This window comes from Paenibacillus massiliensis 2301065 = DSM 16942, assembly GCF_000377505.1.
Classification (GTDB): domain Bacteria; phylum Bacillota; class Bacilli; order Paenibacillales; family Paenibacillaceae; genus Paenibacillus; species Paenibacillus massiliensis.
The window spans coordinates 346029-397669 of record NZ_KB898191.1; the positions used below are offsets into that span (position 1 = coordinate 346029).

General features: G+C 49.0%; 47 protein-coding genes and 1 rRNA gene (1 of these 48 only partly in view). 16 read left to right on the forward strand and 32 right to left on the reverse strand.

Features of this window, described 5'->3' with window-relative positions; translation table 11 throughout:
- From D328_RS0116190 to D328_RS0116230, 9 genes are all read right to left on the reverse strand, one after another.
- Positions 1-901 carry the 5' portion of an ABC transporter ATP-binding protein gene (locus tag D328_RS0116190; protein WP_018886070.1) on the reverse strand. It extends 74 nt beyond the left edge of the window, so only the first 901 of its 975 coding nucleotides appear in the window; its start codon is at positions 899-901; its stop codon lies off the left edge, out of view.
- Entirely contained in the window at positions 867-1403 is a 537-nt protein-coding gene (locus D328_RS0116195) for a P-loop NTPase family protein (RefSeq protein ID WP_018886071.1), read from the reverse strand. The genes D328_RS0116190 and D328_RS0116195 overlap by 35 nt, the downstream gene beginning before the upstream one ends.
- Complete coding sequence (locus D328_RS0116200) at positions 1400-2566, reverse strand: hypothetical protein (protein ID WP_018886072.1); 1167 nt, start codon at positions 2564-2566, stop codon at positions 1400-1402. Before D328_RS0116200 ends, D328_RS0116195 begins: the two co-directional genes overlap by 4 nt.
- 81 nt (positions 2567-2647) lie before the next feature.
- Positions 2648-3631: an FkbM family methyltransferase gene (locus D328_RS0116205; RefSeq protein WP_018886073.1), complete on the reverse strand. Its 984-nt coding sequence runs from the start codon at positions 3629-3631 to the stop codon at positions 2648-2650.
- Positions 3632-3881: 250 nt separating this feature from the next.
- Positions 3882-4874, reverse strand: a complete 993-nt coding sequence (locus D328_RS0116210; RefSeq protein ID WP_018886074.1) for an acetyl-CoA carboxylase carboxyltransferase subunit alpha — start codon at positions 4872-4874, stop codon at positions 3882-3884.
- A gap of 1 nt (position 4875) precedes the next feature.
- Positions 4876-5769: an acetyl-CoA carboxylase, carboxyltransferase subunit beta gene (gene accD, locus D328_RS0116215; RefSeq protein ID WP_018886075.1), complete on the reverse strand. Its 894-nt coding sequence runs from the start codon at positions 5767-5769 to the stop codon at positions 4876-4878.
- A gap of 272 nt (positions 5770-6041) precedes the next feature.
- A complete protein-coding gene (locus tag D328_RS0116220) occupies positions 6042-6230 on the reverse strand; it encodes a hypothetical protein (protein ID WP_018886076.1) in 189 nt (62 codons plus the stop codon).
- Between the two features lie 166 nt (positions 6231-6396).
- Positions 6397-6891, reverse strand: a complete 495-nt coding sequence (locus D328_RS0116225; protein WP_018886077.1) for a phosphatidylglycerophosphatase A family protein — start codon at positions 6889-6891, stop codon at positions 6397-6399.
- A 115-nt stretch (positions 6892-7006) separates the two neighbouring features.
- Positions 7007-10792, reverse strand: coding sequence for a DNA polymerase III subunit alpha (locus D328_RS0116230; RefSeq protein WP_018886078.1), 3786 nt, complete (start codon positions 10790-10792; stop codon positions 7007-7009).
- A 225-nt stretch (positions 10793-11017) separates the two neighbouring features.
- On the opposite strand from D328_RS0116230, the gene D328_RS0116235 reads away from it, so the two are divergent.
- Both D328_RS0116235 and D328_RS0116240 read left to right on the forward strand, forming a co-directional pair.
- On the forward strand, positions 11018-11347 hold the full coding sequence (locus D328_RS0116235) for a YtrH family sporulation protein (protein ID WP_018886079.1): 330 nt from the start codon (positions 11018-11020) through the stop codon (positions 11345-11347).
- Positions 11348-11350: 3 nt separating this feature from the next.
- Entirely contained in the window at positions 11351-11818 is a 468-nt protein-coding gene (locus D328_RS0116240) for a hypothetical protein (protein WP_026281223.1), read from the forward strand.
- A gap of 82 nt (positions 11819-11900) precedes the next feature.
- Here D328_RS0116240 and D328_RS0116245 read toward each other — a convergent pair whose 3' ends face one another.
- From D328_RS0116245 to D328_RS0116255, 3 genes are all read right to left on the reverse strand, one after another.
- Positions 11901-13235, reverse strand: a complete 1335-nt coding sequence (locus D328_RS0116245) for a DRTGG domain-containing protein (protein WP_018886081.1) — start codon at positions 13233-13235, stop codon at positions 11901-11903.
- Positions 13236-13450: 215 nt separating this feature from the next.
- A complete protein-coding gene (locus D328_RS0116250) occupies positions 13451-13744 on the reverse strand; it encodes a hypothetical protein (RefSeq protein WP_018886082.1) in 294 nt (97 codons plus the stop codon).
- Positions 13745-13843: 99 nt separating this feature from the next.
- Positions 13844-14188: a YlbF family regulator gene (locus D328_RS0116255; RefSeq protein WP_018886083.1), complete on the reverse strand. Its 345-nt coding sequence runs from the start codon at positions 14186-14188 to the stop codon at positions 13844-13846.
- Positions 14189-14347: 159 nt separating this feature from the next.
- On the opposite strand from D328_RS0116255, the gene D328_RS0116260 reads away from it, so the two are divergent.
- Genes D328_RS0116260 through D328_RS0116285 form a run of 6 tightly spaced genes read left to right on the forward strand, consistent with a single transcriptional unit; the run spans position 14348 to position 21125 of the window.
- Positions 14348-15718, forward strand: a complete 1371-nt coding sequence (locus D328_RS0116260; protein WP_018886084.1) for a YheC/YheD family endospore coat-associated protein — start codon at positions 14348-14350, stop codon at positions 15716-15718.
- Positions 15719-15743: 25 nt separating this feature from the next.
- Entirely contained in the window at positions 15744-16976 is a 1233-nt protein-coding gene (locus tag D328_RS29315) for a YheC/YheD family endospore coat-associated protein (RefSeq protein ID WP_018886085.1), read from the forward strand.
- Positions 16977-16988: 12 nt separating this feature from the next.
- Positions 16989-18362, forward strand: coding sequence for a YheC/YheD family endospore coat-associated protein (locus D328_RS0116270; protein WP_018886086.1), 1374 nt, complete (start codon positions 16989-16991; stop codon positions 18360-18362).
- On the forward strand, positions 18359-19474 hold the full coding sequence (locus D328_RS0116275; RefSeq protein ID WP_018886087.1) for a YheC/YheD family endospore coat-associated protein: 1116 nt from the start codon (positions 18359-18361) through the stop codon (positions 19472-19474). Before D328_RS0116270 ends, D328_RS0116275 begins: the two co-directional genes overlap by 4 nt.
- Positions 19475-19485: 11 nt before the next feature.
- Entirely contained in the window at positions 19486-20004 is a 519-nt protein-coding gene (locus D328_RS0116280; protein WP_018886088.1) for a GNAT family N-acetyltransferase, read from the forward strand.
- A complete protein-coding gene (locus D328_RS0116285) occupies positions 19986-21125 on the forward strand; it encodes a YheC/YheD family endospore coat-associated protein (RefSeq protein WP_018886089.1) in 1140 nt (379 codons plus the stop codon). Before D328_RS0116280 ends, D328_RS0116285 begins: the two co-directional genes overlap by 19 nt.
- A 98-nt stretch (positions 21126-21223) precedes the next feature.
- Here the strand turns inward: D328_RS0116285 and D328_RS0116290 are convergent, their stop codons facing one another.
- The 10 genes from D328_RS0116290 to D328_RS0116335 form a co-directional block, all read right to left on the reverse strand.
- Positions 21224-21898 carry an HAD family hydrolase gene (locus D328_RS0116290; protein WP_018886090.1) on the reverse strand — a complete coding sequence of 225 codons (675 nt, stop codon included), beginning with the start codon at positions 21896-21898 and terminating at the stop codon, positions 21224-21226.
- A 96-nt stretch (positions 21899-21994) separates the two neighbouring features.
- Complete coding sequence (locus D328_RS0116295; RefSeq protein WP_018886091.1) at positions 21995-22210, reverse strand: hypothetical protein; 216 nt, start codon at positions 22208-22210, stop codon at positions 21995-21997.
- Positions 22211-22511: 301 nt separating this feature from the next.
- Positions 22512-25475 (reverse strand): S-layer homology domain-containing protein, encoded by a 2964-nt coding sequence (locus D328_RS0116300; RefSeq protein ID WP_233426210.1) that lies wholly within the window; start codon positions 25473-25475, stop codon positions 22512-22514.
- Positions 25476-25941: 466 nt separating this feature from the next.
- Positions 25942-26511, reverse strand: a complete 570-nt coding sequence (locus D328_RS0116305) for a manganese catalase family protein (RefSeq protein ID WP_018886093.1) — start codon at positions 26509-26511, stop codon at positions 25942-25944.
- A gap of 33 nt (positions 26512-26544) precedes the next feature.
- Positions 26545-26880 carry a spore coat protein CotJB gene (locus D328_RS0116310; protein WP_018886094.1) on the reverse strand — a complete coding sequence of 112 codons (336 nt, stop codon included), beginning with the start codon at positions 26878-26880 and terminating at the stop codon, positions 26545-26547.
- Positions 26877-27107 carry a spore coat associated protein CotJA gene (locus tag D328_RS0116315; protein ID WP_018886095.1) on the reverse strand — a complete coding sequence of 77 codons (231 nt, stop codon included), beginning with the start codon at positions 27105-27107 and terminating at the stop codon, positions 26877-26879. The genes D328_RS0116310 and D328_RS0116315 overlap by 4 nt, the downstream gene beginning before the upstream one ends.
- A gap of 516 nt (positions 27108-27623) precedes the next feature.
- A complete protein-coding gene (locus D328_RS0116320; RefSeq protein ID WP_018886096.1) occupies positions 27624-28967 on the reverse strand; it encodes a hemolysin family protein in 1344 nt (447 codons plus the stop codon).
- Positions 28968-28983: 16 nt separating this feature from the next.
- Positions 28984-30120: a radical SAM/CxCxxxxC motif protein YfkAB gene (gene yfkAB, locus D328_RS0116325; protein WP_018886097.1), complete on the reverse strand. Its 1137-nt coding sequence runs from the start codon at positions 30118-30120 to the stop codon at positions 28984-28986.
- A 121-nt stretch (positions 30121-30241) separates the two neighbouring features.
- Complete coding sequence (locus tag D328_RS0116330; protein ID WP_018886098.1) at positions 30242-31348, reverse strand: HD-GYP domain-containing protein; 1107 nt, start codon at positions 31346-31348, stop codon at positions 30242-30244.
- 71 nt (positions 31349-31419) lie between these two features.
- Positions 31420-32847: a bifunctional metallophosphatase/5'-nucleotidase gene (locus D328_RS0116335; RefSeq protein WP_018886099.1), complete on the reverse strand. Its 1428-nt coding sequence runs from the start codon at positions 32845-32847 to the stop codon at positions 31420-31422.
- Positions 32848-32988: 141 nt separating this feature from the next.
- Here D328_RS0116335 and moaD point away from each other — a divergent pair, with 141 nt between their 5' ends.
- On the forward strand, positions 32989-33726 hold the full coding sequence (gene moaD, locus D328_RS0116340) for a molybdopterin converting factor subunit 1 (protein ID WP_018886100.1): 738 nt from the start codon (positions 32989-32991) through the stop codon (positions 33724-33726).
- 76 nt (positions 33727-33802) lie between these two features.
- A complete protein-coding gene (locus tag D328_RS0116345; protein WP_026281225.1) occupies positions 33803-34861 on the forward strand; it encodes an HD-GYP domain-containing protein in 1059 nt (352 codons plus the stop codon).
- Between the two features lie 1686 nt (positions 34862-36547).
- Here D328_RS0116345 and sufB read toward each other — a convergent pair.
- The 7 genes from sufB to D328_RS0116395 all read right to left on the reverse strand — a co-directional run bounded on the left by sufB (position 36548) and on the right by D328_RS0116395 (position 43417).
- On the reverse strand, positions 36548-37945 hold the full coding sequence (sufB, locus tag D328_RS0116365) for a Fe-S cluster assembly protein SufB (protein ID WP_018886104.1): 1398 nt from the start codon (positions 37943-37945) through the stop codon (positions 36548-36550).
- 40 nt (positions 37946-37985) lie between these two features.
- Positions 37986-38402: a Fe-S cluster assembly sulfur transfer protein SufU gene (gene sufU, locus D328_RS0116370; RefSeq protein WP_018886105.1), complete on the reverse strand. Its 417-nt coding sequence runs from the start codon at positions 38400-38402 to the stop codon at positions 37986-37988.
- Complete coding sequence (locus D328_RS0116375; RefSeq protein WP_018886106.1) at positions 38392-39615, reverse strand: cysteine desulfurase; 1224 nt, start codon at positions 39613-39615, stop codon at positions 38392-38394. The genes sufU and D328_RS0116375 overlap by 11 nt, the downstream gene beginning before the upstream one ends.
- Positions 39612-40916: a Fe-S cluster assembly protein SufD gene (gene sufD / locus D328_RS0116380; protein WP_018886107.1), complete on the reverse strand. Its 1305-nt coding sequence runs from the start codon at positions 40914-40916 to the stop codon at positions 39612-39614. Before sufD ends, D328_RS0116375 begins: the two co-directional genes overlap by 4 nt.
- Before the next feature lie 28 nt (positions 40917-40944).
- Positions 40945-41727, reverse strand: coding sequence for a Fe-S cluster assembly ATPase SufC (gene sufC, locus D328_RS0116385; protein ID WP_018886108.1), 783 nt, complete (start codon positions 41725-41727; stop codon positions 40945-40947).
- A gap of 483 nt (positions 41728-42210) precedes the next feature.
- Positions 42211-42828 carry a DUF1802 family protein gene (locus D328_RS0116390; RefSeq protein WP_233426211.1) on the reverse strand — a complete coding sequence of 206 codons (618 nt, stop codon included), beginning with the start codon at positions 42826-42828 and terminating at the stop codon, positions 42211-42213.
- Positions 42829-42946: 118 nt separating this feature from the next.
- Positions 42947-43417, reverse strand: a complete 471-nt coding sequence (locus D328_RS0116395; RefSeq protein ID WP_018886110.1) for a Dps family protein — start codon at positions 43415-43417, stop codon at positions 42947-42949.
- Positions 43418-43703: 286 nt separating this feature from the next.
- Between D328_RS0116395 and mtnK the strand changes: the two genes are divergently transcribed.
- A complete protein-coding gene (gene mtnK, locus D328_RS0116400) occupies positions 43704-44930 on the forward strand; it encodes an S-methyl-5-thioribose kinase (RefSeq protein ID WP_018886111.1) in 1227 nt (408 codons plus the stop codon).
- Positions 44927-46042, forward strand: a complete 1116-nt coding sequence (mtnA, locus tag D328_RS0116405) for an S-methyl-5-thioribose-1-phosphate isomerase (protein ID WP_018886112.1) — start codon at positions 44927-44929, stop codon at positions 46040-46042. The genes mtnK and mtnA overlap by 4 nt, the downstream gene beginning before the upstream one ends.
- A gap of 137 nt (positions 46043-46179) precedes the next feature.
- Here the strand turns inward: mtnA and D328_RS0116410 are convergent, their stop codons facing one another.
- Positions 46180-46482 (reverse strand): YunC family protein, encoded by a 303-nt coding sequence (locus D328_RS0116410; RefSeq protein WP_018886113.1) that lies wholly within the window; start codon positions 46480-46482, stop codon positions 46180-46182.
- Positions 46483-46674: 192 nt separating this feature from the next.
- Between D328_RS0116410 and D328_RS0116415 the strand changes: the two genes are divergently transcribed.
- Complete coding sequence (locus D328_RS0116415; protein ID WP_018886114.1) at positions 46675-47220, forward strand: hypothetical protein; 546 nt, start codon at positions 46675-46677, stop codon at positions 47218-47220.
- A 240-nt stretch (positions 47221-47460) separates the two neighbouring features.
- Here the strand turns inward: D328_RS0116415 and D328_RS0116420 are convergent, their stop codons facing one another.
- Complete coding sequence (locus tag D328_RS0116420; protein ID WP_018886115.1) at positions 47461-47841, reverse strand: DUF423 domain-containing protein; 381 nt, start codon at positions 47839-47841, stop codon at positions 47461-47463.
- 203 nt (positions 47842-48044) lie between these two features.
- Here D328_RS0116420 and D328_RS29325 point away from each other — a divergent pair, with 203 nt between their 5' ends.
- The 3 genes from D328_RS29325 to D328_RS0116435 all read left to right on the forward strand — a co-directional run bounded on the left by D328_RS29325 (position 48045) and on the right by D328_RS0116435 (position 51351).
- Entirely contained in the window at positions 48045-48512 is a 468-nt protein-coding gene (locus tag D328_RS29325) for a hypothetical protein (protein WP_018886116.1), read from the forward strand.
- A 33-nt stretch (positions 48513-48545) separates the two neighbouring features.
- Positions 48546-49397 carry a DegV family protein gene (locus tag D328_RS0116430; RefSeq protein WP_018886117.1) on the forward strand — a complete coding sequence of 284 codons (852 nt, stop codon included), beginning with the start codon at positions 48546-48548 and terminating at the stop codon, positions 49395-49397.
- A gap of 271 nt (positions 49398-49668) precedes the next feature.
- Positions 49669-51351 carry an S-layer homology domain-containing protein gene (locus tag D328_RS0116435; protein ID WP_018886118.1) on the forward strand — a complete coding sequence of 561 codons (1683 nt, stop codon included), beginning with the start codon at positions 49669-49671 and terminating at the stop codon, positions 51349-51351.
- 206 nt (positions 51352-51557) lie between these two features.
- On the opposite strand, the gene rrf is transcribed toward D328_RS0116435, so the two are convergent.
- A 5S ribosomal RNA gene (gene rrf / locus D328_RS30340) occupies positions 51558-51641 on the reverse strand; the annotation flags it as partial.

The window sequence follows — 51641 nt, forward strand, 5'->3', positions numbered from 1 at the left end:
TCAGTACCTGGGTGGATAAGTAAGCAATGGCCGACGAAGCGGAGATCGTACTGGTATCGACCGCAATATCCATGTGCCCCGGCAAGGATTTGATGAGCCGCAGACCATCGCACATCGTAGGCACCTGCCCCGTGTATTCAATCGTCAGCACCTTCTGCTTGTTATATCTTTCCTTCAGCTGATTGATGGAGCCGTCGAGCAGAATTTCACCCTTGCCGATCACGATGATGCGCTTCGTCAGTGCCTCGATATCCTGCATGTCATGCGTGGTAAGAATGACGGTCGTCTTCTTCTCCTGGTTAATGTCCCAAATGAACTTGCGCACCTCTCTCTTGGAGACGGCATCCAGACCAATCGTCGGCTCATCCAGAAACAGCAGTCTTGGACTATGTAGCAGCGAAGCGGAGATCTCGCAGCGCATACGCTGCCCCAACGACAGCTGCCTTGCAGGCGTCCTGATGATATGCTCAATATCCAAGAGGTCTGTCAGCATGTTCAGATTGTCCTTGAATTGTCTCTCAGGGACCTTGTAGATATCCCTAAGCAATTGGAACGAGTCAATGACCGGAATGTCCCACCACAGCTGAGATCGCTGTCCAAATACAACTCCAATATCCTGTACATGACGAACCCGCTCCTTCCAGGGGGTGCGTCCATTCACCACACAGGTGCCGCTGTCAGGCGTCAGCACACCACTCAATATTTTGATCGTACTGCTCTTGCCCGCTCCGTTAGGCCCGATATAGCCTACCATCTCGCCCTCGGCAATATTGAAGCTGATATTGTTCAATGCTGACACGGTCGTATAGCGATTGCTGAAGAAGGATTTCAGGGCTGACATCGTCCCTCCGTCCCTGCGAGCAATCTTAAATGTTTTGTTCAAGTCTTTGACCTCGATCATGGATCCTGCCTCCATCATTATGCAAGTAAGATTGAATGTCCTCTGTACCCTTCAGCACAATGACCTTATCCTGTGCGTGCTGAATGAACTCCTCGTATCGTCGGTGCTTGATAATTCCGCGTGTCCATCTGATCATCTGCAGGACACTCCTCAGATTCTCACTGGTCCGAGGCTCTTGACCCAAGCGCCGGGCTGCAAATCTTCGCAGCACTCTCCAGCTAATCAGGCACAGGTTCTGCTCCTGTATGAAAATGATCTGGTCTGCCTTGGACAGCACAGGCTCCAGCCAGGGCTCAAAATAAGCCCCTTCAATAATCCACGACTCTCCTCCCAGCAGATTGGACAGGTAGGCGTCACGCTGCTGTGCAGCACGCTCTACAGTATATTTTTCCTCCCAGAAAATATCATCAAGATCTGCATGCGGAATCTGGTGCTGCTTGCTGAGTCGGGCTGCCATATAGCTCTTCCCGCTGCCTGAGCAGCCAATGATATAGAGCTTCACAATGCACTGCTCTTTCCGAACAGCTCATTGTGCTCAGCTGAGCGTAGCGTATTGTGACCGAACTCTACCTGAATAAGCTCACACTTTTCGACAAGCTGTGTGATGAATTGAATAGCATTTGCCTCCAGCTCCGCATCTTGCTTGACGCGCTTGACCAGCCAAGGCGTTAGCCAGTTCGGATCGCGAGGGGTCATGCATGCTTTTAGAAGCTCCTCTTGGGCTGCCTGTTGCTCCATTCTGAAGGCTCGAGCATAAGGAAGTGCATAATCGAACTTGGGGAATATGATCTTCTTAAGCTGAAAATCCGAGCAAGTCGGTACCCCAAATAGGCTAGATAGCTCCTGTGGGGTAAGCTCTGCTTTTTTGGACGAGCCTATCTTCCGCAAAATATCCTCATCCTTATTCAGCCATTCAGCCGGCTGCTTGCGAGAGAAATCATAGTCCTGCAGGCATACCTTCAGCTCTGGAAAGCTCTCTGCGCTCCCCAGACCAACCCGTATGGCCAGTGGCACATATTCAAGGCTGAAGGCTCCGTGCTGCTGATGCAGGATTACCCGATCATTTGCCACAAATTCATAGCCCTGCCCAAGCAGATATAGCAAGAAGGAGGTCTTGCCACTAGCCTTATCTCCGCAAATTAGTACCCCTTCACTACCAATCCCCCCTGCAGCCGCACCATGAATAATCATTCCCTGCCGATTTTCTGCATGTCTAAGAATTAACTCACGAATAACCCGAAGCAGATAGGAGCCTCCCTCCAGCGCTTCCTCGCGAGTACAGACATATAACAGGTCTCCCTCCTCTGGCTGGATCACCACATAGTGGCCGTCGGTACATACGCACACCCGTATGCCCTGACCATGATACACATTCACTTTGCTGCCACTCTTGTGTACGTGAAGTGTGTGTCCTGGCTCCAATTGACCTGCCAGCTCCAGCGCTTGCTCCAGCAATGCCTGACTACTCCTGTGATGGATGACACAATGCTCCTGCTGACTGACATAGGCTGAAGGATGCTTGGGCATGGCATTTAGATAAGCTTCGATGTAAACGTTAACATTTACCTGGTCAGTCATACACCTCACAGATACGCCGGGAAATGTATACAGGTACTCATGCTCCCAACTATTAAATACTGCCATGAAATCCTTCCATTGCTCCATGCTCTCTCTCCTCGTCATTGTATTGAGCACCCTTCAGGTTAAATGACCCAAGTGAGAAGGCTGCCAGGGAAATCCGGGCTATTACGCCCGTCTTGCGAATCTTGCCAGCTTCTCCTTCCAGCAATCCGTGCCTTGCCGGATACAGACGAGATCCGACATGCTGCTCCGCTGGGCCACTGCCTCAAGCTCCACTTGGACAATAGAGCCTTGCACCATTTCAAAAAACACATAATCCCAGTCGCTGAGCCTCTCCAGCAAGGCATGTGCACTAGCTCCAAATTGCAGCAGGTGGGCCTCACATACCTCCAGCAAAAGTACGGGGCTGTGCAGCCTGATCGTCTGCTGTGCTCCTTCGATGCACAATAACTCTGCACCCTCCACATCAATCTTCATGCAGGTCAAGCGCTTGATATCAGCCTCCTTGAAGAAGGAATCCAGTGCGACGCACCGGGTCGACTGTTCATGATCTGCATGCTCATTCTGCAGTCTTAGAGAGGCACGAGCACGCGACTCATCCAGAAAAAATAAAGTCTCCTCCTTGGCCTGATTCGAAACGGCCACATTATAAGCGCTTACATTCTCTGATTTATTCAAGGATAAATGCTCGCTTAGCTCTATAAAGGTGCGCTGATTAGGCTCAAAGGCAAGCACTTGTCCTTTCTCTCCTACCACTTTGGAGAACAGTATCGTGTAATATCCATAGTTGGCACCCAGATCAAGCACTGTATCCCCAGGCTGAACCAGCTCTCGGATCGCCGTCTCATAGAGTTCGTGATCTCTCCCCTCGCGCAGCAGGTTGTACGTAATCGCATAATAATCCGCGTCATCTACGTAGTACCTTCTCTGGTCGTGCAGCGTCAGGATCATATGCTGTTCATTCACCTCGATACTCTTAACTCGTTGTTTGATGAATGATCTCAACGTCTCCACAGGTTGCCTGACCTTCTTTTCCCATAGCTGCTGCTTGATATGTAGCTCGCGTTCAACGAACTGACGAGTGGGGACCTCATCACTGTATTTACGTCTATGATGCTCAATAGCCCTTACTATTCGTTCCTCAGCCATATTCACTCTCCCTCCTTCGAAATAAATACCTAAAATAAAGAATTAATAATAAATAATTTTAAATATATAATTATTTTACATGGAATTATTTTCATATTGTATTCTAGTATTATCATATATTCAAAAACACGTCAATGAGAGAAAACACACTGCAGATCGGAGCGACGGATGAAAGATATACTTGGACAAAAAAACTCCCTTCACAGCGACCGGTCCTCTTGAACCTGTTACTGCAAAGGGAGTCTGCTTATTACTGTAATTCACTGTTGGTCTCGTTTTGCTGTTGCTGGTACCAGCCGAATTCCCCAATCTTACGGAACTTCTGGTAACGGTCTTCCTTGAGCTCGTGAGCATCCATGACGGATAGCTCCTTCAGGTGACGGTCCAGTGCGGACTTCACCGCTTCCGCGGCAACCTCGTAGTCCTTATGGGCACCGCCCTTCGGCTCTGGAATGATGTCCTCGATCACTTCCATTTCCAGCAGATCCTGAGCCGTAATTCTCATCGCCTCAGCCGCCTGATCCGCCTTAGAGGCATCTTTCCACAGAATAGATGCTGCTCCGTTCGGAGAGATCGCAGAGTAAATGGCATGCTCCAGCATCAGCACACGGTTGCCGACAGCCATGGCCAAGGCGCCACCGCTACCGCCCTCTCCGATGACCACACAAATAACAGGTACCGAAAGCTTGGCCATCTCTCGCAGATTGCGGGCAATCGCTTCCGATTGACCTCTCTCTTCTGCTGTATTCCCCGGATAAGCCCCCTTCGTATCCACAAAGGTAATGATTGGCCTCCGGAATTTGTCTGCCTGCTGCATGAGACGCAGCGCCTTACGGAAGCCCTCAGGGTGCGGACTTCCGAAGAAGCGAGCTATGTTATCCTTGGTGTCCTTCCCCCGCTGCTGCCCGATCACGGTCACAGGGATGCCATTCAAGCGGGCAATCCCCCCTACAACCGCCAGATCATCACCGAAGAGTCTGTCTCCGTGCAGTTCAATGAAATCGGTAAAAATAAGCTCTATAAAGTCCAAAGAAGTCGGGCGCTGATGAAGACGGGCTAGATGCATTTTTTGTGGAGCTGAAATGTTACTGTATATCTCATCTGCCATCTGGTCGTACCGTTCCTCCAGACGCTTGATTTCCTCCGTGAAATCAATGCCCTTCTCTTGGCCAAATTGCTTCAATTCTTCTATCTTCTGGCGCATCTCCGCAAGAGGCTTCTCATAAGGCAATTCTCCCGCCAATCTAGTACACCCCTTTCGTGCTGTGAAGTTCAAGTAGCTGTGTTAATGTACCGCGCAGGTCCTTGCGGTGAACGACCATATCAAGCTGCCCATGCTGCAGATTGAACTCTGACGTCTGGAAGTCATCTGGTAGCTTCTGCCGTATGGTCTGCTCAATTACAATTCTACCGGCAAAGCCGAATACGGCGCCTGGCTCAGCAATATTAATATCTCCCAGCGTAGCAAAGCTTGCGGACACTCCACCTGTCGTAGGATCAGTAACCACAGAAATATAGAGTCCACCCTGCTCGTCCAATCTGGAGAGAGCCGCACTCGTCTTCGCCATCTGCATCAAGCTAAGAATACTTTCCTGCATCCGTGCACCACCAGAGGTTGAGAAGATGATCACCGGCAGTTTCTTGGATATGGCCTGCTCAATAGCACGAGTAATCTTCTCACCCACGACAGAGCCCATACTTCCAGTAAAAAAGTCAAAGCTCATTACAGCTACAACTACAGGTTGTCCACCAATCAAGCCTTCTCCAGTCACAACAGCATCACGCAATCCCGATTTCATCGTCTGCTGCTCCAGCTTGGAGCTGTATCCAGGGAAGTCGAGTGGATCGACCGAGATCATATCAGCATCATATTCTATGAAGCTTTCATCATCAAACGTCATTTTAATCCGTTCAAGAGCATTCAGTCTCATATGGTACCCGCAAGATGGGCATACCTTCAGATTCTTCTCCAGCTCCTTGCTATACTGAATTGTTCCGCATTTTCCACACTTGGTCATGAGCCCTTCAGGAATCTCACGCTTGGGACGATCACCTGTATCAGGTTGTTCGCCGCCACGCGACCGCTCTGCGGGAATCGTTGCGTATTTTCTTTTTTTCTGGAATAAATCTTTGAACACAACTACACCTCTTCAGCCGTTAATTTGTCAGCCCAGGATCTATAGAAGCTGCCAATGAAGGAAGTCTTCATCATAAAAAATCTATATTAGGAACATGTCTATCGAAGAACTTGCGTGGAAGTAGTCCCCACTCCGTGGAACGTATGTCTTGCGATTATAGACTTTGTTGGAGCGTTTGAACACGTATAATTTCTATAATTCCAAAATAAATGCCAGCACAGGCGTCAGCCTGATCTCCCTCATGCCAGTTGTTCGTGCGTGGGTGCATAGGTCTAAGGATGCAGGATGGCATTCAGCACTTCCTGAACTTCTTCCACTTCTCCAGAAGGGACGAGGATCTCAAATTGCTGCTTGGAGGCACTTATGGCCCGTGTCTTCACCATAAAACCTTCATCAGACAGCTTGAGCTTGATCATATCAGCCATTTTGGCAGTTGGTGCAATGTAGATCACCGTCCACACCCTTGTAACCCCCTAGGCAAATGTCTCTCGAGTCCGTATTAATGAACTCATGATAACATACCTTACTTTTTTCCCGCAAGAAAGGCCCTCTTCCTTCAAGAGGGCAATTAGCATTCCTAATGCCCGCCGTACAAGCTTCGACAGCTGGTCGGGAGCTATTTCAAATTTAAGATGTAGGGGGTGGATAATTGCGAGCCAGTGCATTTCCGTGGGCAATACGGGCGGATGCTGCGGCCGCCAGACTCGCTACCAGATCATCCAGAAAAACGTGAATACCTTCTGTCTTTCGGTTCAGACGCTCCAGAATTCCTGTTTTGTCCTTGTCAACATAGCCGAAGCTCGTTAGCCCAATCATACCATATACACTGGTAATCCCTAGTGCCATCGTCTCATCCACGCCATACAGCGGCTCATCTGCCTCCATAATGGTCTGCAGAGGCTCTGGCAGCAGCTTGCGCTCCGCCAGCTCATCCAACGCTATTCCTGTATACAAAGTATATTGAACCTCACGCTTGCCAAGCACAGACCTGACGCTATCCACACATTCCTGAAACGTCAGGTCAGGATAATATTTGCTCTGTAGATGATAGACGATGTCTGCAATGTCCTCGATTTTGACCCCTCTGCGCTGCAGAAGCGCCTCAGCATACTGTTGTGACATGAGCTTCCCTCCTGCTCCGCACCATGAACACCCATGGACAAGTTGCTGCGGAGATACTTTTAGCCGGTGTTCTCATGTGTATGCAGCAGCTTTCTGAATTGTTCTTGCCATAAGCTTACTTCACACGGACTGTGCCTTGGCCCAATAGCTTTTCCAGCTGTTGGAACAGCTCCGGGGAAGGCTTGGTCCGGTAGGCATCACTCAGTGCAAGCAAGCGCTGGCTCCCTTCGTAGAAAAGAACCGTCTGCAGATCACCCTCATGCTTCTCCAGTACAGACTTCACCATGCTCAGCAGTCCAGCATCCGCTTCAGCTTCCTTGGTGATTTTGATAAAGATTCGCTGATCCGAGCCACTCTTTCTGTCTTGCTCCACTCCTGCTCTATCAGATAGATTTGCCTGGTCGTTAGTCTCCCTGCCTGTCCCAGCTCCAATAGCACCCTCGATAGCACGGCTGGCTGCGGCATGGGCCTTGGTAACCCTTTGGCCAGACTCTCCCGAGGACTTCACCAATGCAGATTCATGACGACTGTCGACATTTTGTGCACTTCGTCCATCTGTACGGGAAGCATGATCCAGTACGGCAGAGGACACCTTCTGTGCTGTCACTGCAACGGATGCTGCAGTGACAGCAGCAGGCGGACTGCCCTGCGCACGTCCAGAGGCAGGACGTCTGGAGCTACTGCTCCGGCGTGACAGCAGACGCTGTAGATGCTCTCCACTCAGCGGAGCTACCTCATCGGCAAGCAGCTTGAAGCCCTCGTCCTGCTGCTGCACTCTCGCACGAATGGCAAGCAACGCTCCTTTTTCCACATGCGGACGACTTCTTCTCCAGACTTCAGGAAACAATACGACTTCGCAGCGCTCAATCTGATCCTCCAGCTCCATAAAGGCCATTTCTTTCCCCTGCTTCGTCGTAATCGTCTTCATGGATACGACCATGCCTGCGGTAACGATCACCGACTCATCCGTAGCCTCCGACAGCTGCATGAGCTTGTCTATACCAGCAGCCACCAGCTCCTCGTCCCAGTCATCCAGTGGATGGCCGGACAGATAGAGACCCAGTAGCTCACGCTCCATCTCCAGCTGCTGGCCAGCACTGTAAGGCTGTACGTCAGGATAGTTAATTTCCCAGTTCGGCGTCTCCAGGACATCGAAATCGAACAGCTGAATTTGCAGATCCTCACGCTCCTTGCGCCACTTCAACGCAGCCTCAAGCGTCTCATCAAGCATCGTCAGTAGTTGGGCTCTGTGCCCTGGCAGAGAATCGAAGGCCCCTGCCTGGATCAGTGACTCAATCACTCTCTTGTTGCACACCCGCAGATCTACGCGACGACAGAAATCTAGCAAGCTGTCGAAAGGACGCTCCTTCCGCTCACTTAGAATACTTTCCATAGCCTGCGTTCCGACATTCTTAATGGCTGCAAGTCCGAATCGAATATTCTGCGTTACCGGCGTGAACAGTACACCGCTCTCATTCACGTCTGGCGGCAGCACCTTCATGTTCATGCGTCGACATTCCACGACATACTCCGCCACCTTGCGATGGCTCCCCATCACCGCCGTCAGCATGGAAGCCATGAACTGAACCGGATAATGAGCCTTCAGATAGGCTGTCTGGAAGGCCAATACGCCGTAGGCAGCGGCATGCGCACGCGGGAAGCCGTAATCAGCAAAGCGAACGATCATGTCATAGACCACATCCGCTTCCGCCTCCGTATAGCCCTTGTTGATGCTTCCTGCCACGAAATGCCCCCGCTCTCGGTCAAGCACCTCACGCTTTTTCTTGGATACAGCCCTACGCAGCAGGTCCGCCTCTCCCAGCGAAAAGCCCGCCATTCGGGAAGCAATCTGCATAATCTGCTCCTGATACACGATAATGCCATAAGTATCCTTCAAGACAGGCTCCAGATCAGGGTGGGGATATCGAACCTCTATTGCTCCATGTTTGGCTTGAATGTAGTTCGGAATGAACTCCATTGGACCCGGGCGATACAATGCGAGCACCGAGATAATATCCTCGAAGCTGCTTGGCTTCATATCCTTGAGCACTCTGCGCATCCCTGCAGACTCTAATTGGAACACACCTGTCGTCTCGCCTCGTCCAAGCAGCTCATAGGTTAACGGATCATCATCATTGATTTGATTAAAATCAGGCGTCGTACCATATTCCTCTCCAATCCATCGGAGGCTGCGCTCAATAATGGATAGCGTACGCAAGCCGAGAAAGTCCATCTTGAGAAGGCCAATCGACTCCAGACTCTCCATCGCGTATTGGGTCAGGGGTACGCCTTCTCCTCCCTCCTGCAGTGGCACAGCATCCGTCAGGGGCGAACGCGAAATCACGACACCGGCGGCATGCGTAGACGCATGTCTTGGCATTCCTTCTACCTTCATCGCCATATCGAGCATCGCACGGGTAGCCGGTTTCGTCTCATATAACTCCCGCAGCCCTTCGCTGATCTCCATAGCCTTACGGATATGAATGCCGAGCTGGCCCGGAATGAGCTTCGCTGCCTTGTCTACCTCGCCGTAGGGAACATTCTGCACGCGCCCTACGTCACGCACTGCCGCTCTGGCCGCGAGCGTCCCGAACGTGATAATCTGGGCGACATGCTCCTTGCCGTATTTGGCAACGACATAGTCGATAACCTCATCCCGCCGCTCGTCACTGAAGTCAATATCAATATCCGGCATGCTGATCCGCTCCGGGTTCAGGAAGCGTTCGAAGAGCAGCTGGTATTTCATTGGATCTACATTCGTAATCTTGAGTACATACGCTACGAGGCTACCAGCAGACGAGCCACGTCCTGGCCCGGTTGCAATTCCCTGCTGATGGGCATAAGCGATGAAATCCCAGACGATCAGGAAATAGTCGCTGAAACCCATGCTCTCGATCGTATTCAACTCATAATCAAGCCGCTCCTCCAGCTGTCTGCGTTGCTCCTCATCATGCCAGCGGATATCCTGTGCATAACGATCCTCCAGCCCCTGAAGACACAGAGACCGTAGATACTCGCCAGGAGACATGCTTTCTGGCAGCGGACGATAAGCTGGTAATATATAATGACCGAATTCCAGCTCCAGCTGGCACTCGTCAGCAATAAGCACTGTATTGGCCATGGCTTCTGGCAAATGTGGGAATAAGCGTGCCATCTCCTCAGCACTCTTCATATAGAGCTGATCTGTCGGAATACGGAATCTCTCTTCATCCTCCAGCGTCTTCCCCGTGCCAATGCAGATAAGCACATCCTGAACCTCAGCATCCGGACCCGTCAGATAGTGCACATCATTCGTTAATACGAGTGGAATGTCCAGCTCGCGAGACAGCTCGACCAGCAGTCCATTCACACGCTTCTGGTCGGGCAGCCCATGATCCTGGAGCTCCAGGTAGAAGTGCTCTCCGAAGATGTCCTTGTAGCGTTTCGCTGCTGCCCGCGCCTCGTGCTCCCGGCCATGTAGCAAATGCTGCGGTACCTCGCCTCCTAAGCAGGCGCTCAAGCAGGTGATGCCCTCACCGTAGGTCGCCAGACTTTCCATATCAATACGTGGTTTATAATGAAAGCCCTCCAGATGACCGATGGAGCACAGCTTCATCAGATTCTGGTAGCCCTTCATATTACGTGCGAGCAATATCAAATGATAGATTGGCTGATCCTTGCGGCTGCCACGCTCCTTGCGCGAGCCTGCAGTCAAATAGACCTCGCAGCCAATGATTGGCTTAATGCCTCGTGCCTGACATGCTTTATAGAAAGGTATAGCCCCGTACATAACCCCATGGTCTGTCAGCGCTAAAGCCTTCATTCCGTATGCAGCAGCCTGCTCGACCAGCTCCGTGATCCGGGCTGCACCGTCCAGCAGACTATATTCACTATGCGTATGCAGGTGAACAAATGAACTCATGCGCTTCGCATCCTTTCGGCGCTTGTTGAACAGATCGGTAGGAATGTCTGTTCCCTTTGGAACTATTTTATCATAACCTGGCACCTCGCGCCCATACAATAAAAGTACAGGCTCTATCGTGCCTGATCAAGACTTGGCACAAGGCCATATCGTCAGGACATAAGCAACCATAGAAGTTGGCACAGAGGATCACCACAAGCCAAAAGTGAGAAAGGGAGGGACATGATGAGTACATTTCTAACCAAAGCTATTCTGGATTTCTTCATTGCATTTGGCATTGTGCTGGGCGGGGCTATGCTGGGAGGAGTCGGAGCCGTGATCGCCTTGCAGCCACCTACGCAAACGATGCTGGATATCGCAGGCAAAATTAAAATTTGGGCGCTTGCCGCGGCCGTGGGCGGAACCATTGACCCCATGAGGGTCATTGAGAGCAATGTGCTGGATGGCAATCTTTCACCAGCCATCAAGCAGATTCTATATCTGATCTTTGCTTTCTTGGGGGCACACATGGGGACGGAGCTGGTCAAATGGGTATGTAACGGGGGACGTAGCTAGCATATGAGGAGCTTCTTGAGACAATCAGGTATTTTCGTGCTTGGCATGGTCGCGGGAAGCATTATATACAATGCGATCTGGCATACCAGCTATAACGCGCTCTGGATGCACAATCAGGATTTGCGCATTCAGCTGGACCAGGCAGAGGAGGATAATGAGACTCTGCGCAAGCACAGCAACCGACATAGTGTGATTAAAGAGATTAAGGTCCGGGCTGAGCAGACAAGCGCAGATAAAATCTCGGCGATCGAGGTCAAGGATATACTGCGGCAGATGCATGAGGATCTGGAGGTGCTGCGCGGACGGGATATATTCGAGATTGATACAGACAGCAAGATGGTCCGTGTTCTGCTCAACCGCAAAATATATACCGTACGCGAGAAAGAATACTCCATTCAGGTCAAGACGATGCTAGCGGTAGAAGGCGTGCTGCAAATCTGGGTGGAGATGCGCCCGTATATACGAAGCTAGGACATGAACGCATCACATGAGCATAGAGCCACTCCAAGCGGGAAGCCCTGTCATTCCTGAAATGAGCTGGCCTGATCTTGCTTCACCCATGGTCAATGGAATGCAGGGTCAGCACCGATTTGCAGACGATAAGCTCCTCTCGGAAAATAGAAATCTCCAATCTGCAGGTTCGCCTGCTAACCTCCATCACTGATGAGCGAATGACGACAGCATCCTCAATCTGTACCGGACGGATAAAATAGCTACTGATCTGATCCAGCACATGGTCATTGCCTGTCAGGTCCTTGGCGACGCGGCAGCCCGCCTGGGTCATAATATTGATCAGCACTCCCTCTGAGATCGTACCCAGATTCGTGGCCATCTGCGGAATAATGAAGCCGTTGAACATCAGCTCCCCTTCCGGTCCGCGCTCCTCTGCAAGGCCGCTCCAGATCAGATGATCGAACGTCTCTCCTAGCTGTGGCTGCTTCTGGGCGTCTCGGAGGGCTGTCAGCACCTCCTTGCGAGACACAGACCCAAGCAGCTTGCGATTCCGGTCAATGATCGGCAGGAAATGGATGCCCTCCCAGGTCATAATCTGCGCAGCCGAGGCCAGAGAGGTCTGCAGCAAGGCTGTAATCGGGCTACGAAGAATACACTTCTCAATAGACTGATTACCCTGTAGATGCTGAATATCCTTTCGTCCCACAATGCCGATGAGACGGTTCCATTCATCCACTACTGTGAAACGCTGTTCTCCGGTTGCTTCAGCCAGTGCCTCCAGATCGGCAACGGTGCTGTTGATCTTCAGTGTGTGGGGCTTGCCCTTGCGCGAGACAATATCCTCGACCAGCATAATTTTTTTCTTAATCAGGCGGTCAAATATGGCCCGGTTAATCATAGAGGCTACCGTAAAGGTATCATGACGTGAGGAGATAATCGGCAAATTAAGCTTGTCGGCCAGTTGCTTCACTTCACGGCTTGTACCAAAGCCCCCTGTAATGAGCACACCAGCTCCCTGTTCTAATGCCAAGGAGTGTGCATTCTCTCGGTTACCGACGATGAGCAGGCTACCTGGATCAATATAACGTGCCATGGCATCCACTTTCATCGCACCGATGACATACTTGTGAAGCGGCTGGGCCAGACCCTCGCTACCGCCAAGTACATGCCCCTCAACGATGTTCACCACATCCGCAAAGGTCAGCTGCTCGGAAACTCCACGTGGCCGCTTTTCTACCCGAACCGTTCCGATCCGTTCCTTCGTAATGACAATGCCGAGATTCTCGGCTTCCTTTACAGCACGGTAGGCGGTCCCTTCGCTAACAGCCATCTCCTTGGCCAATCTGCGGACCGATATTTTGGTGCCCACCTTCAGCTGTTCAATATGTCGTAATAGCTGTTCATGCTTCGTGACCGTTTCGTCGAACCCCTGCACAACTGTTACACCCCCTGCGAGCAATCTGTATTAATCTGTACTCATTATATCATATCCACCTCCATTTCAAAGATAGGTATGTCACCTTCTCAGCTCAGCGTAGGTTCATCAAATAGCCTATCCCCGTATCCTCCCGGTCAATAGCAAACAAGCCAGCAGAACAAGATACATATCTTGTCCTACCAGCTTGGTACATTAGATTAAGCTTCAGCCCTTCAAGAGGACTTGCCTCTAAGAGCATCCTGCTGCTCCTCATCCCATTTCAGCTGCCATTGCTGCAGCTTGGCCTTGCGCACTCGCTCTAACGCTGCCCGTTTCTCCTCATCCACACCCAGCAGAAAATGCAGGTTGGCACCGATCACCATCAGCGAGAATAACACCCATACAGCTCCGAATAGCTCTACCAGTCCCATTTCTCCACCAAAAGGAATTCGCGGCAGTGCGATAATGAGCATCGCTAGAGCAATCAGTAAATATAAGCCATGCTTCCACTTCTTAAAAGACTTCATATCCTAACCTTCCTCCCACCTGAGACTTAGGAAAGCTGTACTCGCTTCCTACTCTATGTTTCTAGTCTATGAGGAAGTCGGACAAGATATGAGTCAATCTTATTGAGAAGTGCCGTACAAATGCTGCAGGCTTTCCGTAATGATCTTGTTGACATCCTCAATAATGACGCTCAGACGGCGCTCCGCATCAAATAGACGACGGACGTTAAGATTGCTGCTAAGCACCTCGAAAAGCTTCTCCATGCTCTCAATCTCTTCTTGCTGCGGCATATCTCCACTCATCATCCGCTGCTGCACGTCCATCTGGCGTTGTCTGAACTCGTCCAGCATGCGCTTGGCTTCGGGATCTGCATCGACCAGCTTCATCGCTGCCGTAATCTCTTCTACCTCACCGCTCTCCTTGAGAGCCTTTGCCAAATCATGCGCCTTGTCATAAATACTCATTCTTCTTCATCCTCCCTAACATTGTTGAAGCACCATTCAATTTAACGGATTAGGTCAATCACCAAGGTATATATGTCCTCATATGATGAACTACATGCAATGTGCTGACGCAGCCCATACAGCCTTAACCTCTAGTTGCTGCCTGGAAGGAGATCCACGATGTCCAGTAAAAAAGTATCGGTTCAAGTCATCGGATCGGGCCTGCTGCAGGATGACGTTCTTATGATCAGTGATCAACTGCTGAAGCTATGGAAGATTCAGACCGGGCATCCTCTGCAGCTCGTATTCGGCTCATTCCGCCAAGAGATCACAGCTATATCTGCACCTGGAATACATGGCATCCGCATGGGGAATGCCCTTGCACATAAGCTGGGTCTGACTTCCAGCAGTGTCCTGCGCGTCTCCTGCCATACTCCCAGTCGAACCCTGCGCATGGGGCCGCTGATTGGCGTCCTGATTAGCCGGGATTTTCCGGATCAGACGGACAGACCATTCGGTACAATCACCCATTTTTGTCGTGAGCTGGCCGGTGCTTGCACTAAACAGGGCGCTTATGTCTACTTCTTCACACCCGATCATATTCGTTCCCATCCCGGTCACGTTGACGGCTGGGTCTACGATGGGTCTTGGAAAAAAGCGGTTCTGCCTACGGCAGATGTAGTCAACAATCGGCTTACCTCACGCAAGCTCGAGAACAAACCTAGCGTACAGTATTTCATGAAAGAAGTAAAATTACGGTATGGTTCGACGGTCTTCAACGAGAAATTTCTGGATAAGAATGAGGTCTTTGACGCCCTGAAGCACAACAAAGAGCTAAGACGCTATCTGCCAGAATCTCACCTGCTGGATAATTACCTTACCTTTAAGAAAATGTGCTCTACCTACAGCAGCGTGTTCCTGAAGCCCGTACGAGGTAGTCTTGGCAAAGGCATCATTCGGATCACCAAAAATGTAGACGGCACCTTCACTACACTTACGACATCCACCAGTGCACCGAAGAAGCAGGTCTATCCCAGTATCGTAAAAATGTTCTCAGGCATCTCGGGAAAAATGAAAACGACCCGCTATCAGATCCAGCAAGGTCTTCCGCTCATTGACCACAGCAAACGCCCCGTTGATTTTCGCGCTCTGGTGCAGAAGAACAAGAAGGGCGTCTGGAGTGTCACCTCGATTGTGGCTCGGATCGCGGGAGGAAGTCATTTCGTCTCGAATCTGGCACGAGGTGGCTCACTCAGTACCGTTAAGGAGGCCGTCGCCAAGACTTCCTTGTCTTCTTCAGTCAAGAGCAACGCCTATCAAGCATTGAAGACAGCCGCACTTGCGATTGCATCCGGTGTGGAGCAGTCGATCCCTGCCCATTTTGGTGAATTGGGAATAGACCTTGCATTGGATACTTCAGGCCATGTCTGGCTAATTGAGGTGAACTCCAAGCCATCCAAGAATGACAACACACCGCTGGGTGACCAGAAAATTCGCCCTTCGGTCAAAAAAATGATTGATTACTGCTGTTATTTGGCTGAATTGCATTGACAGCGGTGCAAGGAGGCTGATATCCATGTCCGTACACGCTGAAGCTGCTGCTCCTCATCGCATACTGGGAGTCATCGTGAACCGAAGAACAGGATCGCCACCCATCGCCGAAGCTGTATTCTGCCGCCGACTTTGCCAATCTGGAAGGCGCTATGGACTAACTGTACTCATCTTCACAGCGGATGGCATTGAGCCACAGCACGGCTCGATATCCGGTTACATCTACCGGGACAAAAGGTGGATCAGGAGTCGCATAACTCTGCCCGATCTGATCTACGATCGGCAGTCCGGGAGCGAACGACGTGCTTCCAGCCGCCTAGGTCTCCAGCGGTTAGCGGAGCAAGCAGCCCGACCACTGCGCTACTGGTCTAGAGGATTACCCGGAAAATGGCATGTGTATAAGAAGCTTGCCACCGATTACCAACTTCGTCCCGTGCTACCCCCTACGCTTCCTTACTATGGGGGGAGGCTGCTGCGCGACAAGCTCCAGCAACAGCCCAGACTGTTCCTGAAGCCTCAAGCTGGTACTCACGGTAAAGGTGTGCTAGCCGTGGTGTCCTCCCCGGACGGGAAGTACCTGTCGGTAGCTGGCCGCAACCACCGTAACCAGTCATTCAGCCTTCGTTTCCAGAGCCTGGATACAGCAATCGACTGGGTAGACGAATATATTGCCGGGCAGCGCTATATTGTGCAGCCCTTCCTTGACCTGAGGGGCCGGGGGGGCAGGCCGTTTGACGTGCGTGCCTTGGTCCAGAAGAACCTTGCGGGCATCTGGACCCTGACTGGACTTGTGGTCCGGGAAGGTAACAACCCGAAGGGGCTAACCTCCAATCTCCATGGTGGAGGAAGCGCTCATCAAGCTCTTGCTTATCTGGAGGAGCTGTTTGGGCAAGAGATGGCAGCGATTCTTGTGCAGAGATTAGAGATGCTTGCACTCAAGCTTCCCAGTCTGATTGAGGCGCACTACGGCAGTCTCGGGGAGCTTGGAATTGACTTTGGCGTAGACACCTCTCGCCGCATCTGGCTATTGGAGGTCAATTCAAGGCCTGGCAGATCAGCCTTTTTCGGACTAGAGGACCTGACAAGTGCCCGCCAATCCATATATCGCCCCCTGCAATACGCCCGCTATTTAATAGGGAAGCACGATCGACAAGACAGGATGACAGCAAGCCATTCACCAGAAGCTCATTTCCAAGTCAACAGCCCAGCTGACCCGGCTGCCGCATTGCCACGCGGGCCCTATAGGCTGTCGGGATAGGAGGATAAATAGATGAGTTTGACCCATTGTAATGTTCACTTTACGGGACAGCCCGAGAAGGTTGTGTATATTTCGACCAACCTGATGAAGAGCCTCAACCTTGCAGGTGGCAAACAGATCCATCTGCGGCTTGGCAGAGGCCGAATTCCGGCTGCTGTTCGTACCATTCGGAAGCCCGGCAAGCATCTATACCTGGCTAATGGCATCCGCAATGCCATTAATATCCCCAAGGCAGGTACTGTCTACCTGCGAAATACACAGAACGGCGTCGTACAGCTCGGGCCACTAATCGGTGTACTGTCCGATGGCTCCGGGTCGACAAGCCAGCCCTTCGGCTCGCGAACCGGCTTTATCAGACAGCTGCTGCGAGAGGGGAACAAGCGAGCCTATATATTTGCCTTTGCACCAAGGGACATTGATTGGAACAAGGAGACCGTGAATGGCTACTTTCTGAGCGATAAAGGAGAGTTCACGCGCAAGAGGGTGCCTCTTCCGGATGTCGTCTATAATCGGCTGCCCAGTCGAAAATTCGACTTCTCGCCCTCCACGAACATGCTGCGGGAGCGATTCATTCGCAAGAAAATTCCGTTCTTCAACTGGAGCTTCTTCAACAAATCGGATATTTACAGGTTGCTTGAGAATATGCCGTCAGTCAGCAAATATATACCAGAATCTTATATGAATCCGACCAGAGATCAGATTGCCCAGGTTCTGCAGCGTCATCAAATGGCTTACTACAAGCCTAGTGCAGGCAGCCTTGGGAAAGGTATCTATAAATTAACCTACACGCCGCAGAAGGGATATTATCTTCGCTACAGGCGCGGGGGCAGTAATGCACTGCTGCGCTTCTCTTCCTTTGACAAATTGATGCGAATGCTTCAGGCCAGACTGGGTCAATCCATGCGAGGCTATGTCGTTCAGCAGGGAATCCATTTGATTGAGCTGGATGAGTGTCCGATTGACTTCCGATTCCACATGCACAAGAACGGCTCCAATCAATGGGTGGTCGTCGGCATTGGCGCCAAGAAGGCTGGAAAAGGTAGTGTAACGACGCATATCAAAAATGGCGGCTCACTTCTAACCCCTGAACGGGCGCTCAGTCGCAGCTTCGGGTCTCGTTCAGGCGAAGTACTTCAGAATATGAAGCGGATTGCGGTTATCCTTGCACAGGCAATTGAGTCCCAGCATAAGCATCTACTTGGAGAAATCGGATTTGACCTGGGCATTGACCACAACGAGCAGGTCTGGATGTTCGAGGCTAATGCCAAGCCAGGCCGCTCGATCTTCCACCATCCCTCGCTGCGCTCTGAAGGAAAAGCATCCATTGACCACATTCTGGATCATTGCCTTTACCTGAGTAAGTTCCAGGGGAGGGAGGACGCGTGAACATTCGCATGGAGGAGAGGCTAGTCTTCGCTATTCTGACCGTTCGAGGCACCGGTAAAAAATTGAAGGGAAATCTGGATAACTTTCAGGATATATGGGAGAAAGGAACATCCTTGGGGAATCTGGTGTATATCGTAACAGCCAAGGATCTGGTACTGTCCGGTGGTACTGTCCGCGGATATACCTTCAACGAGAGTAAGGGGACGTGGGAGCCTGGTCGCTTCCCTCTCCCCCATGTCGTCTATAATCGCATTCCTAATCGTAGCCAAGAGAGCAGACCTTCTGTACGACGCAAGCTAAGAGAATTGGGTAAACGAAAAGATATTGCCATGTATAACCCCAGCTTCTTCAACAAGTGGAACCTATTTCAGTGGCTTAAATCCTCCAAAAATACTCGCAAATTCATACCAGCTACCCGGAAGCTGAATAATGCGAGCGGTCTGGAGGAAATGCTGCAGGAATTTCCCTTTCTGTATCTCAAGCCGGAAAGCGGCAAGGCCGGCAAAGGTATCATGCTGTTGAAGTATAACAAGGAGCAATTGCTGCCCTATCGGCTGAAGATCCAATCTACTCGGAAGAGCACAACGTACAAGACTGGAAATCTCCAAAAGCTCTGGGCGAGGATTCGCAAGGAGACAGGTAGCACACCATATATTTTCCAGCAAGGAATTGAGCTTACACTCTATCGCAAGCGTCCGTTCGATCTACGTGTGCTGGTCCAGAAGAATGAGCGTGGTCACTGGAGCGTCACCGGAATCGGTGCTCGACTGGCAGGGGCACGAAGCATTACCACTCATGTCCCGCGCGGAGGAAGCGTAGAGAATCCAGAGACGCTGTTGTCCAGACTCTTTGGCTCCGACATGAGCAACACACTGCTGCAGCGCGTCTACAGTTCCGCCACACAGATTGCACGTCAGGTTGAGATTGGAGCAGGCGCAAGCCTTGGGGAGATGTCCATGGACCTTGGCGTCGATGGGTCAGGGAACTTGTGGTTCTTCGAGGCCAATGCGAAGCCCATGAAATTCGATGAGTCGGACATCCGCCGTAAATCGTTGGAGCGCATCTTCGAATACAGCTCATATCTGGCCAATCAGCTCAAAACAGGCGGTTAGGAGGTGACAACTTGACGCACATTGCGACCATGGAGGAATACTCGACAGACAATTGGATTATACAACGACGAAGTCTTTTACAATTCGCCCGAAGATGCGGGGGCCTGCGGATCAGCAGAGAGCTGCTGCGACCGCTAGCTACCTTGTCGACAGAACAACTGAACGAGGAAGGAGCCTCCCTCTTGTATGCCTATGTGCGTACAGAGCAGGGACCTCAAATAGCCGGCTTTTGTCTGGCTGTAGGGTTCGGTCATGAGCTATGCATGGTTGTCATCAGACCGCTATACCGTGGCCGTGGACTAGGAAGACGCTTGTTGCAGGAGCAGCTGTCACGGCTTGAATATCTGGTCTGTACCGTGGATCATGATCACACCGCTGCTAAAAAAATGTGCTATCATGCTGGACTTACTGCTACAGGTATTACTAGTCGTCCAGGAGGTAAGACCGTAATCGTGTATGAAGGGAAGCTGGATCAAGCTGAACGCCCTCCCTTCAAGGAAGGGGCATTACCATGGCTGAAGCTGTCCTAGGCATCATGACGCTCTACATTAATAAAAACAAACAGATTGAGGACCGTCAGGTCTATCAGCGCATGATTACGGAAGGCCGACGGATGGGACTGGAGGTATTCGTATTCACCCCATCCGACTTACACCCTACCAAGAAAATGCTGCTTGCTCAGGATTACGATCCTGTTCGTGGAGCCTGGACTCGCTCCTGGCGTGCTTTCCCACAAATGATCTATGATCGGTGTCGGATACAGCGAGGAAGCCGCTTCGAGCAGTTGAAGCGATTCCGTAGACAATATGGGCATCTGACCTTTCTGAATCGTCCACTCCGCAACAAATGGACCGTTCATCAGGCCCTGGCGGCTGTACCTGAGTTCTATCCTCATCTACCCGCGACACGTCTGTTCCATCAATTCAGTGACGTACGCGAGATGCTGAAGCACAATTCACTCCTCTACCTCAAGCCCATCAATGGTACTGGCGGGAGAGGGGTACTACGCATCGAACCCGTTCCAGGCAAAACAAATCTGTATCTGGTTCAGGGAAGGGACCTGCAACGCAGGATCATCCCACCGAAGAGAATACCCATTGAAAAGCTCAAATCTGCACTTTCCAGCTGGAATATGCACAACTACCTCATTCAAGAGGGTATACCGATCATGCTGGGCAACGGACGGGTGCATGATTACCGGATGCTCGTACAGAAGAATGGGCAGGGACAATGGGAATTTACCGGGGGTGCTGGCAGGGTCGGTCCCCCCCGCAGTGTAACCTCCAATTTGCACGGAGGTGGAAATGCCGTTTCGATGCAAGAATTACTGAAGCAATGGATACCGGATGAGAATATTCGGCGTGAAGTCAGACACAATGCGGAGAAGCTCAGTGTGGCTATCGCTATCTACCTGGAGAATTTGTACGGTGCATTGTGCGAGCTCGCTCTGGATCTGGCTATCAACAAGCATGGTCACATTTATGTACTGGAGGTCAATCCCAAGCCTGCTCGTGAGGTATTCTCAAAGATCGGTGAGAAAGATATCTATCGACTTGCGATCGTGCGGCCACTGGAATATGCACTGTGGATCCACCGCAACAAACTGGCTTCCACCACGGTTGCTGGAAGAAGACGAAGAGTCCCCCGCTAGACAAGGGACTCTTCTATACATATTATTTATATCGTTACTTATTATTCATATCGTCACATACTATTCATAGCATGTGTTCCGATTGTTGTCAGCTACAACTACTTCGCCGATGAGTATAGCGCCAGCAGCTCTGTAAAATCCTTAATGATTACATCTGAGCCACGCAGCTCCTCACCGCCTCCGAAGCCAGCATAGGCACAACCGACGACAGTCTGACCATTCTCCTTGCCTGCCTCCACATCCGAGGAGCGGTCACCCACCATCCAGGCGTTGGACAGACCATGGTGATCCAGCAGCAGCTTCACCAGATCGACCTTTGTGGCCGTATTGTATTGTCCCGCACTGTAGACCCCTTCGAACAATGGCATGATTTCATGGGCAGCCGCTACTCCTTTCACATAATCCTCCAGGCCGTTACTTGCCACGAACAACCGTACTCCTTGATCATGAAGAGCTTGCAGCGTCTCCTTCACCTGCGGGTACAACTGATGTGTTCCTTGCTCCTTCAAGCCCTCCATCTCCAGCTCCAGCAACAGAATATCGGCTCGTGCCCGCGCCGCGTCACTGGCGTCCGGCATTACCTTCATCCAAATGTCGCTAAGCAGCATACCGAGACTGTTCATCATTCGCTCCTCTGGTGGCGTATCTCCCTCGAACAGTCCCTCTGCCCGTAGTTGGGCAAATAGTTTGTGGTAGACGGGACTTAGAAGCGTCTCGGTCTGAAATAACGTACCATCCATATCAAAAATCATCGCTTCTGGCTTGGTCAACATCTTAGTCATTGGGTTCTTATCGTCCTTCCTCCAACATGGCTATATGTCATTAGCTTATCATAAGCCATCTGGCCATGGAACTTTCGTTGTTAAACGTTAGTCAACTACATGGGCAGCAGCCCTGAATTCATACTGATCGCGTTCATACACTTTGCCAGCGATGGTCACCGAATCTGGTGCAATGCGCTCTACTGTGCCACCGAAATCCTCAAAGGTTGTCCGGCACGTCTCATCCACAGACACGATATATACGCGCAGCTGTGTCATGGCAGCAGCAAACAGCTCCATATCCGTTCTCAGCGTCTTATACATACGATTCACCCTGCTCACCTCGGTTCGTTACATGCTTTGAACGATTGCCCATCAGTTAATCCAACCTTAACTGTTACTAATTTCTTGCTGCTGTTGTTCACTTCCTGCTGCTCTTCTTCACTTCCTGCTACTCTTGTTGAATTCTTGTTACGTATGATAAAGCAATTCAGTCCATGATTTCAACAGAATAATTATTCTTGTTCATGAAAAACCAGCCGTCATGAACTGACGACTGGCTTCTTGGTTGTTCAGGCATTTCTGATGGCATTTCTAACGGCATTCTAATTTAGATCAGAGTTGTTTAGATCAGACTTGCAAACTTAAGAATTCTTTCGATCAATGCTGCCGTCTCTGCACGGCTCACTGGGGATTGACTATTCAGCATTCCTGCTTGATCCCCCTGCACAATACCTTGTTGTACAGCGAACCCTACGGCGGCACTAGCCCATGAAGATACGAGATCCCCATCCTGATACGACTCAAGCTCAGACAGGCTATTGGCGGCTGTGTCCACATGTGCCAGCTTTACAGCACGAATGAGGATTGCGACCGCTTCCTCGCGGCTAATGTTCCGATTAGGCTTGAAGGAGCCATCATCATATCCGGTGAGGAGTCCATATGCAGAAGCCGTATTGACATAATCCTGATACCAGGCATTCTGGTCCACATCGCTAAATGTCTTGCCTACCCGCGATTGGTCTTGAAGCCCGAATGCACGTACAGCAATTGTCGCAAATTCAGCACGGGTTATCTCACGATTAGGCTCGAAGCTTGAAGCACTGGTGCCTTCAACGACAAGTCTGGATGCCATGTTCACAATGGCGCCATTCGCCCAATGATTCACCGTATCAGCAAAGCCCTCTTCATTCCAAATTAGCGCATACGTCCCGCTGCTGAGCAAGCTGTTAATTTGTGCATAATATCGACCATTCAGTTGTATAACCTTAGTTGGCACGTGCATGAAGGATACCTGGGATTCATCGTACACAATACCTGTGGTAATACGATTAGGATCGTATCCTGCTGGCAATAAAATAAGCGATTTTGCATATTCCTCAAAATCTGGCACAGTGATTTGTACCCCTTGATACTCTGCTGTCACAGCAAAATGGATTGCCGTTCCTACCAAGGTGAGATTTCGAGCAGCTGCAGCCCGCTCAATGGCCTGCATTTGTGCTGTGTTATCACCGGAAACGGTGATGCTATAATGAAGGCTTTGCAACTCCGTTGCTGCGCCATATTGATTAGCGATTCTGTCCGTATGAAGCTGTCTGGCTTGCAGAATCGTGCTACCTTGCCCTGCATTGATTTCGATAGAACCATCTTGTTTCTCAAGCCACTGAGTAAGCTTGGCATCCAGTTGTGTCCTAACCGTATTCTCACTTGCAGAATTGATGACGAGTTTGTTTCGTCCAGTCTTTTCGAGCACAGAGATTGCTTTGTCGCTGTCCACTTGAACAACAGTCACCTGTTCTCCGTTTTCATTTTGCACCGTAGTCGAAGCGATCGTGTCACCAGTTACTTCGTCTTTGACTTCGGAGCCATCATGATCTGACGATGAAGACTGATCATCTGTCGTACCTGGAGCAGAGTTATTGGTTCCGCCTCCGCCACCACCGTTGTCTCCACTACCAGAATTGTCGTCGTTGCTGCTTCTAGTCCTTACGTTCACGACAATATCAATGGATTTACCTGCATATTCAATAGTAATTACCGTACTGCCCTTAGACACTGCAGTAATTAGTCCATGCTCATTGACTGTAGCAACGTTCGGATTGGATGAAGTATACGTTACTCCTTCGCTTACGACCTTGTGGCTTCCATCTTCATACACCGCTTGTGTTACCGTTTGCTGCGTTTCACCCTTTAATAGGTTGTATGACGCATTATCTACAGACAGATTGGTAACGGCAGGTGGACTATACAGTACATTGACAATGGCCGCAGCAGACATTCCGTTGTAGACCGCTGTAATGACGGAAGTCCCCTCGGCGAGTCCAGTCACCAGACCATCGGTGTTCACAGTAGCTATTTGAGGCTCCGATGAGCTGAACGTTACCCCGCTTGTGATGACATATGAGGAGTTGTCTTCCTCGTATACACCTGTAACAACAGTTTGATGTGTGTCATTCAACTGCAGGTTGTAGCTAGAGCTGTCCAATGTGATAGGAGGCTTGGTAGGTGTACGGAAGCCCTTCATCTCGCTTGCGTATGTGATTCCATAGCGATCTATCGCATATGCGCGATAACTATAGTTGGCATCAGGTGCAAGGTTGGCCGCCTTAATGGAGTAATTCCCCGCACCACCCGCTGTGCTTGCATACCTGATAGCATGAGAGTTGGAATCATACACCTCAATACCACGTTCTGTCACAGGGTTCTTGCCTTGTATGACTACTTCACCTGAGAGCTCCGCATAGCTTGAGGTGATGGTGTTCACATCCCCTGTTGCTACGATTGGAGCTGATTGTAACGTCCAGGTCTCGTTGATGATGGAACCCATCACTTCTGAATAACCACCAAATGAGAAGAGCTGGTCACGCTTCGGGTCATACACCATAGCAACATGACCACGCTTGTTGGTGACAAGAGGCTGTTGGCTCCAGTCTGTCCCGCTCCAGAACCAGGTATCATCGTTCATTCGTCCGCCGGATCCCAGTATTTCGCCGCCGAACAGGATGATATGCGCACCATCATAGGCTAGACCATAGGCCATCCGTATGTTTGGGGCACTTGTGGTTATGTGTTGAGTCCAGTCTACGCCGTCCCAAGTCCACGTATCGTTAAGAAAACCTCCGCTAGAGTTTCCACCGAACATCACAAGATTCTGATTGGCCGGATCGTAGGCCATTTGCCCGAAAGCACGGGGAGTTGGGCTCGTTGAAGGTGCTTGTTGAACCCAGTTACCTCCATCCCACACCCATGTTTCATTGGTAGGCCCTGTCTGAGACTGACCACCGAAAAAGACAATATTACCATTTTTTTCATCCGTGGCCATATACGGAACTCCCCGAAGTCCAGGGCTAGCAGAAGGCGTCAGCTCCTGCCAATCAGTGCCTGTCCAGGTCCAGGTATCTCCGAGAAAATTCGTCCGACCATCTCCGCCATACATAATAATCCGATTTGAAATGGGGTCATATGCCATACCACCACCACTTCTTGCAGGCGGCGTGACCGTGGGGTGGAGCTGCTCCCAGTTCTCCCCATCCCATGTCCATGTGTCATTAACACGAATGGTAGAGCCTCCTACGTAACCTCCAAACATGAGAATTTTCTCACTTCTTGGGTCATAGGCCATCAAGGGAGCTGTTCTCGCTTGAGGTAGAGTCGTCGGATATCTCTCTGTCCAGACATAATTCTCTGTCGTAGCTAAGGAAGCTGAAGTAGCTCCTACTTGCGACATCAAAATACTGACCGGTAGGTTGATGATCAGATTTAACGATAGAACCAACAATATTATTTTTTGTGATAGTCTTGCTGCAAACAATGTGGTACCCCCCGTTATAATGTAAAATTAATTGAGCCTAATCATATATCGGTAGAGTGATATAGTTCATAAATATCTCTTTTGTACTAGATCCTTTTACAAGATTTATAAATTCAGTGCATGTTATCAATACTTGCTAATGATTAGAGTTCTATTGGGCGTGGAGAACCCTGAAGCCTTAAACCGAACATGGGCTATTGTCAAAATAAAAAGCGGCCGCACCTGGCGAACCGCTCTTCTTCGTTCAAAAGATTTTCTTATGCTCCCGATCCTCCTTGAGAATCTCGACAGCTTCCCGGAATCGCAGAGAATGCACCACCTCGCGCTCCCTCAGGAACTTCAGGCTATCCTGCAGATCGACATCATCCGTCATATCGATCAGCCATTGATAGGTGGCCCTGGCCTTCTCCTCCGCTGCGATATCCTCGTACAAATCGGCTATGGGATCACCCTTCGCTTGAATATAGCTCGCCGTAAACGGAACACCTGCTGCGTTCTCATAGAAAAGCGCCCGGTCATGGCTCACATAGTGTGCGTCCAAGCCTGCTGCCTTCAGCTGCTCTGTCGTTGCATCCTTCGTCAGCTTATAGATCATGGTGGCGATCATTTCGAGATGAGCGAATTCTTCTGTACCGATATCATTAAGCAGACCGATGACTTTATCTGGTATAGTGTACCGCTGGTTAAGATATCGAAGGGCCGCGGCCAGCTCGCCGTCTGCTCCACCATATTGCTCCTGCAGCAATTTGGCCATATGCGGGTCACATTTACTTACACGTACAGGGTACTGCAGTTTCTTCTCATAAATCCACATGTAACGGACCTCCTATCCTCTCCAAATCGCGCTTCATACCTGCCATGGCCATGGAGTTTTGCTCCACTCCCACGGATACTTCGAGAACGCGTGACCAAAGTGCATTAAAGGCCCATATAGCAGCTGGAATTGATGGGCGAGCTGTGTCCGCTCCTTGGTCAGCTTGTTATATTGCTCAATCGCCTGATAGTCATCAGGATGAGTATCGAGGTACAGATTCAGCTCGACGAGCACAAAATCTACGGCCTGCAGCTGCTCCAGTAGTTCATAATATTTGTCATCACACATCTTCTCCGCTTCGGCCCCATAGAGCGGCTGATTCGGAGAATTCGGCTGTGGCAGCTTCGCATTCGGCTCCTGATTGCTCATCCTACTCCGCCCCCCTTCGTGGTCAGATTAGGCACGTAAGGACTATAGAGTGCAGGCCATAATGTTCCTTTTCTCAAAGCCTCTGCTGGACTGAATTGCGGCAGTCCAGGCGGCTGAAATGTAATGAACAGATTCGGGGGCAGGCTATAGAATTTGACTCGAATCGGCGGACAGGGATCGCACGGACCTACAAAGGGATAGTATCTACCCTCTTGCGGAAATTTCACGGCTTTACCTCCTTCGCTCAGCTTTCCTTCTAGAACGAGCAACTCATGCGCTACACATACAATTTATAAGCATCACACTCCATATCGGCATGCGACTTTCAAGATAAGACGTACGTACGATCAATACATATACAATTCAATATGACATGAAATCCATAGGCTCTGTTATCCAATCTATGCACAACGCAGCTTATTCTGAACTGGAAAATACGCATAGTAGCCTCGTATTATATCGATGTTTCATGATATCAATAAAAACAGCTGTCGATGTACTTTCACAGAAGATAGACCTCGTCAGATTGAAACTTATCCTACGATGATCGAATTGTTCAGCTCTGCTGAAAATTGATAGATGTCATCATCGAAAAAAAAGCTGCTCCTGTCCAAAGACAGAAGCAGCTGTGACCAGCCTGATGTCCCATATGTATTGCAGCTACATTTGGGGCACCGTGTTGGCAGTGATATTCAGTTCATTCCTATAACGTTATCCTACAATTTATCCGTGTCTGGGTCACATTACGTTCGCTTGGACGATTCTGAAGGTGCGGAATCCCCCAGAATGATACGTACTCGCAAAATGCGCAGTGCAGTAGCCTCTTCCACTTCTAGCACGGCACCATCCCACTGGACCTGCTGTCCTTGCTGAGGACTGCCCGCCAGCTCCTTGAACAGCCATCCCCCGATAGAGTCCACCTCACGATCCTCCAGTTCCAGACCCGTGAGCTTGTTCACATCCTCTATCAGCAATCGTCCGTCTACAGACATCTCATGTCCATTCCTTTCCACCTCAGGCCGCTCGTCCTCGAATTCATCGTATAAATCACCCACGATTTCCTCCAGAATGGCTTCAGCAGTTAACATTCCAGCGGTTCCCCCATACTCATCTACAACGAGCGTAAGCTGGGAATGCTTGTTCTGCAGGAGACGCAGCACCTCGCTGATCTCCATGGATTCTGGCACACTCAGAATGGGTCTGACTACCGTCCTCAGATCGACAGGAGCTTCTCCCTCGGACAGAAGCACATCCGTAATATGGACGAAGCCGATCACCTGATCCTTGTCCTCCAAGGCTACAGGGTATCTGGAATGACGTGTCTCCTTGATAATCTGCAGGTTCTCTTCCAGCGTCAGATTAGCATAGAGGCAGTGCATGTCCGTCCGTGGTAGCATCACTTCTCTTGCTAGCAGATCCGAGAAATCGAAGAGATTATCCATCAGCTTGATCTCATCCTTGTCGATGACACCACTCTTGGCACTTTGGTTCATGAGAATACGAATCTCTTCCTCAGAATGTGCTCCCTCAGCTTCACTGGCGGGCTGAAATCCGAACATCCTAAGTAACGCATTGGCTGAAGCATTCAGCACCCAAATGACAGGCAGGAATATTTTATAGAAGATCAGTAATGGAGCAGAGAGTAAGAGTGCCACACCCTCTGTACGCTGAATGGCTAAGGATTTGGGAGCCAGCTCACCTAGCACAATATGCAGAAATGTAATCATGCAAAAACCAATCATCACAGAGATCGTTGTTACCAACCGCTCATCTGTAGCACCGAATTGATAGAGCAGCGGCTCGACCAGCAGCTCTGATATAGCAGGCTCTCCAAGCCAGCCTAATCCCAGGGAAGTGAGCGTAATGCCCAGTTGCGTCGCGGACAGATAAGCATCCAATCTCTGGTTCACACGAATGGCATAGCCTGCCAGACGATTTCCCTCGGCCTGAAGCTGTGTCAGACGGGATTGTCGCATTTTAACAAGCGAGAACTCGGCAGCGACGAATACCCCGTTCAAAAATACGAGCAGCAGCACCAGAAACAGATTGACGAACAATTGTCCAAGATGAAACTCGGCATGTCCCACTACAAACTCCTTCTTTCTATAGGTTAATGGCTTTCCTGGACTTGAAATCCACTCCCCGGTAATACATATCCGCTACCAACAGATTTGGCCCACAGCAACTGGCAGCTGGACAATAGCAATTCACTGTTTTGTTCAGCGGATGCTCATTCAGCCATTGCTCAAAGATATCATCCAGCTTTTGCTCCTGTATATTCCCGAAGGCCGGGATATCCGCAAAATCCGTTACATATACACTACCCGTGAACATGTTAACATTAACACGGTTACGACCATCCGGATCGTTCCGAACGGTGACTTTGGGCTCCGTACGAAGGCGACGAACCAGCTTCTGATCCTCTTCACGGTCTGAGCAGGCAAATACAGGCAGTGTCCCGAACAGCATCCACAGCTCTGGATCACGGGCATCTAGCAAACGATGAATGGCCTCTCGCATCTCTTGTAATGAGATCACGGGAAGGGATGCTGCAAAATTCGATGCATACATTGGGTGCACCTCATGACGTCGGCAGCCGATCTCCCGAATCAACTGATGAATTTCAGGCAATCTCGTATGTGTACGGTAATTAATCATGGATTCCGCAGAAATGAACATCCCCATCTTACTAAGCTGCAAGGAATTCTCCATCATCTTCTCATATAGACGTGCAGCTGCTACTGAAGGCACGGGTCTACCGCTATTAGCAAAGCCCACTGCATGGAAATTATCAGCATCCACATAATTGTGGGAGATGTGCATGACATCGAGATATGGCAGCATCTTCTCGTATCTGCCGATATCGAGCGTCAGATTGGAATTGATCTGTGAGCGTATGCCACGCTCCCTGGCGTATTTCAGCAAAGGCACGATTACCTCATCCACCGTCTTCTCCAGCAGGGCAGGCTCCCCGCCAGTAATACTGATGGTCTGCAGATGCTCAACCTCATCCAGTCTTTTCAGCATGAGCGGTAGCGGCAGGAAAGGCTCTTCCTTCATGACCAGTGTATCCCCTACAGCGCAATGCTCACACCGCATATTACACAGGTGCGTAACGGTCATCTCTACGCTTGTCAGCACATGACGACCATGCTGCCGCAACGAGACAATCGGATCCCACGGATCGTTAGTCGGTGTAATCTCCGGTAATACGGGTTCATGATTGTGTAACAATGTCATTAGTATTCACCTTATCTTTCAGCATATTGCATTTTATATCCGATTTCATACATTTTGTTCGATTCCATACTTTTCGTTCTTGGCATCTATTACTGATAATCGAGCTTCATTTCTGAGCTGATTAGAGCTGTGGAGGTGAATGAGGCCTGTTAAGTCCCTCTGCATCCGTAATCATGACAGATAAGACTACAGACAAATCCAGTTCATAGGGGGTACTCAGCTCTTGCCCGTCAGCACTTTTCAGGACACGAATGATGGGTCTCTGAGGAATCCGCTTATGAATACGAACTACTACTCCCTCTTCCCCTGTACTCAGACGCACCGTCAATCCAGGCGGGTAAATAGCGACACAATCCCTGAACATTTCGAGGATTCGCTGCTCATATAGCGTCCCTGCCCCCGTATATAGGACATCCACGGCCTGATGTGGCAGCAATGGTTCTCGGTAACTACGATTAGCTGTCATGGCATCATACGAATCCACCAAGGCCAGTAATTTGGAATAATCATGGATTTCATGACGGGCCAGCCCATGCGGATAACCGCTACCGTCGATTCGTTCATGATGCTGTAAAGCACAAAGAGCAGATATACTTGAGACGTTGGGTTCATCCTTTAAAATCTGGTAGCCCAGCGTCGTATGCTGCTTTACCTGCTCGTATTCAGCATCTGTAAGCCTGTCAGGCTTCAGCAAAATGTGCTGGGGAATACGGGTCTTACCAATATCATGCAGCAGAGCCCCCATGCCTAGATCCAGCAATTCACTCTTGGTATAGCCATTCGCAATGCCCAGTACCAGTGTATATACACAAACAGTCAAGGAGTGCTGATACAAATCCTGATCTGTTGTCCCCATATTCATCAGCATGATCATAGCATCCTCCCGACCTCCAATATCATCGAGAATGGAGCTCATGATGCTGCCGAAGGACTTACCCAGATATGACACCGAGGACCCCGAAGAGCTGGAAGAGGCGAGTCTGAACTGCTTCTTGATTTCCTTAAGCGCGTGCTGTCTTGTCTTGTCCTGTAGCATTTCTGGAATATGGATATCATCCGTATGCGGGTCCTGAATATAGACATAGGCCACGCCAATCTCGTGAAGCCGGCGGATCAATCGTTCGCTCAGCTCCACATTTTCAGACAGCAATACCATGCCATCCTCGTTAAAAATTCTCTTGCCCAGCTTCATGCCAGGCTGCAGTTGACTTACAGATAGCAGCCGCAATGCGCAATCCTCTCCCGATGTTTAATCAAACTCTTGTCGTGCTGCCTCGTTCTGGCTCCTGATAGAGCCATCTAGCTCCAGCGCTTCCGACTGCACTCCTCCAGTGCCTCCGGGCGCTGAAGCTCCACAGCGAGTAAATCCCTTATGAATTCGGGTAAGCGGTATTGAAGATTCCTCGCCTGTGCCAGGCTTTCATAGCCGATCTTGAAGGTGAACATATCTAGTGTAGCTATGGTATACAACTCACGATCTTGTACAGGCTCTCCCTGAATAGAGAGCTGTTGAATTTTATGAAAATCTGGTGCTTCAGGGTCATATATGGCCTCTAGGCCATCCATACACAGGTTCCCAAGCACCTCACCTCTGAAGCCATAGCCCATGATACGCCTTAGGTAGAATTCGGGCAACAGTGATTCCTCCAGTGCCTGCCGAATCTCTGCCCCTGTCAGTGACAAGGTACAGACATTAATCGGCGAAGGACAGAGTCTGTGCAGCATGGACTTACTGATCGTCCCGGAGGGAAGTGCACCTAGCAGCTGTCCGGAATTAACCAACGAAGCAGGCGCCCCCGTGAAGTTCCGTACTGCCTGTGCCAGCACATTTCCGAATTCAGACTCCTGCTCGTAATGAATCGATAGCTCTCTTTCCATGATGACTACCGTCTCTTGCATATTGTGTTCTGCCTGAACACGATGAAGATGTATGGCTGCCGCCACATTCTCGTCGAGTAGTTCATCCATTAATGGAATACACCCGCCGTAGTCCACCTGAAACCTCTCGTCCTTCTTTAGCCTGGATACTACGAGCTTGCCAAGCTGCATTCCGTGCTTGCCTGCTGCACAAAGCGCCGTAGCCTTAATGAACAAGGGTTCCTCTAAAAGATGATGAGAGTGTCCTCCAAGGATGAAATCTATTCCTTTTAGTTCTTCAGCAAGAGCCTGATCTGTCGCCAGTCCCAGGTGCGACATCAGAATGATGATATCCACCTCGGATTGTATGCTTGCTACCTGCTCCTTAAGACATTCTAGCGGCTCCAGTACATCCCATCCCAACAGTTCATAGAAGGTTGTATAAGGAGCCGTAGCAGCAAGGATACCAATACGAATTCCGTTCTTATTTAGAATGAGGTATTCTTTCATCCATTTCGGTATAGCTCCTGTCGCACGCTCTCTCACATTGCCACATACAACAGGGCATTGCAGTCCGCTATATACCTGCTGGAGCATCTCCGGCGTAAAGGTAAGCCCCTCGTTATTTCCTATGGTGATAGCATCATATCCTGTCAGGTTGATGACGTCCACATTGGCGCCACCCATCGTTCCTTCTGTCTCTGGAGCCATACGGTCCATATGATCCCCGATGTCTAGCAACAGCAGCTCATTCTTGCAGGCGCCTCTCTCTGTGTCAATCATGGCGGCCAATGACGGCATGCTGCCGAACCGGCTGTGAATATCATTTGTGTGCAGAATCGTAAGCGTCTGTCTGCCGATCTCATCCATAGCCGCCCCTCCTAGTTGGTGATATGATGGTCATTTACATACAATGATAGATGACGTATCTCTAATAGCTAAGCATAACATTTTCCGGTTCAATATGGTATATTGGAGGGGCTAATTTCAACCTAAGGAGCGTTTTATCATATGGACATTCAGATTAAGCTTTTTGCAGGGCTGGCGGAGCGTCTCGGCTCTTCCATCATCACCTTGCAGTTGGAAGAATCCATTCTTACCGTTGGACAGCTCAAGCAATGGCTTGAGACTCGATATCCCGAGGCTGCTTCACAGATCCAAGCCTCCTTCGTAGCTGTGAATCAGGAATTCGCTTCTTCTGATCTAGCCTTTACAGCTGATGACGAGATCGCCCTGATTCCACCTGTTTCCGGTGGGGACGGTCTTGGAGAAAGTGATGACGGAGCTACGTATACCAGCAGCTGCGGAAATTATGTAATCACCTCTGCTCCTCTGTCGCAGGAGGCTGTAAGCCATAAAGTAATCACGCCCAATGATGGGGCTACACTAGTCTTCGTTGGCACTACGCGCGAAATGACTGGGACTCAGAAAACAGTACATCTAGAGTACGAAGCCTATGCACCCATGGCAGTCAAAGTGCTCGCACAGATCGGTCAAGAGATATCCGAGCATTGGCCTGGAGCGAAATGTGCCATATCCCATCGTACAGGCAAGGTGGATGTCGCAGAGGCTAGTGTCGTGATAGCAGTGTCCACCCCTCACCGGGACAGCTGCTACGAAGCAAGCCGTTATGCCATAGAAAGGCTGAAGCAGAAGGTACCCATCTGGAAGAAGGAGATCTGGGAAGATGGATCTGAGTGGAAAGGTCATCAAACCGGACCTTGGGACCCTACCAAAAATATAACATAGTAAAATAGTAATTGTGCCACTAATTCTTTCTTGATATATTGGACATAATCCCACTATAAGAAAGGGTTGTGTCCGTTTGAGAGTCCATGTAACCGATGCCAAGCCTGGAGATTGCCTAAAGACCGATACTTACAACGCAAACGGTGTACCTGTGATGGTCAAAGGGACCGTTCTTGCGCATGACGATATATCAAAGCTGATTCAGCATCACATTGATTACATAGACATTGAACCAGGGCAGCAGGTAGTTGCGGGTGATTTTGGACCAGACCATCCTGCCTCTCCCGAGCTGCTTCGTCCGCTTATTCCGTTATTTGACAATGCTCTGGAAGGCATAGAGAATCTGTTTCTGGAAGCAGCGGCCTCTAGCAGAATTAATGACCAGCAGGTGGATGAGATGCTTACCCCGCTTATATCGGAGCTAGGCAATCAGAAGGATGTAGTCTCATTGCTGCTCATGCTGGATGGCGGCGATGAGTATACATACAACCACTCCCTGCAAGTAGGCGTACTCTCCTACTATCTGGCGAAGTGGCTGGGACACTCCGATCAAGAGGCCTATGTGACTGGTAAAGCTGGGTACTTGCATGATATCGGAAAATGCATGATCAGCAAGGCGATCCTGAACAAGCCTGGTAAGCTGACAGAAGACGAGTTCCGCGAGATGAAGAAGCATACTCAATATGGCTATGAGCTGATCAAAAATTCTACCGGTGATGAGCTATCCGCTACCATTGCTCTGCAGCACCATGAGCGAGAATCAGGCAGTGGCTATCCATATGGATTGACGAAGGACGAGATTCATCCCTATTCCAAAATTGTTGCCGTTGCTGACGTGTACAGTGCCATGACCTCTCACAGAGTCTACCAGAACAAGCAGGAGCTGCTTAGTGTGCTGCGCGAGCTATACGAGATGAGCTTCGGTGAATTGAATGGTGAGGCCACACAAGCCTTCATACGGCATATGCTACCTAATTTCATTAACAAGCGAGTGCTGCTTAATTCCGGCCAGATGGGTATCATAGTACTCAACAATCCCATTGATTATTTCCGACCGCTCGTCAAGCTGGATACGAATGAATTTGTGGATTTGTCTGTGAAAAGACAGCTGGCTATTGAAGAAGTATATTTGTAAGATCATATGAGCAGCGGCTGGCTGATTCAACAATCAATGATCGCATAACGACGAAGCCTAATCCTAGAATTGGGCTTCTTTATTTTATATGCTAACGATGTGAATCATAAGTCTCCGCAAGTTCAAACTGATAAGTCGTTTCAAGCTGAACTTTAATCAGTCTCTCCAAGCTGACTATGTATCTATATCCCATGTATCATTTTCATAAATCAGCTCATTGAAACAAGGACATGACCGTTATGTACGGTACCATGCCCTCCAGTATCATGTCTCTTGCTTATGTTGTTCTCACCGCTCAAACTCACTAAAATGCTTAACCGAAAAACCTTCCACATCAAACTTGATTATATAAATTAGAAAGTTACTAGATTCACGCCACAAACTAGCAATAGTCCCCTAAGGGAGTAATCTGCTGGAAAAACAATAATTCGCCTATTAGCGACATAAAACATGCGATTTACTATAATAACTGTAGTCACAGTTATTATTTGAGCAACTCTTAATTCATTTATCATCCTAGGAGCTAGTTTGTAAATAACGAAACAATATGTACCGTGTGCTTGCTCAAAGCAGTCACATTAATTTCTACTGAACGAGGATGAGCAGAAATATGCCTACTACTCTGTTCGACAAAATTGCGTGGTGTATTTGTAATTACGTTCATAAGGCAGTTGATATGTCTCGCCTACTTTAAGAGTAATTTGATAAGTAAGTAATTTAGAGGACGCATCTGCTTTCCACGGCTGCTTGAATCGGAGTGTCTGCTGCGAGACGATTGCGGTCTGTCAGTACAGCCATTTCAAAAGCCTCTGCCTTTTATCAACAATTTATAAGAACCTGCGCTTCCTTCTCTGTTAGGCACTCTCGCTCACCCAGTACCATCCCATGCGTCACATGCGCTAATATCGTCTTAGTAGGCTACTTGCTTCCTCCTGATCGGTTTTGTCTGCATTCGGGAATAACTCCATCTGTATTGCAGCCCCATCCTTTCATCCCCGAACCTCAGAGAGCGCCTTGTTAGCAAATGACTCTACTTTGCAATGACCGCTATTCCCTTTATCTTCGGTCCATTTTACATGTCCGTTTTCGATGTCATTAACCGTTTTTATCCGACCCGCCCTGAATACATACTGCTTCCCGATCTTAATTGCTGAAACCTTCAAACAAGATCACCCCGCCAATCACTAGGATAGTCACTACTCGAGTCAATATAAGGGATCGAGTGACAATACCTAACGATATGCTGGAAACCAGCTTGTCTGCACTTTCGCTTTCTGGCTCTTTTTTGCCCTTTTTTGCTGTCCTCCATCCGCTCAGATCCGTTAGCAACGATGTTTTGAGCAAAGTATTTTGTTTGGTTCAACGATTTGATTATTCTCCCTTGATCTCATCCCAGCCACCGTAAATATTTTCGTTAATATTCTAAAATAACATCTAACTAATAGTTCTTTCATCATTGGCATTGAGACATATGCATATGCATATAGTTCATTTACTCCAGTCTGAAGGCAATAAAAAATACGTGTCCGAAAAACTCGGACACGCAAGTGTGAAAATTACTGCAAACACATATCTCCACGTAACAGAGAAAATCGAGAATGTTGCTCTGCTGCTTTATAAGAAATATGTTCAAGTTTAACCGGACAAATCAGTTATTTGATTCGGTTAAGCCTTGCCCCACAAGACTTAACCGATACTTCCTTCCATCTCGAACTTGATGAGGCGATTCATCTCTACTGCATACTCCATAGGAAGCTCCTTGGTGAACGGTTCAATGAAGCCCATAACGATCATCTGTGTCGCTTCCGCTTCACTCAGACCACGACTCATCAGGTAGAAGAGCTGGTCCTCAGATACTTTCGATACCGTCGCTTCATGCTCCAGTGTAATGTTATCATTGAAGATCTCATTGTATGGAATGGTATCAGAAGTGGACTCGTTATCCAGAATCAGCGTGTCACACTTGATGTTCGATTTCGCGCCCTCAGCCTGACGTCCGAAGGAAGCAAGACCACGGTAAGTTACTTTACCACCATGCTTACTAATGGACTTGGATACGATCGTAGAGGTGGTGTCTGGAGCAAGGTGAATCATTTTCGCTCCTGCATCCTGATGCTGGCCTTTACCGGCTACAGCAATGGACAACACCATTCCTTTAGCTCCGCGTCCCTTCAATACTACCGCTGGGTACTTCATCGTCAGCTTGGAGCCAATGTTGCCGTCAACCCACTCCATAGTTGCATTTTCTTCTGCAACAGCACGCTTGGTCACCAGATTGTAGATGTTAGGTGCCCAGTTCTGAATCGTGGTGTAGCGTACACGTGCATTTTTCTTGGCGATGATCTCAACTACCGCACTATGCAGCGAGTTCGTACTGTAGATCGGAGCCGTACAGCCTTCTACATAATGAACGAAGCTATCCTCATCGGCAATAATGAGCGTGCGCTCAAATTGTCCCATGTTCTCAGAGTTGATCCGGAAGTAAGCCTGCAGAGGCACCTCGCATTTCACACCCTTAGGAACATAGATAAAGCTTCCGCCTGACCACACTGCACTGTTCAGCGCAGCGAACTTGTTGTCGGCTGTCGGAACTACAGTAGCGAAGTACTCCTTGAAGATCTCTGGGTGCTCACGCAATGCCGTATCGGTATCGGTGAAAATGACGCCTTGATCCTCAAGCTCCTTCTGCATATTGTGGTAGACTACCTCAGATTCATATTGTGCGGATACACCAGCCAAGAACTTTTGCTCCGCTTCAGGAATTCCGAGCTTGTCGAAGGTCTCCTTAATCTCAGCAGGAACTTCTTCCCACGTCTTTCCTTGCTTCTCGGATGGTCTGACATAATACTGGATATCATTGAAATCCAGCTCATCCAGATTCCCGCCCCATTGGGGAGTGTCCATCTTCTCGAATTGTTTCAATGCCTTGAGTCTGAATTCGAGCATCCATTCCGGTTCATTCTTAATTTTGGAGATTTCTTTTACGATTTCCGGGGTCAGACCTTTACCAGTTTGAAAGATGGCCTTATGCTCGTCGCGAAACCCATACTTGTACTCTTCTAACTCGGGTGCCTTTTTCGACATGGTCTTTGTACCCTCCTCATTCTATGATTAATTCGTAATCCTACTGATCAATTCCCTTACGTAGCGCATTCCAAGCCAGTGTAGCGCACTTGATGCGAGCTGGGAATTTGTTCACGCCGGACAGTGCTTCAATATCTTCGTAATCTTCGAACTCGACCTCATCGCCTTTCATCAAGGACGAAAAGCGTTCTGCCAGTTCAAGGGCTTCATTCAGCGTCTTGCCCTTTACAGCCTCAGTCATCATGGAAGCGGAAGACATACTAATCGAGCAGCCTTCACCCGTATAGCGGGCATCCTCCACCAATCCATCCTGTAGCTTGAGCTGTAAAGAAATGCGGTCTCCACATGTCGGGTTGTTCAGGTCGACTGTAACTGAATCTTCCTCAAAACGTCCACGATTGCGGGGATTTTTATAATGATCCATAATGACACGGCGGTAGAGATCGTCAAGTTGCATCGCCAAAATACTCCTTTGTCTGGATTAAGGCGCTGACCAGAGCATCAACTTCCTCTTCTGTATTATACAGATAAAAGCTCGCGCGTGCTGTAGATCCAACATTTAGCCAGCGCATAAGCGGCTGACAGCAATGATGGCCTGCCCGGATGGCGATTCCTTGGCTGTCCAGTACAGTAGCTACATCATGGGGATGAACATCCCCCAGATTGAAGGTAACGAGCCCAACATCTCTGACCGAAGGTCCGTAGATCTGGAGTCCATCAATCTCCTTCAAGCGGCTCATCGCATAGTTGGCGAGCTTGCTCTCATGAGCTTCGATCGCATCCATACCAATCTCCTGCAGGAAATCAATAGCAGCTCCGAGACCAACCGCTCCAGCGATGATTGGTGTGCCTGCTTCGAACTTCCAGGGAAGCTCCTTCCAGCTTGAATCATACAGTCCGACATCGTCGATCATCTCGCCACCGAACTCGACAGGCTCCATTGCTTCCAGCAACTCCTTCTTGCCATATAACGCACCGATCCCGGTAGGACCACACATTTTATGACCAGAGAGCGTGTAGAAGTCACAATCAAGGTCTTGCACATCGATCTTCATATGCGGAGTGCTCTGTGCACCATCAACGACCATGATTGCGCCATGACGGTGGGCAATCTCAGCTACTTGCTTCACTGGATTGACAACGCCCATGACATTGGAGACATAGGCCATGGAGACAATCTTCGTGCGGTCTGTAATCGTCTTCTCGACGTCTGCAAGCTCAATACTGCCATCCGGCTGAAGAGGAATATATTTGAGCGTAGCTCCCGTGGATTTGGCCAATTGCTGCCAAGGGATCAGGTTGCTGTGATGCTCCATCGGAGTAATCACAATCTCATCGCCTTCACCGCAGTTAGCCTTACCATAAGAGGAAGCGACCATATTCAAGCCCGTGCTCGTGCCACGAGTGAATATAATCTCCTGGCTGCGCCGCGCATGAATGAACCGTGCCACCTTCTCGCGTGCTCCCTCATAAGCATCAGTCGCCCTGCTACCGAGAGTATGCACACCGCGGTGCACATTGGAGTTCTCATGCTCATAGTATTGCTTGAGTGTATCTAGGACGATACGAGGCTTCTGCGAGGTAGCCGCATTGTCCAGATACACCAGCTTGTGACCGTTAATGGTCTCATTCAATATAGGAAAATGCTCACGAATCTGTGCAGTTATCATTGTCCCAGCTTCCTTTCCACTAGACGCTGCAATTGCTGCTGCAAGCCCTCCAGCGGAATCTCCGATACAACCGGAGCTAGGAAGCCATAGATAATCAAGCGCTCAGCGTCCTCTCGGCTCACACCACGGGACATCAGGTAATAGATCTGCTCCTGATTCACCTGACCTACAGATGCTGCGTGACCTGCCGTTACATCATCCTCATCAATGAGCAGGATCGGGTTGGCATCGCCACGAGCTTTGCCGCTTAGCATCAGCACACGCTCGGTTTGTTGACCGTCCGCTTTCGTAGCACCTTTTTCAATTTTGGTAATACCGTTAATGATTGATGAAGCCTCCTCACGCATAACAGCGCGAGTGATCATCTGGCTGGCAGAGCTTTTGCCAAAATGCTGTGCCTGTGTCGTGTAATTCAGCTTCTGATTGCCAGAGCCTACTGCGATAATCTTGGCATCGGATGTAGAGCCGTTGCCACGTAGAATAGTCATTGTATTGCTTGCTGTATTTCCATCATTCAGCTCGCCGACGATCCATTCAATGGACGCATCATTGCCGAGCACCGCACGCCGGTTAGAAATATCTGTCGCCAGCTTATCGAATTGATGAACAGACGCATAGCGCACCTTCGCACCAGCCTCAGCGAACACCTCAACGACACCATTATGGAAAATTGGTGCAGACAGCTCACTGGACACATAGTTGTCAACATAGTTAACGGAGCTGTTGCTCTCAGCGATAACAAGTACGTGCGGTACGAAAGCTGCTGAAGCGTCGTCCGTCAGGAATACCGCTTGCAGCGGCTCCTCGATTTCAACATTTTTCGGCACGTACAAGAATACGCCCCCGTTCCACAATGCAGCGTGTAGCGCAGCTACAGAGCTCTCGTCGGCCTTCACTGCGGTATGCAGATATTTCTGAACCAGATCGCTATGCTCCCGTGCTGCTGTCTCCAGATCCGTGAAGATAACGCCCTTGGCTGCAAGCTCAGGAGACAGCTTGGAGAAGACTGCTCCCGAATTACGTTGAATTACAAGACCGCCCTCTTGCTGCTCTCCGAGCAGCTCTGCAATGGCTGCAGGTGCCTCTTCCAACGTACTCAACTGCTGCACTGGCTGATGCTGTCCGTAAGCACTCAGCTCCCAACGTTCAATCTTGGTCTTCTCATATACCGGAAGCCCCAGGCGACCCGCCAGCTCCAGTGCCTGAACTCTGCTGTCCGTCAACCAGGTAGGCTCGTTCTTCTGCCCGGACAAGGTACGCAGCTGTTCGGAGTCCACCGGAAGTATGGTTTGTGTAGTCATTCAGTAATCCTCCCTTTAGCTCTGTATCTTAAGCCTCTTGTCCCACAGTTTCATCCACAATGCCGAGCTCTTCCTTCACCCACTCGTAGCCTTCTGCTTCCAGACGCTCAGCCAGCTCAGGACCACCGGATTTCACAATGCGTCCCTGCATCATGACATGGACGAAATCAGGCTTGATATAGTTCAGGAGACGTTGATAGTGCGTAATAATCAAAAAGCCACGATCTTCACTACGCATTGCATTGACACCATTCGCCACAATTCTCAGAGCATCGATGTCAAGTCCGGAATCGATCTCATCGAGAACGACAATTTTCGGGTCCAGCAGCATCATTTGCAGAATCTCGTTACGCTTCTTCTCACCACCGGAGAAGCCTTCGTTCAGATAACGGTGAGCGAACTCTGGATTCATTTCCAGCTCTTTCATTTTGCCTTCCATCTGACGGATGAACTTGATGAGGGAGATTTCCTTGCCTTCCTCCATACGTGCGTTGATGGCACTGCGCAGGAAGTCGGAGTTGGTTACCCCGGAGATTTCACTCGGATATTGCATGGCCAGGAAGAGACCTGCACGGGCGCGCTCGTCCACTTCCATGTCCAGTACGTCTTCTCCGTTCAAAGTAACGGACCCGCCAGTTACTTCATACTTCGGATGTCCCATCAGTGCGGAAGCCAAAGTACTTTTACCAGTACCGTTTGGTCCCATGACTGCATGGATTTCTCCACCCTTCATTTCCAGGTTGATCCCTTTCAGAATTTCCTTGCCTTCGATTGTCGCTGTAAGTCCCTCAATCACGAAATTTGTAGCCATATAAGTGATGTCCCTCCATGTACGTAGTGTAAGCATGGTGCTCATTCTGCAAGACCTCTATAATCTGCGAAATGATCTTCATGCATTTTCCCAAAATTACAGCCCCGTAACTTCATTTATTTAGAGCTGCCGATCAAACGAAAATCATGTATAATGAAAACAGGCTGTGACTTTCGTCACTGCATGTGACCTGAATTCATGGTTACTAACTTATTTATAATCATTCTAAACTGATTCTCATTGATTCTCAAGTCATTTTATAATTTTGTATTTGCAAATGCAACCAGGCCTCCTCTTGGATGCCTTAGCTACTTCAGGATTTCTCCATAAAAAAATAATCAAAATGAGAAAATAGACTTGACCGCAATTGCCAGTCAAGCCTATTTTTGTTAAGTGATATTCTCATTCAGTCTAAGCTAAGTAACGCATCGTCATCACCAAGATGATGTCTGGCTATTCTTGTTAAGTGCATCACACTGCTAATCACGCCTTGAGCGCTTGCTTGATCTCCTCGACTCTTTGCTCGAATTCCCGGGCGTCCAGCACCGGCGTCATTTCGCTCGTCACCAGACGTGTATCCATGGACAGCCAAGAACGACAGCCTGTATACTCAGGCAAAATAGGCAATTCCACCGGTTGTTCCAGCTTGAAAACTTGGAGCAGAAGCACATGCAGAGGCTGCTGTCTCTTCCACTTTAGCCGCGCTTCAGCAAAATCATCAGTCCACATGTGGTAGTCCCTCAACTTGTCCAGCATCTGCTGATCCACAATCTCAATATCCTCTACCAGCTTGGCATAGGTTCGGATCGTTACATGGCTATCAGCTGCATCCCAGCCTTGCAGAGACTCCTCCACAAAATGGCGATCATTCTCTTTCACCAACTCGCTCCGCTGATGTTCGTAGGTCGGATATAAGAAGAAATCATGACTTTTTAGTTCAAAATGTCTTGTCTCTTCCACAATTCCGCCCTTGCGCATAACCAAGATTTGGCGTCCGCTCTCTAATGCTGCAATGGCAGAAGCCCATTCCTTCAATCCGGCAATGATTGGCGTCTCTGGCATAGTCGTATCCTCTCCTTCAGAAGCCTTTGTCGTATACACGCATTATAGCTTCTTTCGGAGTAAGGGAACAACCATCCTTCATACGGGGCAACGGAGTGAATTCAGTTCGGCTTTATCACGGACTCGACAAGAAGATACACATATAATAGCTAGTTGATTAGCCGAGATATGAGCGAAGCATCCACATGTGCTTCTCAAGGTCAGCCCTGAAGCCTGTGAACATATCAGCTGTAGGCTGATCGTCTGATTTCTCCGCAAGCTCAATTCCTTCCTGGAATTCTTCGCACAGCGTCGCAAAGTCTTCGATGATATTTTGCACCATCGTGTTAGCATCCTCTTTACCATTGGCCTCATGGATGGAGCTGAGCTCCAAATATTCCTTCATAGTAGCAGCCGGTGAACCCTTCAGTGTCAGCAGGCGCTCCGCTACCTCGTCCATTTTGAGAGTTACTTCGTTATACAGCTCCTCGAATTTTTCATGCAGTGTGAAGAAATTAGTGCCCTTCACATACCAGTGATAATTATGCAATTTGACATACAGCACATTCAGATTGGCAACCTGACGGTTCAGAAGTTGTTCAACGGATTGTGCCTTTGCACCAGTTTGATTTCCAGTAGTTTTAGCCATGTTGTATCCCTTCCTTTTTAAATATAGTTATATTGCTATATCCTTTGCCACCTTCGATGTGTGGGTAAGTGATGACACAGGGAAACGCCAGCTGGCACCTGCTCATCACCGGCCTGACGTCTAATAGTCATTTACCCAACCTCTCATGAATTGAAACGTCGTTGAAGCGGTATTCTTCAAAAAACGTGCACGATTCAAAAAAAGATACAAATCTAAGATGTTTTTGAGTATACTGTTCTAAACCAAGTGAAGCAGTTGGCTTTAGATCCATTGGAGGTGCACATCCTTGTCCCAATATCATCCGTTAACTCCAGCTGAGGTCATCGAGCTGGTACGTGACATTCCCGATTTTTTTTCTAGCTCCGCAGAGCTGAACTGCCAGGAGATCGGCGACGGAAACCTGAATCTGGTGTTCCATATACAAGATGCTTCCTCAGGCAAAAGTATTATTGTCAAGCAGGCCCTTCCTTATGCGAAGGTCGTTGGTGAATCGTGGCCACTATCGCTCGACCGGGCACGCATTGAGCGGCAGGCACTGCAGGAGCAGCATCGTCTCTGTCCGGGACTCGTTCCCGAGGTATATGACTATAATGATGAGCTTGCCTTGACAATCATGGAGGACCTGAGCGGATATACCATTATGCGCAAAGCCTTGATTGAAGGCCAGAGGTTCCCGAAATTTGCTGAACACATCGGTCAGTTCATGGCTAGAACATTATTCCTGAATTCAGATCTGGCACTAGGACCAATTGAGAAGAAGAACAAGGTCGGTTCCTTTATTAATCCCGATCAGTGCAAGATTACTGAGGATCTGATTTTTGACGATCCCTATAGATTTTCGGATAATAACAGCTACTCCACTTCTATTGAAGATGAGGCGGAAGCGCTGCGTATGGATGGTCAGCTCCACCTGGAGGTTGCCCTCCTAAGAGAGAAGTTCCTTACCCATGCACAATCACTGCTCCATGGTGATCTGCATACAGGCAGTATCTTCGTGACGACCAAGTCCACCAAGGTCATTGACCCGGAATTTGCCTATTATGGACCGATGGGCTTTGATGTCGGAGCCGTAATATCCAATCTTCTGTTGAATCTGGCAGGACAGATTGGCTGGATTGCGGATACTTCCACACGTCTGGAGCAGCAGCGCTGGTTACTGGAGACCGCCACGAACGTATGGGGACAATTTGAACAAGAATTCCGTAAACTATGGAGCAGTGAAGCTCTGAAGGACCCACTAGCCGCAAGTCCAGGTTATCAAGATTTTTATATCACCCGACTGCTGCAGGATTCGTTCGGCTTTGCAGGCTGCAAAATGATTCGTCGTATCGTGGGCCTGTCCCATGTAGCTGATATTGATACTATCGCTGATCCTGTGTTCAAAGAACGAGCCGAGCGCTTGGCTCTCGCCATCGGAAAAGCCTTGGTCAAACGAAGCCGTAGCGTACAATCCATTGAAGAGCTCAAGGATATCGTATTGACTGCTGCTGCTGATAAAGGAGAATCCTTATGACATCGTATGAACCTACTGAACAACTTAGCAAGCAACAGACTGAACCGTTAACTGCTCCATCTTCTACTGAGGCACCTGTATCTTTGATCTGGAAAAGAAATCGCCTCTCCATGCTGGATCAGCGTCTACTGCCAGAATCCATTGTCATGCTGGACCTCTACACACCTGAGGAGGTGTGGGAGGGAATCCATGCTATGAAGGTCAGAGGCGCTCCAGCCATCGGAATGGCTGCTGCGTACGGAGTAGTGCTTGGCGCTCGCAAGACTGACGCTGCGGATGCAACTGGATGGCTCCAGCAGGTCGAGACGGTCAGTAGCTATCTGGCGACGTCCAGACCTACCGCAGTCAATTTATTCTGGGCACTCGACCGCATGAAGCAACGTGCACGCGAACTGATCGTGAGTGGTGATGTTCATAGCTGGAATAATGGGCTAGAGCAAGAAGCCATCCTCATTCAACAAGAGGACGAGCAAGTATGTCGCAGCATTGGTGAGCATGCATTGCCACTATTCGAGGACGGTATGGGGGTACTTACGCATTGTAATGCGGGTGGACTAGCAACGGCCAAATATGGTACCGCCCTCGCTCCCATGTATTTGGCGCATGAGCAAGGGATTCACCTTAAGGTATTCGCTGATGAGACACGCCCAGTACTTCAGGGGGCTCGTCTGACTGCCTTCGAGCTGCAGCAGGCTGGTATTGATGTTACGCTTCTATGCGACAATATGGCAGGCATGGTTATGTCTAAAGGTTGGATTCAGGCGGTAATCGTGGGTACAGACCGTGTAGCAGCTAACGGCGATGTGGCCAACAAAATTGGCACCTATAGCGTTGCGGTACTCGCCAAAGCTCACGGAATTCCTTTCTATGTCGCCTCTCCGCTCTCCACCATTGATCTTAACACAGCTACTGGAGCGGATATTCCAATTGAAGAGAGATCGGCTGAGGAGGTCACAGCAGGCTTCGGCAAAAATACAGCCCCTGCGGGGGTCAAAGTCTATAATCCGGCCTTCGACATTACTCCTCACGAGTATGTAACAGCGATTATTACCGAGAAGGGAATTGTCAGAGCTCCTTTCAAGGAGAATCTTGCCAAGCTATTTCAAGATTAAGGATTACAATTCTGCTGTAAAATAATATGTCAAGCAAGAAGCGCGAGCCAGCCTGAAGTGTAGCTCGCGCTTTTATGATCGTCCTAGTCCATGAGCTTGCATGACAATTGCGCCGAGAAGTTGAGACGAGTGTAGACTCATACCATTTTTACAATAGCCTCGTAACCTCTCATTCCTACTTGTATGCCTATTTTTTCAGCTTCCAAGGTAACGGATTCGAGCGGAGCATCAAGTAGTTCCTGGAGTGTGCGCACTCCAACGGCTCTGCCCGCAATAATCTGTCGGTTAGCCAATCGCTCATTTAGCAGTCCAACATCAAGAGCACCGCACATAATATATCCGCGGGAAGTAGAGATCGTTAGCAGTGTAGTTTTTGGGAGCTTGACCTCGACACCGATGAGCGTGTGTTCACCTATCTGTATTGGTTCCATACGAATCATACTGCTCTGAACACCTCCTTCGATCTGCCATCTGAACCAGTGTATGCATCACGATAAGCGAGGTGTGGACATTGGGCAAGCGATCTCCCGAATTTGGTGCAAATTTTAATATTAATGGTCTGTTCTGATTGAACGATTAGTGTTATATTGGGATTCAGTAGATTTTAAATGGAATCAGGGGCTGGAGGAATTATGAGTAACGTACCACCTAATGATCAAGCTGGTAATGATCAATCAAGTTTTTTGTTTAATGTAGATGTGTTAATTCAGGGTAAGTCGAATGCTGTCGCTTTTCAGTCCCTTCTGGAAATATTCAACACCAATAATCAAGTCGCTGATTTCCGCGTTCACTCCGGGATCGAGCTTGGTAATCTGATTGAAGCAGCTTTGTACCTTAAGAAAAAGTCCCTTTCAGAGAAAAAGTCAACTTCACCAACCTTGGTTCGTGGTCAAAAGAAACCGCAAAAGTCGGATGCCACCATCAAAAACAATACCGATGACAAACCTGCCCAATCGGCTCAAAGTCATCAGTCCTTCATGCATGAAATGATCCACTCGTACATTCAGAAGAACTCGTTGGTTCGACTCGTTGTGAACCGATACGGTGGCCAGCGTAGTATCCCATGTCGAATTCTTAATCTGGACAAAGAACAGAGCTTGGTCAGCGTATACCATGTTGACGAGAAGCAGGTCTATTCCTTCAAGCTTAACGAAATTGATGAAATCATCGGCACTTAAGCTGATCTGAACCTTGTCGCGTTTGCTTTACTACGTATCAACAAAAAAGCCTTCTGACACACGGGCGATCTCCGCAATCCCCATATGTCAGTAAGGCTTTTTTTATACTCCGCGATTATTTCTCTGCAACTTAATTCTCTACAGTTAAATACTCTGCATCCTCTATCCGAACTTCCTATTCCAGCTTTGCTTCCATTTGTTTTCCTTGTTTTCAACTAAGACTAGATCGATGCCGTCCTTCTAGCCTTGTTGTTTTTTCAGAGCCGCCCAGAACAACAGGAACCAGCCCGCTACAAAGCATACCCCACCGAATGGGGTAATGGGACCAAATACACGAGCACTAGTAATGCTTAAGAGATACAGGCTCCCTGAGAACAGGACGATACCTGCAAATAGCAATCGAGCCGACCATTTCAACAGCCCGGACTCGCCCCACTGTCCCATTATCACAGCTACAACAAGCAAGCCAACTGCATGAATCAGATGATATTTGACACCTGTCTCATAGGTAGACAATGCATCTACTCCTATAAGGGGCTTAAGCGCATGCGCGCCAAAGGCACCTAACCCGACAGCCAGCATCATCAATAAAGCACCAATCATAAGCCATCTACGCTGCATTTCGTATAATCTCCTCATATCACATTGTAATGTTATTGCATATTCACCTGTTACTGTAGCTCCTATTGTACTATAAATAATGTCTTGCTGCTGATTCGTCCATGCATTTTAACGTGTAAGGATAGGTGTATCTCTTGCATTTTCGTTCATAATTGGAGACAATAAAATGTGGCTGTATCAGCTTAGAAGGAGAGGATCAATCTATGGACCAGCATTCCATTGAGCCATCACAACAATACCATTCTAGCTCGGACTCCCCTGCCTATGATAATTATAGCAAGCAGGAACGAATCAAGCATTCCGGACCTGGCATAGCTTCCTTTATTATTGCGATCCTAACGATTGCAGGGTTTGTGGCTTCCTTTATCGGAATCTCAATGTATATCGTCAATCTGTTCCAGCATGGTACAATCACAGAAGAAAGTCTTGTACAGACAGGGATTCTTGGCTTTGTGCTACTCTTTTTTGCCTGCATTATTCTGAATGTAGTCGGAGTCATCCTTGGTATTGTTGGACTTGTCCTGAAAAAGCGTAAGAAGATATTCGCCATTCTCGGTACGATTCTGAATGTATTGATCTTAATTGTGCTGGTTGGACTGATTACGTTTGGTCTTAGTCAGGTACCTGGCAGCACGGAGATGTATTCAGCTATGTCCAGTCGTTCCTGGTAAGGACCGACATCGTTAAGGAGGAATTTGTAATTCATGTCGACTATAAAACTATTCGTGGATAGCACCAGTGACCTGCCACTTGAATGGGTCGAGCGGTATGATATCAGTATTGTACCGCTATATACGGTGTTCGGGGACGAATCACTAAAGGATGGGGTGGAGATTACCCCAGACGAACTCTTTGCGAGAGTATCTGCCGAGGGGAAGCTTCCCAAGACTGCAGCCCCCTCACCAGCAGATTTCATTGAGGCCTTCACCCCATACATAGAGCAGGGCCAGTCCATCTTATATATCAGCCTGTCCTCAGAGCTCTCATCTACATACCAAAATGCTGTCATTGCCTCAGGTGAATTTCCAGAGGGACGTATCGCTGTTTTTGACTCCCTGAATCTATGCTGCGGCATTGGGCTTCTAGTGATGAAAGCAGCGCGAGCCCGCGAAGAAGGACGTACTATGGAGGAAATTGTTCAGCTTCTGACACTGGTGCGTCCACAAGTCGATGCTGAATTCGTTATCGATACGCTTGAATATTTGTACAAGGGTGGGCGTTGCTCCGGGATGCAGAACCTGATCGGTAGCCTGCTCAAGATCAGACCTGTCATCAAGGTCATTGATGGTAAAATGACACCGGCCTACAAGGTACGTGGCAAGCGTGAGAAGGCCATTGACCAGATGCTTAACAATGCGCTATCGCAAAAAGATCGCATGGATAATGACTTAATCATTGTCGTACATGCCCTGGCAGAAGAAGACGCTCTCCGGCTTCAGCAGATTCTCAAGGAACAGACGGGAGCTCGTGAGGTGGCTATGTCCAGAGCAGGCTGTATTATATCTAGTCACTGTGGTCCTCAGACCATCGGTATCTTCTATGCCAAGCAAATCTGAACCAGCTGATATAATATTTTGTAAAAATCTTTTGTAAACAGAACATTGGATTTACCAATACCCCGTCACTACGGGGTATTTTTTTGTCTACGGTCGTTCTTGGGGAACTCTCTCGGGCCTCGCTGCCTTACTAACTACTAATTACTAATTACTAATTAGTAATTGCTTATCTAAAGCTACCTACCTATTAAAGGTTTCCAGCAATTGAGCAATGCCTGCTTCATTCTTTTTTGTTACGATGGTCCGAAGAATATATTAAGAAGGGAATATCATGAAATCATATATTACTAGAAACGGCTTGGTCCGCAAGCTTCTGTTAAGTACACTACTGCTTATGCCTCTGGCTCCTGGGAAATCGAGCCCAGTCATGGCACAATATATCAGCTCTAATAACTCAAACGAGGCAGCAACCATTACCATGCCCTTTGACGATATCTCCACCAGCTATGCCAAAGAATCTATTATTAATATGTACAGAAAAGGTTATCTGGCTGGTACCGACGCCAAGCACTTCTCACCATACGCCCCAGTTACACGAGCGGAGTGGACGACAATCATCAATCGGATCCTCCAGCTACAAGGAGTCCATGCTTCGGTCCCCATGTATCGTGACGTTAAGCAAGGTGCCTGGTACTATCCACAAATACAGGCGGCAGCACAATTGGGCATTGTTCAAGGTGCCAGTGCATCCTTCTTTTACCCTCAACAGCCTATACGTCGGCAAGAGGCCGCTGTCATCTTAAACAGGCTGCTTCCAGCCTCCACGGATGGGTCCAGCATCGTTAACATTTGTCCTCATTACCATGATGATACGAACATAAGTAAATGGGCTCAGGACGCCGTCTGTAGCGTCAGCAGTCGTCATTGGATGGCAGGTCACAATGGTTATTTTTATCCACAAGCTGTCCTTACACGTCAAGAAGCAGCAGTACTGTTGGAGAGAGTCATGTCCACTGTCTCAAGCAATTCGACTTCCGTGAGTAATAGCGCGGCGAGTCCTATTCAGCTAGGGTGGCAGTATAACCAAAGTACGGAGGCTTATGAGCACTCTGTTATGAATTCTAATATTAATACATTATCTCCACGCTGGTTCTACACAGAGAAGAACGGGCAATTAGCGAATCACGCTGATCTTAACTTGGTTGCTTGGGCCAGCCAACACAATAAGCAGCTCTGGCCTATGCTCGGTAATCATTCAGATGCTTCACTCACACATGATCTATTAAATAGTCCTTCCCAGGTAGCAGCACTGATTCAGCAGATTACTGACGCTGCCGATGCTTACGGATTAGACGGGATCGTTATGGATTTTGAAAATGTGAATGCCGAGGATCGCCAGCAGCTAACAGCATTTGTTCGCAACCTATCTGCTCAACTCCACGAGCAAGGAGCAATCCTCGCCATATGTGTATCCCCTGACCAGGGAAGTGAATGGACCGCTGCATTTGATTATAGAGCGCTGGGAAGTAGTACGGACTACATCATTTTAATGGGATATGATGAGCATTGGGCTGGACGAGCCGATCCAGGCTCCGTCTCATCACTACCTTGGCTTCGTCAAGGGCTGGAGAGATTGCTTGCATCAGTTCCTACAGACCAAATCATTCTGGGCCTGCCTTTGTACACAAGGGACTGGGCGGTAACCCCTGCACAAGCTACTGCCTTCGTTACAGACATTACCCTTAATGAGCAGACACTTCGCCTGCCACTAATGACAGGACGTCTCTACTGGAATGAAGCTCTGGGTCAGTATCAGGGCGATTATATGGTAAAGACACAGAAGCATAAGCTGTGGCTGGAAGAAAGCCGATCATTGAGCTTGAAGTATATGCTAGGCACAGAAGCAGGCATTCGGGGATTTGCTTACTGGTATACTGGAGCTGCTGGAGATGAAATATGGACTAGTCTTCGTAATGCCCAGACGTTCGCGGATCGTCGATTTATTGCACCTTAGTGCCTAAACTGTTAATAGCAGCAGGAGTATTGGAACATAAGTAAGCCATAATGAAATCCTGAGCCCATTGTAAAAGCAGCGACTGCTCAATTCGAGTCATGAAGACCGTGAGCGTCGCTGCAGTGTATATTCTATCATGCAAAAAATACAATAAAAGCAAAACATAAAATAAAAAACCACCACCGAAAATCGGTAGTGGTTCTTGTGCTTGGCGGCGTCCTACTCTCCCAGGACCCTTCGGTCCAAGTACCATCGGCGCTGGAGGGCTTAACGGTCGTGTTCGGGATGGG

Bases quoted from the DNA above. Each gene is read 5' to 3' on its own strand.
- D328_RS0116435 (WP_018886118.1), top strand. From the start codon at position 49,669: ATGAAATCATATATTACTAGAAACGGCTTGGTCCGCAAGCTTCTGTTA.
- D328_RS0116255 (WP_018886083.1), bottom strand. From the start codon at position 14,188: ATGAGTATTTATGACAAGGCGCATGATTTGGCAAAGGCTCTCAAGGAG.
- D328_RS0116285 (WP_018886089.1), top strand. From the start codon at position 19,986: ATGGCTGAAGCTGTCCTAGGCATCATGACGCTCTACATTAATAAAAAC.
- D328_RS0116410 (WP_018886113.1), bottom strand. From the start codon at position 46,482: ATGATTCGTATGGAACCAATACAGATAGGTGAACACACGCTCATCGGT.
- D328_RS0116430 (WP_018886117.1), top strand. From the start codon at position 48,546: ATGTCGACTATAAAACTATTCGTGGATAGCACCAGTGACCTGCCACTT.
- D328_RS0116415 (WP_018886114.1), top strand. From the start codon at position 46,675: ATGAGTAACGTACCACCTAATGATCAAGCTGGTAATGATCAATCAAGT.
- D328_RS0116270 (WP_018886086.1), top strand. From the start codon at position 16,989: ATGAGTTTGACCCATTGTAATGTTCACTTTACGGGACAGCCCGAGAAG.
- D328_RS0116335 (WP_018886099.1), bottom strand. From the start codon at position 32,847: ATGGATGAGATCGGCAGACAGACGCTTACGATTCTGCACACAAATGAT.
- D328_RS0116300 (WP_233426210.1), bottom strand. From the start codon at position 25,475: ATGTTTGGAGGTTACGTAGGAGGCTCTACCATTCGTGTTAATGACACA.
- moaD (WP_018886100.1), top strand. From the start codon at position 32,989: ATGGACATTCAGATTAAGCTTTTTGCAGGGCTGGCGGAGCGTCTCGGC.
- D328_RS0116235 (WP_018886079.1), top strand. From the start codon at position 11,018: ATGAGTACATTTCTAACCAAAGCTATTCTGGATTTCTTCATTGCATTT.
- yfkAB (WP_018886097.1), bottom strand. From the start codon at position 30,120: ATGACATTGTTACACAATCATGAACCCGTATTACCGGAGATTACACCG.
- sufU (WP_018886105.1), bottom strand. From the start codon at position 38,402: ATGCAACTTGACGATCTCTACCGCCGTGTCATTATGGATCATTATAAA.
- D328_RS0116240 (WP_026281223.1), top strand. From the start codon at position 11,351: ATGAGGAGCTTCTTGAGACAATCAGGTATTTTCGTGCTTGGCATGGTC.
- sufB (WP_018886104.1), bottom strand. From the start codon at position 37,945: ATGTCGAAAAAGGCACCCGAGTTAGAAGAGTACAAGTATGGGTTTCGC.
- D328_RS0116230 (WP_018886078.1), bottom strand. From the start codon at position 10,792: ATGAGTTCATTTGTTCACCTGCATACGCATAGTGAATATAGTCTGCTG.
- mtnA (WP_018886112.1), top strand. From the start codon at position 44,927: ATGACATCGTATGAACCTACTGAACAACTTAGCAAGCAACAGACTGAA.
- sufC (WP_018886108.1), bottom strand. From the start codon at position 41,727: ATGGCTACAAATTTCGTGATTGAGGGACTTACAGCGACAATCGAAGGC.
- sufD (WP_018886107.1), bottom strand. From the start codon at position 40,916: ATGACTACACAAACCATACTTCCGGTGGACTCCGAACAGCTGCGTACC.
- D328_RS0116290 (WP_018886090.1), bottom strand. From the start codon at position 21,898: ATGTTGACCAAGCCAGAAGCGATGATTTTTGATATGGATGGTACGTTA.
- D328_RS29315 (WP_018886085.1), top strand. From the start codon at position 15,744: ATGTCCGTACACGCTGAAGCTGCTGCTCCTCATCGCATACTGGGAGTC.
- D328_RS0116395 (WP_018886110.1), bottom strand. From the start codon at position 43,417: ATGGCTAAAACTACTGGAAATCAAACTGGTGCAAAGGCACAATCCGTT.
- D328_RS0116260 (WP_018886084.1), top strand. From the start codon at position 14,348: ATGTCCAGTAAAAAAGTATCGGTTCAAGTCATCGGATCGGGCCTGCTG.
- D328_RS0116295 (WP_018886091.1), bottom strand. From the start codon at position 22,210: ATGTATAAGACGCTGAGAACGGATATGGAGCTGTTTGCTGCTGCCATG.
- D328_RS29325 (WP_018886116.1), top strand. From the start codon at position 48,045: ATGGACCAGCATTCCATTGAGCCATCACAACAATACCATTCTAGCTCG.
- D328_RS0116200 (WP_018886072.1), bottom strand. From the start codon at position 2,566: ATGGAGCAATGGAAGGATTTCATGGCAGTATTTAATAGTTGGGAGCAT.
- D328_RS0116375 (WP_018886106.1), bottom strand. From the start codon at position 39,615: ATGATAACTGCACAGATTCGTGAGCATTTTCCTATATTGAATGAGACC.
- D328_RS0116205 (WP_018886073.1), bottom strand. From the start codon at position 3,631: ATGGCTGAGGAACGAATAGTAAGGGCTATTGAGCATCATAGACGTAAA.
- D328_RS0116305 (WP_018886093.1), bottom strand. From the start codon at position 26,511: ATGTGGATTTATGAGAAGAAACTGCAGTACCCTGTACGTGTAAGTAAA.
- D328_RS0116250 (WP_018886082.1), bottom strand. From the start codon at position 13,744: ATGAAGTCTTTTAAGAAGTGGAAGCATGGCTTATATTTACTGATTGCT.
- D328_RS0116310 (WP_018886094.1), bottom strand. From the start codon at position 26,880: ATGAGCAATCAGGAGCCGAATGCGAAGCTGCCACAGCCGAATTCTCCG.
- D328_RS0116420 (WP_018886115.1), bottom strand. From the start codon at position 47,841: ATGCAGCGTAGATGGCTTATGATTGGTGCTTTATTGATGATGCTGGCT.
- D328_RS0116225 (WP_018886077.1), bottom strand. From the start codon at position 6,891: ATGTCACAACAGTATGCTGAGGCGCTTCTGCAGCGCAGAGGGGTCAAA.